Source organism: Chryseobacterium sp. WG14 (genome assembly GCF_024586945.1).
GTDB lineage: Bacteria > Bacteroidota > Bacteroidia > Flavobacteriales > Weeksellaceae > Chryseobacterium.
On the sequence record NZ_JALCZD010000010.1, the window covers coordinates 57672 to 115342 of the forward strand.

Genomic DNA, 57671 nt, shown 5'->3' on the forward strand with positions numbered 1-57671 from the left:
ATGAGCAAAATAAATAGAAAAGAACGAATCATAATACTTTTTAATTTTTCATGTATAAATTACAATTAAAAAGTGGTTTTCATATATTTTAACCTTATTATTACTCTTCTCATTTCACAATGAATAAAATTCTTTTTTAAAATTCATCTGACGGCATATAATTTTTTTACCCCAACTCATCAAAAAAATGATAGATATCTGTTTCTGTTGGGATATGGAGTCTTTTTCTGATTCTGTATTTTTTCTGCTGAACGGTCCGGTGTTGGATAAGCGTATAAGCAGCAATTTCTTTGGAGGTAAAATGCAACTTGATCATGGCACAGAATGTAAGCTCAGAAGTTTCAAGATTAGGATTGATACTTAAAAGCCTGTTGACAAATTTTGGATAAGTTTCTTTAAACCGGTTAAAAAATTCAGGATCATTTTTCCTTGCCAATTCTAGAATTTCGTCCTGTTTACTACCATCTACTCGGGCTTTTAATTTTTCAGTTTCCGTTGTAAGCGCTTCTTTTTTCTTTCGCAGTAAGTCTATAATTCTCCATGCATATATTCCCAGCACAGAAAAGCCTATAACCGATAAAAGGATTACCCATTGTATCCCTTTATCATGGCTTTCAGTATCTTTTTTTGTTTCGCTAATAAAAGACTCCATATCCTGATTAATTGTTTTCAATACTGCGGTATTGATTTTATTATTTGCATCAGCATAAGCTCTTAAATAAATATACGCTCTTTCTTTATCTCCTTTTTGCTCGTATACACGTCTAAGATCATTATAGATAAATCGGGTGTAATTAGCGTACACATTCCGTATTTTTTTATTAATTTTAAGGGCCTGCAGAAACATCTCCTCTGCTTTATCATACTGTTTGTCTGAAAGATAATATTCCCCAAAAACTGTAGTGACGTAAAGTGCTATAACATCCTTTCTCCCCCGTTTTTCAATAGCTGTATATGCTCTGAAAATATGAGTATAGGCAGAGTCTGAGTTTTTATACATATAAATATAATCACTTATCATAGCATCTGCGAAACCCGAAGCATCCAGTTTTTTAGCCTTCTGAAAATATTCTAATGCTTTTTCATACTTCTTTTTTTGAATGTAATACTCTCCCTGTCTAAAATAAATATTGAAAAGAATATCATTTTTTAACGCTGAGTTCTTACTTTTATATATGAATCCCATTGCTGCATTATTATATTCAAAAGCTTTATCAAGTTTTTTAAGCATCGAATTAAAACGGCTGTACACGTTATAAAATCTAGCTTTATGAATATAATCTTTTGAATCTTTTAAAATACCATCAGTATGATCAAAAAGGACCCGTGCTTTCTGATAATTCCCCAGTGTCATATTCAGCTCAGCCATATTGATATAGCATAGGCTTTTACCTTCTTCATAGCCCATCTTATTAGCTTTTCTGTAATATTCTGTATTAAGACTGACAAGCGAATCATAATCTCCAGATAGCCTGAACAACTCATTTTTTTCCCATAAAGAAATATCAAATTTTTTTTGATCCTGTTCTCGGGAATACTGATTGCACGAAAACAAAATAATTAATAAAACAAAAAGAAGAGAACGGATCATCATGTTTTCTAATATTTTCCAGTATAATTATGAGTAAAAAAATGTTTCATAGATACCCAATATTTACTCTTTACATTTTTATTTGTGTCACAATGGATAAAATTACTTTTTAAATTTATCCGACAATTTAATTATTATTCTTTTTACTATAATCCATCAAAAAAATCATAGATGTCTGTTTCAGCCGGAATATTCAGCCTTTTTCTAATCCGGTATTTTTTTTGCTGAACCGATCTATGCTGCACAAAAGTATAATCAGCAATCTCTTTGGATGAAAGACGGAGTTTCAGCATGGCGCAGAAAGTCAATTCGGAATTTTCAAGATCAGGATTAATCTTTAGAAGAATACTGACAAAATCCGGATATAGTTCTTTAAATTTTAACAGAAATGAAGAATCATTTTTTTTAGCCAGCTCAACAACTTCCTGAAACTGTTTGGTGTGCACATGGTTTTTCAATTCGTCCGCTTCTTTTTTCAAACTTCTCTTTTTCAGTCTCAGCCTGTTAATAATCTTCCGGACATAGACTCCAGAAATAGAGATCGCTGCAATAGATAAAGCAATAGCTAAAGGCAGCTTATTTCTGCTCCAGTCTGATTCATTTTTCGTTTCTGCTATAAAATCATCCACCGTTTTATTCATTGTAGCAAACTGAGCAGAATCAGTTTTCCCTTGTTCTTCCGTATATTTTTCCAGATAATAATATGCTTTGTCTTCGTCATCCATCTTTTTATACAGTTCCGCCAAAGATTGGTACACCTCTGCTACATATGAAAAATGAGTATGCTCTATTTTTATGACCTCCAAAGCTTTGTTTAGATTTCTTTCGGCCTCTTCATAATTATTAATTTCAATATAATAATAGCCCATCACATAATATACCCAAAGGGCTTCTGTGTTGCTAATTTTATGATTCTGTATTCTTTCTTTGGCGTTGGAAACATATATTCCCGCATTATCTAACTGATTAACAGATAGATAATATTCCGCAACCAAGCTGTTACTGAAAGCCGAATTTTCTAATGCATTACCTTTCAAATAACATTTCAAAGCAGCCCCAAGCCATCTTTTTCGTATTAGAAAAATTCCCTTCTTCAAAAAGAGCTTTGAAAAAAGCTTATCACTGAATTTAGATTTTTTTGCAGCCTTTACATAACGGAATGCCCTGTCATTGTATTCTAAAGCTTTATCATAAAGCTTTAGATGAAAGTAATATTTACTGTAGGTATCATAGAATAGCGCTTTATGATATCCATTTTTGGAATTAAGCAGAGCTTTTTCCGCTTTTTGGAAAAAAAACAGAGCCTTTACATAATTTCCTGCAGAAACATTCACCTTTGCTATATTCAGATAACAAAGCCCTTTACCTTCTGTATATTCCATATTTTCCGCTTTTTTCAAATATTCTATGTTCAGATGGACAACAGATTCATATACGCCGGATGACAATAAAGTATCATTTTTGGTCAGTAAAGCAGTATCAAAGGATTCTTTCTGTTCTTCACTCATATTCTGTCTGCATGAGAACAAGACAAGCAATAAACCTATACAAAGGGTATAGATTTTAATATTTTTCATGACTTTTGAATATATAATTTTACTTCTGATAATTTAACCTATTAGTATTAGTTGAAAGAATTTTTTTCATCCGTTAAGCATTTTATTCTTTCCAAAATAGTCTGTTAGATTTTTTTCAATTTTTACACTCATTTATCTGTAACGATATTATTTTTTTCTCTATACCTACCTACACATTATAAAAAATAAATCCGAAAACAGAAATCCAATTAACATAGTATCATATCTTTAGATTATTAATAATTCTCTTTCATAAATATACATAATTTATCGTACTAAGTTGAGATAAGATATTAATTTAACAAACAACATCATTTAAGATTAATTATTTTCCATTTTTCCTTCTGTTTAATTATAAAATAAACTAAAAACACATCTTTTAACTTGACGGAAAAGCAGGCTATAAACATTAATTTTTTACCAAAATCAAGCGTGAAAGCACAAACATTCTGAAAACTATTCTATTTTATTATTTGCAGCAGAGTATTTTATAATAGAATGCAACCTATTCAATATAGTTTTTTACTGTGAATTTAAATAACACCGAATGCAGACAATTCTCACACAACACATAAAGCATTACAATTCAATCAACTACAATTTATTATTTTTTAGAGATTTATGTAAAAGTCTGGTTAAACAATTAAAAATTTAGTCACAATGCTGAATGAAACGCGATAAACACTTTAGCTTATTTTAAGTTTAAACTGATTGGAAACAAAAAGAACACTTAAGCAAAAAATCTTTGATTTTTTAAAAACTTACGTGAGCTTTAGTGAACTTATTTTCACAGCTTCATTAAACTTAAGTGTTCAAGAAACTTTGTGACTTTTGATTACGTCGAAATAACATTCATCGACTGAAAGGAGATAATCTTCGATTTGTAGTTAAAGTAAAAAGTGTAAACAAGTTCTAAGAAAAAGTATATAACATTTGATTTTAATTGTATCCAAAACTATTTGCATCTTTGTTACTACAATTAAAAACTTATCTATGAATATTGAATATCGAAAACTTCTTTCCGGAGAGAGTACAATGTACAGGGCTATCAGATTGGAGAGCCTGGAAAGGTTTCCTGAATCATTCGGAGCGACCTATGAAGAGGCCAGAAATACGGAAAAACTAAGAATAGAATATGATATAGAAAATCAGACACCGGAAAGGTTTGTCTGGGGAGCATTTGCAGCGGGGGAGCTTATAGGAATCTGTGTTTTTGTGAAAGATGCCGGTTCTTCCGGAAATATCTACCAGATGTATGTAAAAGAAGGATTTCAGGGTAAAAATATAGGGTATGGATTGATTGACGCTGTGATTCGTGAGGCAAGAAAATTATTTCATACCATTGATATTTTCCTTGATGTGATCCCCACCAATGAAAGAGCTTATTATTTGTACAGAAAGATTGGCTTTAAAGAGGTAGAAAAAGAAACAGAAGACAGAAAAATTGATGCTAATATCGTTATGCAATATCAACATTAAAACCTTTAGTATGAAAAAACTACAATTTTTACTCTTTTTGTTTTGCTTTTCAGCTGTTTTGGCGCAAAAGCAATATAATATAGAACTGCTTTTCCTTACTGACAGCAATGAAGTAGCTCCTCATGTTGAAGTAACTTTTATAAAAGAAAACAAAACCGGCGCTGTAATGGTAAAAAAAGTAAAGGCCAATGATAAAGGTCTTTTAAAACTCAGTCTTTCTGATGCCTATTTTAGTAAAAAAGACTCATTAATTATTCAGAGTTATTATTATACTAAGGATGCCTATTACTTTGACTATCATGAAGAGTTGGCAAAAAACCAGTTTCCTTTTAAAAAGACTGTTATCCTTGAGCATATTGTTCCTCCTACACTTGAGGAAATTAACAGCTCCAATGTTCCACCTCCTCCTATGCTTCCCAAATCTTCAAAAAAAAGATCAAAAAAATAGCTTGTAGAATGGTTGAATTTTTTAGGTTAGGCCTAGATGAAAATCTAATATAACCCAGCCAGGTTCGCTTTCTCTGCTGAACGAAATGATCATTCGGATATTCTATTGTAAGAAAGTAAAGAAAGGCCACTTTGTCGCTGATAAGCGATATAAAAAAGTTAACTTCATCAAAATCGATTTCTAATCGATTCATTCTTGGCTCACTTACAATCAAGCATAATAAGAATAGAACTTTGCATCAACTTTTGCACAGATCCTATAACTGCCTGATCGTTTTATTTATTCGCAAAAAAATGCCATGCAGAAGTCTTTATTTCTACATGGCATTTTGGTGACCCGGCTGGTACAAAATTCGAACTCTTTGTTGGAGGACTTGAGGCGATTGAATCAGCTAAAAGACACTAGATACAGGCATAGAAAAAATGGCAGATCTACCTCTTGCCAACACCAACAAAATCCTAAAAGGAAGAAAACTAAAAAGATGAAGTTAAATGATCAATTATTAACCACTTTAATAAAATCACATGACCCTTCTATAATCCGTTAATTATTTTAGATGAGTTCAATTATTATCTTTTGCTTTACCAAAGGATAAATAATCCGTCAAAATCCCAATCACAGGAATAATAAATAGGCAATCCTAGAGTGTCGGAAAAATCCAGTTTATTTATATTCTTACCACCTGCGTACCATAATTCTATACTATTAACTCTGGTAAATTTATCTTTGTTTATTATAGTCCTATTGGAACTACTCTATAGATTGTTACATTTGTTTATAAACCCTATACATTACACACATGTCATTTATCAACGATTTAGGTAAGATTATTGTTTTTTTATTTTTACTGTTAAGTGTTTTTCTGATTACAGTAAAATCCAAAAGAAAATTACCAGATTATTTATTTGCTGCTTTTCTACTCGTATCGGTGATAGATTTTTCTGGTTTGTTTATATCACCACCTGATTCTAAAATAATTAAAGGAGGGAAATTGGCAAGTGTATTACTACAGATGCCGCTCTATTATTTATATGTAAACTCGGCTTGTTATTATAATTTTAAGCTTCATAAAAAGCATCTTTTACATACACTTCCTTTCTTATTCTTTTTTTGTCTATACAGTATCTCAGGAATTTCAAAACAAAACTACCGGGTATTTGATAGTATTTCTATCATTCAATATTACTTTTATATCATTGCTGTATTTCTGGCACTAAGATCCTTCAGAAGAATATATCAGGAAAATTATTCCAGTAATCATCACCTTACTTATAAATGGTTGATGCAAACCACTATTCTTTTTTTAATTGGAAATTTCTTTGTACTGATCAGGGGCTTTGTAGATGAAAGTAACCCGGTTCATACCTATTTATACATCTTTACATCCCTGTTTATATTATTTGTAATCAGCTGGTTTGTGCTGAACGCCTTATATCTGCCCAATTTGTTTGCAGGTATCAGTAAAGACCTGATTCCTGTAAAGCCGGCGAATGAATTGAAGAAAGAACCTGAACAATTGAAAAATTTGATGCAATTTATGGAAACTGAAAAGCCTTATTTAGATGATAAGTTAACATTGCAGAAATTAGCAGAACAAATTAATTTACCCGAAAAGCAGCTGTCATTATTGATCAATCAGCACACGGGTAAACATTTTTTCGACTTTATCAATGAGTTTAGAATTAATGATGCAAAAACTCTTCTAAAAGAGCAGTCTCAATTAACAGTACTGGAAGTATTGTACAAAGTGGGCTTCAATTCAAAATCTTCATTTTATACCGCATTTAAAAAAGCAACCAACTTAACACCTACAGACTACAGAAAATCAATCATTTAAACAGTGTCCGATTTAAAGTCGTACTGTTTTTATGATGCAAATCAGTTCGACTTTGGATACTCGGATGTGTATGTGGGTACAAAGTTCCAGATTTGCTTCATCATTAAAAAAATTAATAAAATGAAGCTAAAAATCAAATGGCCTTTGTTCCTTTTTTCTGTATTGAATTTCGGACTATGTTTCGGACAATCCAATCAAAAAGATCCAATCAGTCGGGCCGACTCTTTATGGAGTACTTATAAACAAGCAGAAACCCCGGGAATGGCTGTTGCCGTCATAAAAAATGGGAAAATAATCTATAAGAAAACCTATGGGCTGGCTAATCTCGAAAGTAAAACCCCAATAACAGATTCTACGGCTTTTAATATTGCATCGGTTTCTAAGCAGTTTACCGCATTTATTGCTCTTTTAGCAGAACAGGAAGGAAAGTTATCATTAGATGACGATATTAGAACTTACCTGCCGGAACTGAGTCATCTTCCCTATAAAATTACCATTCGGCAATTAGCCAATCATACCCACGGATTACCCAATTTTAGTGAAATCAAGAAATTGCAGGGGTTTGGTGATGAGTTTAAAGTAAACAATAACGAAGCAGTAAAGACTTTATTGGGAATCAAAAGTGTAAACTTTCTTCCGGGAGAGCAGTATCAATATAATAATACGGGTTTTACATTACTTGCTGAAATTCTTCGCATGGTTTATAAAAAAGATTTCAGCCAAATAGCAAAGGAATATGTTTTTAATCCTTTACACATGAAAAACACCCTGGCAATGGATGATCCGGATAAAATTATTCCAAATAAAGCAGAATCCTATCAGTCAAAAGGCAATACATTCGTAAAGCTCCCTATCGGACAGATGGTGAGTGGTTCATCCAATATTTATGCGACGCTGGATGATCTGTGCAAATGGGCAGCCAATTTTCAAAATCCAATACTGGGAAATCGTATGCTTTATAATACAATGCAAAAGAATACCGTGTTAAGTTCGAGTAAAAAGATAGAATATGGACTGGGCCTGCAAACTGAAAAATATAAAGGGTTGGATATTGTATTTCATGGTGGTGGCACTGTTGGCTATCGAACCTACATTCTTCACGTTCCTTCGCAACAATTTTCTGTTGTTATACTGGGAAATGGGCAGGGTTTTGACGGTTTGCTGATTACGTATCAGTTGGTTGATTTCTTTCTTAAAGATCAAGAAATAATTCCTGTTAAGCCTCAAAAAACAACTTATGCTCCATCAGAACTAATGCAATTTGAAGGAGTTTATGAGCTTAATCCCGGCAATTATCTTGAAATATCAACGGAAGGGAAAGATCTTTATCTCGGAACATATAACCATAAAGGTAAGGAACGCTTACAGGTAGCCGGTGACAATAAATTTAAAATTACTTCTATTCCTACCGCAAGCCTGACACTTTCTGACTATTCATTTAAATTTAGAATCGCTGATTTTACCTATACCGCAAAAAAAATCAATCTAAATCCTCCAAAAGCAGATGGAATGATTTTGAATAATTTGGTTGGGTTTTACAGAAATGAAGAATTCAATACAATTTATCAATTACTCATTAAAAACAACAAGCTGATAGCCAGGCATCCGTTAAACGGTGATATTGAATTGTTTCCATTAAAACCCGCAAGTTTTTATTCAACAACAGAATATTTTGGACAGCTTGATTTTAAATATAATAAAAATAAAGAGGTCACCGAGTTTATATTATCAGGAGCTAATCTTTTAAATATTAGATTTAAGAAAATTTTGAAATGAGAATGGAATGGAAAATAAAAAATTCTGAAAAACAACCGTTTATAAAAATAGGCCTCAACCTAAGTTGAGGCTTTAAAGTGACCCGGCTGGGATTCGAACCCAGGACCCATACATTAAAAGTGTATTGCTCTACCAGCTGAGCTACCGAGTCGGCCATCTACTTTTCTATGTTTCCATTTTAAGTAAACCCTTTGTTTAAGGGACTGCAAAGATAGAAAAATACTTTTTAACTCCAACTTTTTTATACATTTTTATTCAATAAATTTCACAGAACAGAAAACATTCGTTGGTTGATATCAATTCACTGACGAAGCTTGTATTTCTAAGTGATTATTTATTAGATTATTACTCACACAATACTATGTGAAAGTCAGTATATAATATTTAATCAATGGAAACCATTATTTTCTTTCAATCCTGAAAAATCACCCAAAATAAGGTGCTTTGTCTTCGGTTTTATTTTCCGTACCCTAATAAAGAAGAGCAATACTTGAGAAAGATAGGTAAGCTCGGTCTAGCAATCTTCCATCACCCAAATCCAAATATAACCATCGATGGAATCATCAGTATATCTAACGGTGTGCTGAGAAGCTGGGATATAATTTTGCTTTATGCAGCAGGTAACTAAACTTAAAAAGAAAAAAACTGAGATATTTCAGAATTGGGGATCAGGTTCTTGTAAACCCATCAATATAGGGTAATGAGAAGCAATTAAGCCAAATGTAGTATGTAAGTAGTACTAGCTAATCTTAAAATAAAGGCTGTACATATCTTTTTATTATATATTTGAAAGTCAACAATAATTCAATTAATGTACCGATATGATAAAGATTATCATAACAAAATGCATTTGCTTTTATAGTCTAAAAGACTAATTAACTTAAACACTTAAAATTATGGAATTACACAAGAAGATCTTGCTTGGATCATTTATCTCGATTGCGATGGTATCATGTAATACTACCAACGACAATGTGGAAGAAAATACCCCACAAACACAAACTTCGTTAAATGCAGATACGTCTACAAGTTTCAACACACGAATGTGTAAAGATGTTTATCTTCCTGGGGAGGGATATGTTCCCGGAACCGCCTCAAAGGGAGCTGTTGTTACCGATAAAAAATGGCCGAATGGCAGTATAATCACTGTAGCTTTCATAGGAGGTAGTACCACAGTTCGCAACAAAGTGATGCAATATGCTCAAGAATGGTCCCAATATGCCAACATTACCTTTAAATTTGTTACCAGTAAAAAAGCACAGATTCGTGTTTCCTTCAAATCCGGACCCACAGATGGATCTTATTCGTATATAGGAACACAAGCTCTTAAAATACCTGCTAATCAGGAAACAATGAACTTTGGTTGGTTTACTGATACAACATCGGACACAGAGTTCAGCAGAACAGCCATTCATGAATTTGGACATGCACTTGGTATGATCCACGAACACCAACACCCTTTAGCTGATATCCCTTGGGACAAACCAAAGGTGTATGCCTATTACGCAGCTGCTCCAAATTATTGGACCCAGGCTCAAGTAGACACTAACTTTTTTGCAAAATATTCAACTACACAAACGCAGTATAGTGCTTACGATAAATTGTCAATTATGCATTATAGTGTCGACCCAAATCTGACAACAAACGGATTCAGTGTTGGCAGTAATACTGTTCTATCTCCTACAGATAAGCAATTTATTGCAACAGTGTATCCAAAATAATAACTCAATCCATTGCAAAAAAGTCTACCTTGGCATATAAGGTAGACTTTTGTAATTGATACCATTAACTAGCTGATAAATAAATCTTTGTTACACTAATTAAATAAGGTGACTTTGTAGTTCATATAAGATTGCTCTAAAAAATCAATTATTTCCACCCTGTAACTGTCTGATCAGGTTGTGACTATTTCAGATCATCACAGGCTAAACAATTATTTTATAGTCTTACACTATCTTATTCTCAGTCTATAACTAAAATCTTAATTATAATTTTGCTTTAGCAGCTGTTGCTCCACCCCAAAGTGACCCTGGATTAACACGGTCTCCATGTAGCTCCATCATCCGGTCAAAGAGTTCGCGGGCCGTAGCTGTTTCTTTATTAAGACGCATAAAATCCTGGAAATAAACCTTGGTTTCCAGAATAATCTTTGGATGGTTTTCAAGTTCCGGACGCCCATGGCCGGCAACTACAGACTGGGGAGCCAGTGATTCGAGTTTGTCAAGTGCTGCAATCCATTGAAGCCAGGTTTCCGGGTTACCTTCTGCCATATAAGGGTGAACACCGTTATACGCTGCATCTCCTGCTACAATCAGACCAATGGACGGTACATGCAGACCTGTTGAAAGAGCTGTATCTGTATAGCCGGTGTCAATGAGAATCAATTTGTTACCTTCCAGTTCAATGAAATTTTCTTCAAGAGGCTCCGGGAGTGTAATTTGTTCAGGAAGTTGACCAGGAAAACGCGTAGTCCAGAAATTATTAAAGAAAGCAGGATTGAGCTCACCGCGCATATGCTCTATAATATCCGGCCTTGCAACGGCCTTTGCCTGAGGAAAATGCTGCCTGAGAAGCTCTATACCAAAAAAATGATCACCATGGCCGTGGGTGATGTAGATTGTAGTAAGGTTCTTACCACTGGATTTTACCCATTCTACTAAAGCTTGTGAAGCTTCAGCAGTAAGGAATGTGTCCACTAATACGGCATCCTTTTCTCCATAGATGAGAGTTGATGAATTGGGCACCCACGCCAGAGATTCATAGCCCGAAGGCAGCTCCCGATTGAGACCGGGACGTTTGGTAATAAATACGGAATACTGTAAAGTTCCGTATTCTGTAATGTTGAAGTTTTCTTTTTGATCTTTTTCCATATTCCTGATGTTTTTTACGATCACAATATAGTATAAATCGTCTGTAAAAAAATGAATAGCCAGGGATTAAATTTTATTTTAAAATATCAATATAACAATGAAATAAATTAACCTAATACACAGCCTTTTAGGATATAGAAAACTATTAAAGTAATTTCAGATAATGCATGCTGTAAAAAGCATTAAAGCGTATATCTGTCCGAATAAAATTTTTATATTAGGATCGAAAATAATTTAAAAAAACACCTTATGAAAAAAGCAAACATTGTATTTGTACACGGGCTTTGGGCAGATGGCTCATGCTGGAATGATGTAATCCCTAGTCTTCTTGCTGAAGGGCATGATGTAATTTCTGTTCAGAATCCTCTCTCAACTTTAGCGGATGATGTAGCTGCCACCAACAGGACACTGGACAAACTTGAAGGTCCCATTATTCTTATCGGACACTCCTGGGGCGGTGTTGTGATTACCGCAGCAGGGGTCCATCCAAAAGTACGGGCTTTGGTATATGTGGCTGCTATGGCCCCGGACAAAGATGAAACACTTGGCGGATTGACAGAGCATTATCCAACTGCAGCCTTACAGCATTTAGACATCGCTGACGGCTATATCCGGCTCACCAAAGAAGGCATTCAGAAATATTTTGCAAGTGATGTCCCAGAGAAACAAACAGCATTGATGTATACGACTCAAGGTCCTGCCAATGCAGCATTATTTGGTGAAAAAATGGGCACACCGGCCTGGAAAGAAAAGCCAAGCTGGTATATTGTTGCCAGCAAAGACGATGCTATCAGCCCAGAGCTTGAAAGAATCATGGCCAAAAGAATCAATGCAAAAATAACGGAACTGGACACAAGCCATGTCCCTATGATCTCAAAACCCGAGGAGGTACTGAAGGTCATTAGAGAAGCTATTGCATCTGTATAATGTGAAAAAATTCAAACATTTTAACATTACAATAAGCCAAAATAAATCATGATATAATCAACCTGAGCTTAACAGATAGGCAACTGCCCTTTGATGTTCTATTGTAAGAAAGCAAAGAAGCGACTATAAAAAGTTAGCTACATCAAAATCGAATTCTAATCAATTCATTCTTGGCTCACTTACAATCAGGCATAATAAAAATAGAACTTTGCCTCAACTTTTGCACAGATCCGAGAATTGCCTGATCATTTTATTTATTCACAAAAAAAGCCATGCAGAAGCCTTTATTTCTACATGGCATTTTGGTGACCCGGCTGGGATTCGAACCCAGGACCCATACATTAAAAGTGTATTGCTCTACCAGCTGAGCTACCGAGTCGGTCATCTACTTTTTATATTTCCATTTTCAAGTAAATCCCTTTATTTAAGGGACTGCAAAGATAAAAACTTTTTCTTTATCTCCGTTATTTTATTTAAAAAAAATCATTTTTTTCACCTGATTACAATGGATGCAAATAAGTCTTTCTTCCCTTACCTTTTGGAACAGATTCAAAATCAATATATTTAGAGTTTAAAAACGAAAAAACGTTTAATTGGAAAAATTAACAAAATGAGGAATATCTGTTGCAAAACTATTCATTGGCAAAAGATTATTCCGATTGCTGTTAAAGTCAAAAACCGAATTATTATCGAAAGGAACACGGGGATAATACATGAAAGAAATTTGAATTCTGTTGAAAACCAGAAACGGATTATTGATTAAAATACCAATTCCTATTTTCGTGTTTGCTTTTGTTTTCAGCAGTGTATCATCAGGCATACCCAGCCAGCCGACTGCCGCCGTTAGATAGGGACTGAAATGAAAATTCTTCCAGGTTTTATTGATAAACAGCTGAAGCTGATATCTTAAAACCAATTTTTTTGTTCCGATATAATCCGAATTGTAAACAGGAAATTCGTCTGCAGCAGAAAGGTTGATTCTGTCTTTATAAGAATAATTATGTTGTGGATTTCCCAAGGCTAAAGTGGGAGAAAAGAAATGTCTTGCTTTGGCAAATTTCCAATCCATAAGATTCGTAAAATAAGTTCCATCCAGCCGGAAAGATTCACGGTTAGGGTCATCCTCATTAAAAAATCTTCCAAACTGAGCTTTAAGATTGAAATATCCCAACTTTGTAAAGGTGCCGTATGACGCAGAAATGCCAAGATAAGGCTTCACATCACTATTTCTTGACAAAGCTCCTGCTGTGAGATTCAACGAGTTACCATATGCAATATCCTCCGGCAAATCATATTGAAAAATATTCTTCTGAACCGAGAAATTTCTGTGAATATATCCTACAGACATCAAAAAACTGTTATAAGAACTGAAATATTTATACTTGTCTATTCCCGGGCTGTCTTTATACTGATAATTCTGAAACCTCCCTATCACGACAATATTACCGGAAACCTTTTCTTTTGGATCCGCTGAAACAGGAATCTGATAACCACCCCATACATCCTGGCTGTAAACTTTGATTTGAACTTCCGGAAAAGTGGTATCAGTTTCTGTTGGAAGTAAAACATTTCGCATAAAATATTCGAAACTAATACCACCGGCCCATTTCGTTAAGGGGGAGAAAAAATCTCTTCTGACATTGAAATTGATTCTTTCATTTTTAAAAAAATCCCGTTCCCCAAGAACCTGAGCATTGATATAGGTACCAAAAAGATTATAGGCTGTATAGCTCCCGAAAAGATAATCCTGCTTTTCTTTGGAATCATTTCTATACAGGAAATTCAGTTCATGACCTAATCCAAGTACATTTTCTTCCGTCATTCCCAACCCAATTTTACTTCCTGAATAACTGACTCTGGGTTTCAGACTCCAGGAATCGAGAACTTTTACAATAACATCAATAGAATCTTTACTGGAAGTACTGTCGGAAACACTGATATTAACTCTGTTTATAAATGGCATTGTTCTCAGCAAACGCTCAGATTCATAGAGTTTCTGGGCATTATATTCTTCACCTTCCTGAAAAAGCAAATAATTATTAACCGTGGAAATTCTTGTATTAGAATGAAGGTGATTGGTGATCCAATCATACCATTTGGATTTTACTTTATCATCTTTAGAGCCATATCCAAAAGGGTCAATTGTTTCTATCCGGATATTTCTGATGTATTTTTTATTATAAGCTTCCTGCGACAGTTTTTCAGTCCTGCTTTTAACAGAAGTAGAATCTGCCTCTCTACGGAATATAAAACGATGAATAAATTTGGTAACTTTCCTTTGATCTGAAAATTCCTCTATCTTGTAATAGAGCGAATCTTTTTTCTCTTGAGCATTTAAAAAGAAAAAACCACCTAGAAAGAAAAATAAAATTACAATTGATTTAGTCATTAGTCATCAAAAATTCAAAGTTTACAATATCAATTTATAAGCCAATATAGGTTAAAAATACACTAATATCCAGAAAATATCCGTGTAAAAAATAATATGATTACTGCTGTTTTTACATGACTCATCTTCTTACTGAAATTCTCGGTACAACGAGGTATTTTTACTGTTATTTTCTCTGCTGTTTAAAATTTCAGAACTAAGTCCTGATCCGAACATATAGTACTAATTGGCCATGCTTTATAAAACAAAAAAACGGATAAAGCAGTTATAAAAACGCTTTATCCGTCCGAGTGACCCGGCTGGGATTCGAACCCAGGACCCATACATTAAAAGTGTATTGCTCTACCAGCTGAGCTACCGAGTCGGTCATCTGCTTTTTATGCTTCCATTTTTAAGCAAATCCCTTTGTTTAAGGGACTGCAAAGATAGAAAAATACTTTTTAACTCCAACTTTTCCCGAGGATTTTTAGCACATTTTTTCTTGTAGCATTCACAAATATCTGTCTATAAATAATTTACACTATTTATTATTTTTCATAAAAATAAAGAGTTCTGCTTTTTGGGGAACATAATAGTAAAAATGCTTTTGTAATCAACATCTGTGATGATTCTTATTATTCTATTATTGTCGTTTTTTAAGACTTCATCCATGATTTCTGAAAAAGAAGGATTAAAAAATCTATTTCTAATCCTTTCGCATTATATCAAAGGTAAGCAAGCCTAAAAAATCTATGGGATCTGTGGGATCTGCGAGAAAAAAATCCATTTCTAATTCTCTCGCTGATTATGCAGATGATTATGGTCAATAAATCTTCTTTACTGAATTCCAAGGAGCGGCAAATCTCTATCTAATGATCTTTATCAAGCAAAAAATAAAAGAGTTTTTTATCTTCTATTCAAAATAAGTTTATATCTTTGTCCTATAAAATTCAAAAGAAATGTTTTCCAAAACCTGCGAATATGCATTAAGAGCTTTAATCTATATTGCCCAGCAATCTAAAAACGGCGGCCGGGTTGGAATCAAAGATATTGCTAAAAGCATCAGTTCACCGGAACATTTTATAGCTAAGATTCTGCAGGATTTAAGCAGAAAAGGATTTGTTCAGTCGGCGAAAGGGCCAAACGGAGGTTTTTATATGGATCAGCAGAATTTGAATAATACCATTGCGGATATTGTGAGAGAAATTGATGGTGACAAGCTGTTTTCAGGCTGTGGATTAGGTCTTGAACAGTGTTCTGAAACACATCCCTGCCCTCTTCATGATCAGTTTAAGAGTATCAGAACCAATCTTCGTATCATGTTGGAGAGTTCTAAAATACAGGCATTTGTCGATAATTTAGATTTAAAACTGACCTATCTTAAGACCTAAAAAAAAATTTAATCAAATAAAAGATAAAAAGGTCTTAATATATTAAATAATAAAAAATGAAATTATATCTTAAAAATCCTGTTGTACTGATGCTGTTTTGCCTGATGGCCGGAATGTTTATGACGGTTAGTTTTTTAGAAACACCGACGAAATTTCAGGTAGAAGGAATAACGCTTTCAACAGCATTGGGATTGGGAAAACTGATGTTTGGAATATCAACAAAAATACAAGGTTTATTGCTTGCTTTGATTCTGATATTCATGTACATCAGCCGCAAAAGTTATACACAAACTGACTGTATTATGATCTCAGTTTTAGTATTCATACTCATTTTAGAACAGTTTTGGATGCTTCCTGTACTTGATGCGCGGGTGGATAGTATTTCTTCGGGACTATTATTACCGGATACTCCACTTCATGATTATTTCATCTATGCGGAAACTGCAAAAGCAGTGGCGTTAGTATTGGCTATTATTCTACAATTTAAAACTCATCCCAATGAATACTGAAAATATTGAAAAAATGTCCGGTCACTGGCTGCTAGCCAGAATTGGTAAAAAGGTTCTGCGTCCGGGAGGCCTCATGCTTACGGAAAAAATGCTGGCTATGCTACATGTTACTTCTGATGATGATGTAGTGGAATTGGCTCCGGGACTTGGTTATACGGCACGTCACACTTTAAAAAACAACCCTAAATCTTATACCGGAATTGATGCTGAACAGTGTGTAATACATGATTTGAATAAGAGATTTAAGCAAACTTCTGCAAGATTTAAATTGGGAAATGCAGCCCAAACTTCATTACCGGAGCAATCTGCTGACAAAGTCTATGGAGAAGCTTTACTGAGTATGCATGCTGACCATAAAAAATCTGAAATTATTAAAGAAGCGGCTAGAATTTTAAAGCCTAAAGGATATTATGCCATCCATGAACTCGCACTGACCCCGGATACTTTGGATGACAATATAAAACTGCACGTTCAGAAGAACCTGGCTTTGGCTATTAAAGTAAACGCCCGTCCGTTGACTGTTTCAGAATGGATTCTTCTTCTGGAAAAAGAGGGTTTTACTATTAAAAAAATAGAAACAGCTCCTATGCATCTTTTAGAGCTTAAAAGAATCATCCGTGATGAGGGTTTCTCCGGATTTCTGAAAATTGTCGGTAATCTCGTGACACAGCCTGATATACGATCCAGGGTAATACAAATGAGAAAAACATTTAAAAAATATGAAGACTGCCTTTGTGCTGTATCTATTCTTGCTCAGAAAATTTAAATCATCAACATTATGAAAATACAATTCTTACACACGGCCATTATATTCAGCTTATCAGTACTCTTTTTCTCTTGTTCCGGCAAGGATACCACTCCAATCCCACAACCGGAACCTTATACTGAACAGCCTTCACCACAACCGATTGAAGCTCCCGTTCCTCCTGTCTCAGACAATACCTCCAGCGATCCGGGTCTGAAACTGATAGAAGGAGCAGATTGTCTTGCCTGCCATAAAATAGATGCCAAATTAATCGGTCCTTCTTATCAGAATGTGGCGGCAAAGTACACCGAGGCAGATATTGATCAACTGGCACAAAAAATTATTGAGGGTGGAAAAGGAAATTGGGGTGATATCCCGATGACCCCTCATGACGGCCTCAATAAAGATAACGCTAAACAAATGGTGAAATATATTCTTTCTCTGAAAAAACAGTAAAAAAATTTAAAATAATAAAAGACAAAAAAGTATTATATTATGAATACAACAACAGACTTTATAGGAAACATCGTCGCTGAAGACTTCAGAACGGCTGCTATTTTTAAAAGACATGGAATAGATTTCTGCTGCAAAGGCGGAAGAACAATAGAAGAAGCCTGCACTTCCAAGAAACTTGATCCTGAAAAGGTTTATGCGGAACTGGAATCTTTACCTGCAAATGAAGGTAGTTCCATGGATTTTGGGAGCTGGCCTCTTGATCTTTTGACAGATTATATTGAGAAAAAACATCACCGTTATGTAGAGGAAAAAACAACAGTTTTACAGGCTTTCCTTGATAAATTATGCAAAGTACACGGAAATAGACATCCGGAATTATTTGAAATCAATACTTTATTCAACGAATCCGCGCATGATCTGGCAGCCCATATGAAAAAAGAGGAGCTTATCCTGTTTCCTTTTGTAAGAAATATGATAAAAGCCAAAATATCGGGAGAAGTTCTTCCGCATCCGGCTTTCGGAACGGTGGAAAACCCGGTCAGCATGATGCAGCATGAACACAGTGTAGAGGGAGACCGTTTCAGAAGAATTGCAGAGATAACCAATGAATATCTTCCTCCGGCGGATGCCTGCAATACTTACAAAGTAGCTTTTGCCATGCTTCAGGATTTTGAAAATGACTTGCATAAGCATATTCATCTTGAAAATAATATCCTCTTCCCGAAAGCGATCCAACTGGAAAAAGAATTTATTGAATCTTAAAAAAACACCGGATGACACCTAAAAAACTTTGGCAATGGCTTGCTGTAGTGATGATTGCTTCATTTGCCGTTCTTATATTTTATGGAACAGAAATTTACAGAAAGGTTCCACCGATTCCTGATAAAATCGTAAGTACAGACGGAACTGTGGTTGCCACCGCACAGGATATTAAAGACGGGCAGAATGTATGGCAGTCTATTGGCGGGCAAACAGTAGGAAGCATCTGGGGGCATGGTGCTTATATTGCTCCGGACTGGACTGCCGATTACCTTCACAGGGAATCTCTTCTGCTTCTGAATGAATTGGCAAAAAAAGACGGAAAATCTTATAAAGAACTTCCGGATGATGAGCAGGCTAAATATCAGGTACTGCTGAAAAAAGAACTTCGTACGAATACTTTCAATGAAAGCAAAAACGAAATTATTTTCTCTCCTGAAAGAGCCGGAGTTCAAAAACAACTTTCCCGGTATTATTCAAAACTGTTTATGAATGATCCTTCTATGGTCACATTACGCAGCCAGTATGCTATTCCGGAGAATACCGTCAAAGATACCGGAAGAATGGCCAAAATGAATGCATTCTTTGCCTGGACTACCTGGGTCTGTATCACGGAACGTCCGGGAGATGATGTCACCTATACCAATAACTGGCCTCATGATGAATCGGTAGGAAATGTTCCGCCTCCTTCACTGCATCTGTGGTCCGGATTCAGTATCCTGTTGTTATTGGCCTGTGTAGGGCTTCTGGTATTTTATCATGCCAGAAATAAGGAAGAAGAAATCAGTGAGGTGCTTCCTCTTGGGGATCCACTCCGTAATATGAAACCGACTCCTTCTATGAAAGCTACTTTAAAATACATCTGGGTAGTGGCTTTACTAATTCTGATTCAGATGCTTGCAGGGGTTATTACGGCTCATTACGGCGTGGAGGGAAGCGGCTTTTATGGTATCCCGCTGGACCAGTTTTTACCACAGTCGGTTTCCAGAAGCTGGCATGTACAGCTGGCCATATTCTGGATTGCCACTTCCTGGCTGGCAACGGGACTTTATATTGCTCCGGCTGTTTCCGGATATGAGCCCAAATACCAGAAATTGGGTGTTAATGTATTATTCGGAGCTTTACTGATTGTTGTACTGGGCTCTTTAACCGGGCAATGGCTTGGCGTGATGCAGAAACTGGGTCTGGTAGACAATTTTCTTTGGGGTCATCAGGGATATGAGTATGTAGAGCTTGGAAGGATCTGGCAGATATTACTGCTTATCGGGCTTATTCTTTGGCTGGTTTTAATGGTAAGAGCATTGCTTCCTGCTTTAAAAAGAAAAGACGGGGACCGGCATTTACTGACTTTATTCACGCTTTCATCCGTAGCTATTGCCCTGTTTTATGGAGCTGGTTTAATGTATGGAAGACAGACCCATCTTGCGATTGCAGAATATTGGAGATGGTGGGTAGTTCATCTTTGGGTAGAAGGTTTCTTTGAAGTTTTTGCAACGGTAGTAGCGGCATTTTTATTTACAAGATTAGGATTATTGAAGCTGAAATCAGCGACCCATGCCGTATTATTTTCAACGATTATATTCCTTGCGGGAGGGATTCTGGGAACATTCCACCATCTGTATTTCAGTGCTACCCCCACTGCTGTGCTGGCATTGGGAGCTACTTTCAGTGCACTGGAAATTGTTCCTCTTGTTTTGATCGGTTATGAAGCTTATCAAAATTATCAGCTCAGCAAATCAACTCCATGGATCCAGGCTTACAAATGGCCCATCTACTGTTTCATTGCCATGTGTTTCTGGAACTTTCTCGGGGCTGGCATTTTCGGATTTGCCATCAATCCACCGATAGCCCTGTATTATATCCAGGGACTGAATACAACTGCTGTTCATGGTCATGCTGCTCTGTTTGGGGTTTATGGAATTTTAGGAATCGGATTAATGCTGTTTGTATTAAGAGGTCTGTATCCTGACAGACAGTGGAATGACAAACTTATTGGCTGGGCATTTTGGCTGACCAATACAGGATTGCTGGTGATGGTCACCATCAGTCTTCTGCCTATAGGAATTATGCAGTCTGTAGCCTCTATTGAGGAAGGATACTGGTATGCCCGCTCTGCCGAATTCATGCAGACCGACATCATGCATTTTTTAAGATGGATGCGTGTTCCCGGAGATATTTTACTGGCAGCCGGAGAGTTGTTGCTGGTTATTTTTATCCTGGGACTGAAATTCGGATGGTCACTGAAAGAAAAACGGTAACCCATTTCTTTAAACCCCATAGGTTGCAAGATGAGGGGTTATTTATTATCCTAAAAAAGAATTATGAAACGTAATGAAAATATCGTCCTTTTATCCAGGGATCATCATTTCGGATTGCTTTGTAGCTGGAAAATAAGACAGGGAATAAAAAAAGAAACAGAAGGTTACAGAATCAGAAAATATATCCTCTATTTTTGGAAAAACCATCTGGAAGAACATTTTAAGGAAGAGGAACAAGTTCTGTTTCCCTATCTTAAGGATGAATATTCCTTCCGGACACAGTCTGAACATACCCAGATAAAAACGTTGATTCTTCAAATCGAAAATTCTGAGAATGCAGATTATTTTTCAAATTTTGCTGATCTTCTGGAACAGCATATCCGTTTTGAGGAACGCAGCTGGTTTCCCCATTTGGAAGAAAAACTGGATGCTGATATTTTAAATACAATCGGAAAGAAATTAAGTCATATTCATTCTGAAGAAAAGGATGATTATCCCGATGAATTCTGGAAATAAAAAAGTATGGCAAAAAAAGTCTCCGAAATACCTGTTTCGGAGACTTTTCTATTTTTGTAAGCAGCAGATTATTGGGTTGCTTTCATAATTGCTGTGGTAATCTGGTTTTCTTTCTTTTTGGCGTACGTAGAATCAAAAGGTTCCATAATATCGAATAAATACTGGTAAAAAGGGGTAATTCTTTGTACATTTTCAGATTCTTTCACCGCCTTTTCTTTACCCATCTTCTGAAGTCCGCTGGCAAAAGTACTGAACTTTTTATCGATCGGTTCAACAGATTGCAAGAGGTAAGCATAAGCTTTTTCTTTTTGACCCAGTGTTTTATAAGCCTCTGTAACAGCTGAAACCACAAGGGCATATTCCATAGGTTTTGTCCTCATCTGTTTTCGGGCAGCCCTCTGGAATGAGGGTGAAAGATTCAGGTAATAATCATATTCTTTGAAAATTTCATTCTTAAGATTTTCCGCAAGCTGTAATCCTTTCTGTTCCTGACCTGCAATAATATATCCTGATACAATTGAACTTAAGGAACGGGGATCATTATATTTTTCTGCAGGAATTTCTTTGGCTGCAAGTTCTAAAAGTTCAACGGCTTTAGCTTTCTGATTATTTAGTACCAATGCCGAAACCGCCCTGCTTACAGACATTCTGTAGCCGATGATATTGGATGTGGCTGTTTCGTCATAATAAATGCTCTGGTCTTTAAAGTTCCCCCACCTGAAGTTTTTCACTACATGATACAATGAATTGGCATCTACCCTTCCTTTATCTCCATCAGGACGCTGAGGGGTATGGATAGGTATTAATCTGTAACTGAATCCGTCAAACTGAAGATATTCATCAAGGTAGAAAATATTCTCGCTGTCATAGATTCCTCCTGAGGAGAAATTGATCGGACGTTTCCAGTCGAAATTTGCCAACAGGTCCATCATCATCAGGTTATTTTTATACAGTGTATTTCCTTTATAGGTAATCATAATCTGATTAACAGTATCAGGAAGATCTGCCTGGTTGATAATTCCTGCTTTCACAGCATTTTCTTTATTGACGGGAAGGATAAATTTGTTGACCGGAAGAATATTATATTTCTCATATTTATCTTCTCCGAAATACATTTTTAAAAGCTGGTCTTTTTCAGGAGACTTGAATTTAATGAAGTCAATAGCCTGCTTCAATGTTAAAGAATCCTGGGTAAGGTATTTTCTGAATGACTGGAACTCTGTTTCAGGAGCTCCCTGCTCTTTCAACATAGAGAAAACACCTTCCCAATCTTCTTTCTTCATCATATAGATTTGCTCATTAACACCGTCTCTGTAGTCATCATGTGTTAATTGGCTTGGAATTCCATTTGCATTGTAGGTTTTCCTCTTTACCTGATCTATACTCCAGGGAGTAGCCAGCAGTGTAAAGTTTACTGTTTTTACATCATCCCGGAACCTTTCTGTTTCCTGAATTGCCCAAACAGGAAAAGTATCGTTATCTCCATAAATAAAAATAATATCTTCTTTCGGTAATGATCTTAGGAATGAATAAGCGTAATCATGCGCCGCTGATTTCCGGCTTCGGTCATGCGATGAATAGTTCTGGAAACCCATCATAAAAGGTATTCCCAATAAAACGATTCCTAAAACAATATGGGCTCCGTTCGACTTTATTCTGGATTGTAAAAACCATAGGACAGCACCAGCTCCCAACCCTATCCATATGGCAAAAGCATAGAATGCTCCCACCATTGCATAATCTCTTTCTCTTACTTCAAAAGGTTTTACTCCTGTATAGAAAACAATTCCTACACTGGTTAAAATAAATAAAGATAATAAGGCATAAAACCTTCCAAAATCACGGTTCAGTTGGAAGAAGAACCCTATTAAACCTAAAATCAGGGGGAGGAAAAAGAATTTTACGGTACTCTCATTTTTGAATTGAGCTGGCATTGCGTCCTGGTTTCCAAGCAAAGCATTATCGATAAAAGTAAATCCTGAGATCCAGTTTCCATGAGTATTCTCCATATGCCCCTGAAGGTCGTTCTGCCTTCCTACGAAGTTCCACATCAGGTATCTTACAAAGTAATATCCGTTCTGAAAAGAAAAGAAGTAATCCATATTCTGGGCAAAAGAAGGTCTCTGAACCTTTATCAGATTGTATGGTTTTACTTTCAGATAATCTGCCGCCGTAATTGATTTGTCCTCATATTTAGCTCTTAGCTCATCGAAAATCTGTTTCGCCTGTGGGTTATCTGCAACATCCTCATTGTCATAGTTAAAGGTAAAGTCCGGAGCTCCATACATGGCAATATAGTTGGCCGCCACATCTTTATCTTCACTGAACATTCTGGGCATGAAACTTATATGGGATTTACTGAACACATAGTTGAATCTTTCCCCTGTTTTTCTATAGGTTCCGGACTTTTCATCTTTTTCGTATATATCTCCTGTTTTCTCCGTTTTATAACTTCCGTCTTCATTTTTTTCAATCCCTTTCGCATCAAGGAAAGCCGTATAATTTTGTCCGTAAGTCGTTGGCCAGTCACCATATTGTACTCTATTATAATAATCTCTCATTCCAATGGCTGTATCAGGATCATTAAGGTTCATGGGTGGATTGGCATTCGCCCTGATTGGGATTACCATCCAGCATGAAAATCCAATAATCATATATACCAGGGATAAAACGATGGTTTGATATATCTTTTTTTTAGTCTTCCCCGCATATTTTATCAGTATATACGAAATGGCTACCATGAGTATAAATGCGACAATAGTTCCAGAGTGAAAAGGTAGCCCCAGCCCGTTTACGAAGAAAATCTCCAGTCTTCCGAACATGGTCATAATCAAAGGGAAAATAATCTTAAATACCAATGCCAGAATCACCAGTGTTATAAAATTGGCCAGTATAAAACTTTTCCAGGTAAACGTATAATTTCTTGCATAATATATGAGGCATACGGCAGGAATAGCCAGCATACACATCATATGCACCCCAACAGAAAGTCCTAAAATAAAGAAGATAAGGATGATCCATCGCTCACTGTCTGCTGCTTGATATTCATTTTCCCATTTTGTGATCAGCCAAACCAAAAGCGCTATAAACAGCAAAGCCATCGAGTACACTTCTCCTTCTACTGCCGAAAACCAAAAGGTATCTGAGAAAGTAAAACATAAAGCACCAACCACTCCGGCAAACAGAATAGAAAATTCCTGTTTCCTGGTTATTTTTTCAACATCTTTATATAAAAGTCTCCTTAGAAAATGAGTGATTGTCCAGAATAAAAACAAAATGGTAAATGCACTGAACAAGGCAGACATGGCATTGATCACAATAGCATAGTTCTGCTCATTTCCCAAAGCAAAGATACTGGCTACCGCTCCCATAATCTGAAATAAAGCAGCTCCCGGGGCATGCGTTACTTCAAGTTTTACTGCTGAGGAAATATATTCTCCGCAGTCCCAGAAACTCAGGTAATGTTCTATCGTTGAGAGATAGGTAATTAAGGCAATACCGAAAAGGAACCAACCCAGAACGGTGTTCCATTTTTTAAAAGACCAGTTTTTCATATAATATTCTCCAATAAACAGTAAGACAACCGGGAAAAGAAAAGTATTACACAGCATTGTGAAAATATTGTATTTTCAAAATGACATTATGTAAAAAGCCTTCAGATCTCTGATCTGAAGGCTTATATTTTTATAAGAAAATTCTTTCTTTAATACGTATTATTCAATCCACCATCCAAAGGAATACTGGTTCCGGTAAGATAAGCTGAATATTCTGATGCCAGAAAAGCCACCAGGTGACCATATTCTTCCGGTTTTCCCAATCTTTTCATTGGGATCTTATTTTCTCTGGCTTTTTTTATCTCTTCAGTGGAAGCTCCGGTTTGCTGAGCTTCATGATTAATAAGGTTCTGGATTCTTTCTGTATCAAAATATCCGGTGAGAATATTGTTCACGGTAACATTATGCTGTGCGATTTCATTTGATAATGTTTTTGCCCAAGCGATTACTGCTGAACGGATGGAGTTGGAAAGGGTCAGATTATTAATGGGTTCTTTCACTGATAATGAAGAAACATTGATGATACGGCCGTTTTTCTGCTGAATCATATAAGATAAAGCCAGCAATGTGGTTTCACAGACTGTTTTAAAGAGCAGATCAAATGCTTTCTGATAATCTTCTGCATTTTTGTCCAGCGCTAACCCCGGTTCAGGACCATTGGTGTTGTTGACCAAAATATCGATGGTATGACTGCTGAAATAGCCTGTTATAATTTTCTTATAGCTCTCAAAGTCGGAAAAATCAACAACCAGGTACTCATGTTTCTGATCCGCATTTACCACCGGTAATGAAGAAACAAAATCTTTAAGTTTCTTCTCATTGCGGGCCATTACCGTGACATTGGCCCCACATTTTGCCAATTCTATGGCAATTCCGGCTCCTATTCCCTGGGTTGCTGCTCCTACCAGAGCATTTTTTGAAAAAAGTTGAATATTCATAAGCTCTTTGCTGAATTATATTGATTCTTATAAATGTAAGAAAAAACCTTCAAAGTCTGTTTGAAGGTTTCTTATTCTGCAGTCGATAATTATTTAACCACCGTGGCTTCCAGTTCTACTTTTAATGTTTCAAATAGCCCGTTTACTTCCAGCATAGTGACAGCCTGTTCGATCTGATGTTTTGCAATCCATTCCTGAAGGACCGGAAAATATGGCCAAAGCTCCTGTGTAGAAGTGGTATATATGTTTAGCCTGACAATTCCTTTATATTCATACCCTGCTGCGGTAATAACTTCTTCTAAGTTGGCAATAGCCTGTACCAGCTGGGATTTCATGTCTTTATCGCTTGAAGTTCCGTCAGGATCAATAGCCGCCTGTCCGGAGCAGTATAATGTACTTGTTGCATTCTTCACCTCAACGGCCTGGGAATAACTTCTTTCATCCTGCCATTTCCACGGGTTTACTGTTCTTTTTTCCATTGTTTCAATTTATTAAAGGTTACTTTGCAAAATTGAAGAATAGAGGCTTTACAATTCTGTGATCGCGATCACGATTATGAAGTGAGGGAAATCACAATTTTAGAGCGGTAACCTGCTTAGTGTTTCTCTGGAAACCCCTAAATAGGCTGCAAGAAGAGACTTTGGAACACGTTGGACGAGTATCGGGTATTTCTCAAGCAGTTGCTCATAGCGGTCTTTTATCTCAGTGGTCATCGTAGAAATAATCCGTTGTTGTGCCGCAATAAAACCCATATATGCTTTTTCCAGGAAAAAATGCTCCAGCTTTGGAAGCTCGGCACATAGTGTTCTGTAATCGGGCAAACTAAGACATAATACTTCAGTGGCTTCCACACACTGCAGGGACATGGTAGCCTTGGTTTGTTTATAATACGCCTGAAAATCTGTTTCCCACCAATCTTCCATGGCAAATCCTACAATATGCTCCTTTCCCGATTCATCGGTATACACCAGTTTCAGCAAGCCTTTTAATACAAAATAGTGATAGGCTACGGCTTCCCCTTCCTGCACTAAGAACTGATGCTTTTTATATTTTTTAAAAGAGAAGAAAGAGGAAACTATTCTGAACTCTTCGTCGGTAAGGAGTACTATTTTTTCAATATGGATTCTTAGCTGCTCTAGCATTTTGAATAATTAAACTTCTTATGTAAATGGTCAAAAGTAATCTCTCTGTTTACAATTTCTGCAACCTCGTCAAACGTAAGCAGTCCTTCTGCTTCAAATGAGTGGCCATTAGGAGTTTTATATGTATATTCAAAAATATCCCGCTGATAAATACTGTTTAGAATGGCTACCTGCGCCGGCTTTAAATACGGTTCATGGGTTTTCAGCTGATTGTATAAATTCTGTTTCAGCTCTTCCTCATCATCTTCATAAAACATAGAATCTTCATCTATTTCCGTTACCGCTTCCAGCAATTGACAAAAAATGAAATCCTGTAAATTTCCGGCCAACACTTCTGCCTCTTCGTCATCATGAGGAATAAATGTTATGGGAACTTCGCCATTATTCTGCAGATCAAACTGAAAAGCATATAAATCCCCTGCCCCATTTTTAGCAAACGGAACAAATTGATAATCAGGATGAACATTTCTGTAATCATCATCATCAGACATTTCTTCAATGGAAGCTGTGACAAAATGATGATCATTCCAGATCTCAATATCATATCCGAAGAGCAATAACGGAGGGTTCTTTTTTAGTTCAGGAAACACCGTGAGATACCAATCCGGTCCGGTTTCCCCCCAATCCAACATTTTGTTTTCAGCCAGCTGGTTATATATTTCAGGATATTGAAAATTATATTTCTGTTCTAGTTCTTCTCTATTCATTGTAGTTATGTATTACGTTCTATGCAAGTATATAGTAGTGATCTTAGTTTTACAATATGCTTTTTATTCAAAAATAAGCCTATTTACCGGGGTTTACAACCTTTAAAAGATTTATACTGAAAACAGATAATGCTCTCCCAGTTTGGGATGAATGGTATTCAAGGCTTGATAAAATCCCAGCTTAACAGATTTCGGGATATGTTCATGTTCCTCAAAATACATATCCAATTGCTGAATGATGAATGCCATCTGCAGCCACTGTTGAAAACTGATATACATGGGCTCTATCTTCTCATCATAATCGTGGTCATAGAAGAAAACCTCATCCTGTGTATCCAGAAACCACCGGTCACCCTGCCCGTTTCCGGCAAAACACCAATAATCATTTAGTTCAAATTCTTTATTTTCATTGACTGCTTCTACAGCATTATATAAAATTGTTTCCGAAGAAACCTCTGTTGTTTTAATGGAAGTCACCAGATTTTGGTAATATTCAGGAAAAGAAAACGCCACAGCCTTCGGAAAGTTTTGCAGGTCATTTTCCCATTTCAACATCTCAGCTTCTATTTCTTCAATCGTCAGTATTTTAAACTTCATCATAGCCCCTTAATTCTTAACTCTTAACTCTTAACTCTTGGCTCTTGGCTCTTGATTCCTGGCTCTTTACTCTTGTCTCTATAAAGCTCTCTCACCATCACAGCTTTCCGTTTACCAGTTCATCAACTTGAGTATAAAAAGAATCTTTACTGTAATCTGCCAGTCCCTGATGATGAAGACGGATTCTCCCTTTTTTATCCAGTACAACTGTAGTCGGTAACGAACCGCTATATAACTCCTTTGGAATAGCGCCGGCAGGGATTATAAAAGGAACCGTAAAATTCTTCTGTTTTAAGTAGGCTTTACCAAGCCCAGGATTGTCATCCAGATTTACAGTAAGAAATACTATATCCTGATGATTCCTATACTTTTCATAGAATTCCTGAATAGAAGGAAATTCTGCCCTGCAGGGAGGACACCATGAGGCCCAAAAGTTAATAAAGACTACTTTTCCTTTCAGATCAGAAGTATTGATTGTAGTTCCATCTTCATTCTTAACCATAAAATCTATGGAAGGTATCTGTGAAGTGGTAGATTCCGATATGTTAGAATTAAGAATTCCAGTAGAAGCCATTTGTCTCATCAGCCAGGCCTTTGCATCCGGGTTCACCAATAAAACAACCAACAGAACTGCAAAAATTACAGTAAACCAATTATTTTTCATCCATTTTTTCAGATCTTCCATATTTCTTATTTTTCAGATAAAAATCCTTTGAAAAGCATTTCTATATTATAATGTTTTTAAAGCCTTAGCAGCATTTTCATTTTTAGGATTTATTTCCAACAGTTTCTGATACGTCTGCTTTGCCTTATCTTTTTGACCAGCTTTCACATAGGCTTCTCCTAAACTGTCATATACATTTTGACTGTTAGGATACAATATGGAATTTACGCGAAAAAAATCAATTGCTTTTGTGAAATCTTTTTTACCAAGCAATGCATAACCGGTATTATTCAAATAGTCTTCGGAAAGAAAATAATGATCCATATCTTTGACCTTGCCATTTTTATAGGCTTCTAATCCTTTATCAAAACTCCCTTCCATAATCAATTCTAGCGGTGTCTTTTCATCACTGCTCATTTGTGGGCTTTTTGAGCGTATCGTTTTATCCTGTAACACCTGTACAAGTTCGAGTTTCCCTGTTGAAGCATTTTTTACAAATTCTGATGTGAAATCCCAATTCTGTGTTACATATGTATTCTCTCCACTTTAATGAGTTCCATTGGGGTTTCCAAATCATTAATATTCAGTAGTAACTTTCCGTTTTCACGATAAATCCTGTAAAGTCCGTACTGGTCAAATTTGTAACGCCCGATACTTTCATTAAAGTCCTGCTCGGTTAGGGATAAAGCTTTATAAACAGGGGGAAGATAATTGGGCCATTGATATACAGATGCCACTGCACGAACCAGCTCTTCTATAAAGTCGGGTTTATTGGTATTGGTTAAAATGACAACTCCGTCACCACTGGTTTTACTTCCTATAAATCTGCTGGAAAATCCTTCATTCCAGCCCCCGTGATTGAAATAAACCTGCCCGCTTTTATTCTCAAGAAAAACTCCTAATCCTTCAAATTTATCGATGAAAGGACTTGTAAATTCCTCTGCGGTTTTCTGAGAAATAACGATGTGGCTTTTATTATGCAATGTATTTTGAATATCAATTACAAATTTGGCCAGATCTTCAGCGGTAGTCCACAGCCCTGCAGCCGCCATTTCAGGATAAGTATGATACTTTCCCTTCACTCTTTGCCCATCCATCGTATAGGCTGTAGCTGCCCACTGAGCCTGACTTTCAGGTAGTGGCTGACTGAATGTACTGTTTTTCATACCCAAAGGCAAAAGCACATTTTCCTTTATAATGGTTGGAAAGTCTTTCCCTTTAGTATCTATGAGCATTTGCTGCATCACACAATATCCACCACCAGCATAGCGGAAGGGAGTTCCGGGAAGCTTATCCACTATAATAGCAGAAGTATTAGACGGGCTTTCTCCCTTTAAAACCTGGAGTAGCGTTGGTATAGGTACGCCGGCTTCATATCCGGGAAATCCACTCACGGTAAAGCCTGCGGTATGACTTACAATATTTTTGAGACTGACTTTTTTTTCTTTCGTAAATTTATTTTCAGGAATTTTCCAGGAAGTCAGATAGGAATTTACATCAGCATCCGGGTTTATTTTTCCTGCTTCCACTTCCTTTAGTGCAGCATAAACACTTACGGGTTTACTCATAGAGGCTGCCTGAAACAAAGTTCCGGAATTCACAGGAGTTTTGGATGCTACATCTGCCAGGCCGTATGTTTTGCTCCAGATCACTTTGGAGTTTTTGATCACTGCAATGCTTACTCCCGGAACATTATAATGTTTCATCCGGGATTCCAGCGTCCAGAGTGGCTTACCCTCAAAACGAATGACAGGCATTAATCCTGATTCTACACTGGAAATCTCTTTGCCTAATTTGGTTTGAGACTGTGCCAATACGGGATTCCCTATTATTCCGAAGGCAAATGCAATATAAAAGGACGTTTTAACGTTCATGGTACTGAAGTTTGGTTCCTCAAAAGTATAACTTTACTGTTATTAAATAGAATGTATTTTGTAGTTTCCTGCTTAATTACCTGAAAATTAAAAATAATAAATCTAACACAATACTATGTTTCACATAAGTTCTATTATCTTTGCCAGCGGAGTTTCCGAGTATTTTTTAGAATAAAAGGGTTGGTTAAAGAATTAATTTATTCAATAACAAGTTTTTGTGTAACTAATCCTCGGTCTCTTCAACTAATCTTACATCAATAAACTATTTTAATATAGAAAAGATCTACTTCTTTTTAAACAAAACTAATGCAAACATCCTTTTTAAAGATTACCGCAGCCACCGCTGCGCTCTGTTTCAGCACCTTTGTAATAGCTCAACAAACCTATTCTGTAAGCGGAACGGTTAAAGATAAAAAAAATGGCGAGCTACTAATCGGAGTCACGGTAAAAGTAAGTGAAGATCCTTCTATTAACGTTGTTGCCAATGAATATGGTTTCTATTCTCTATCTTTACCGGAAGGCAACTATACAATCATTATTTCCAATTCAGGATACAAAGATTTTGAACAGCAGATAAAAGTTGATCAGAATATAAAGCTTGACCTTCCTCTTATCCAGCAGGAAGCCATCTCCAAATCGATTGATGAAGTAGTGATAACGGGTATAAAAAAAGACAAGAATCTTTCCAGTGCTCAAATGGGAACTGAAACACTAAGCATTAAAAATATTGAAAAACTCCCGGTTTTATTCGGTGAAAAAGACGTCATGAAAACTATACAGCTTTTACCGGGTATCAAAAGTAACGGTGAGGGAAGCAGTGGATTCAGTGTAAGAGGTGGGGCTACCGACCAGAACCTGATCTTACTGGATGAAGCGCCGGTTTATAATGCGTCTCACTTACTGGGCTTTTTCAGCACCTTTAACAGTGATGCTCTGAAAGATGCCAGTATTATCAAAGGAAACAGCCCTGCCCAATATGGAGGACGTCTTTCTTCCGTATTGGATGTAAAGATGAAGGACGGAAATAACCAGGATTATAATGTCAACGGAGGAATCGGGCTGATCAGCAGCAGGCTGAGTGTAGAAGGCCCTATCCAGAAAGAGAAATCATCATTCATTGTTTCCGGAAGAAGAACCTATGCTGACTTATTCCTTAAGACCAATAAAGACTACAAAGACAATAAGTTATATTTTTATGACCTTAACTTAAAGGCCAATTATCAGCTTAATGAAAATAACCGCCTCTATCTATCTGCCTATTTTGGAAGAGATGTCCTTGGATTAGGAAATACATTCTCAACAGATTGGGGAAATACTACAGCCACACTGCGTTGGAACAGCATCATCAACAGTAAATTATTTTCCAATACATCCTTCATCTACAGCAATTATGATTATAAAATCAGCCTGAAGAGCAACGATAATGTATTTGATTTAAATTCTAAAATACAGGACTGGAATCTTAAGCAGGACTTCACCTGGTTTGCAGGAAATAAGCATTCTATACGTTTTGGCCTTCAGTCTATTTATCATACCCTTACCCCAAGCAGTGCCTCAGGGACCAGTGTGAGCAGCTTTCCAAGAAATCCAAGATATTCATGGGAGAATGCCCTGTACATCAATGATGATTATAAGGCTACAGAGAAACTTACCATTAATTATGGGGTAAGACTTTCCCTATTCAGTGTATTGGGAGGTGATACTTTCAACACGTATGAGAATGGAAATCTTACAGAAAGCAGGTTTTTAGAAAAAGGAAAACTCGGGAAAACCTATGTAAATCCTGAACCTCGTATTACCGCCAATTACCGTATCAACGAAGTCAGCAGTGTGAAAGGAGGATATTCCCGTAATACTCAAAATCTACACCTTTTAAGCAACTCTAACAGCGGAAATCCTACAGACCAATGGATTGGAAGCAGCTATACGGTAAAACCGGAAATTGCAGACCAGATCAGTGCTGGCTACAGCAGGAACTTCAAAAACAATAATTATGAAATCAATGCTGAAGTCTATTACAAATCCATGCAGAATCAGATCGATTTCAAAAACGGAGCTCAGATTGGATTTGATACAGGATCAGATGTAGAAAATGAATTGCTGTTCGGAAAAGGCAGAGCCTACGGTCTTGAGCTTATTGCCAAAAAGAAAAGCGGCAAGCTTACCGGATGGATTTCTTACACGTTATCCAAAACTGAAAGAAAGATAAACGGGATCAATAATAATGAATGGTATAATGCCAGAATGGATAAAACGCATGATCTATCCGTAGTAGCTACTTATCAGTTTAATGAAAAGTGGTCCATGTCCGGACTTTTCCTGTACAGTACCGGAAATGCAGTGACCTTCCCTACCGGAAAGTATGAACTGAATGGGCAAACGATCTTCCAGTACAGCAACAGAAATGCAGACAGAATGCCTGCTTATCACAGAATGGACCTGAGTGCGACCTATGAGCCAATCTCTAATAAACGCTTCAAGGGTTCATGGACTTTTGGTATTTATAATCTGTATGGTCGTGAAAATGCCTATACGATTACTTTTGAAGACAACCCAAATAATCCGGGAGCAACACGTGCTATGCAGACTTCTCTATTCCGTTGGGTACCTAACATCACTTACAATTTCAAATTTTAAATCATGAAAAATACATTTTTTATCATATTATCCCTGTTTGCTTTAACATCTTGCGAGAAAGAGATCGATCTGGATCTTGCCGACCAAAGTGGAAATATTGTCATTGAAGGGAATGTTACCGATCAGGCCGGGCCTTATATCGTGAAAATAACAAAATCTGTAGGAGTTTCACAGCCTAATCAATATCCTGCTGTAACGGGTGCACAGGTTACTTTAAGCGATAATGCCGGTCAAACGGAAGTTTTACAGTACATAGGCCAGGGAAAATACCAGACTACCAATTTTGTGGGAGTATCCGGCAGAATCTATACCCTGAATGTACAGGCAGAAGGAAAGCAATATACCGCTCAAAGCACAATGCCTGAAGTAGTGGATTTTGAAGGTCTGTCACAGGATTCATTTTCTTTCGGGGACGAAAAAAGCTATACCCTTTTACCCATTTTTACAGATCCTGTTGCATTAGGCAACCGTTATCTTTTCAGCTTTACCATCAATAATTTAACAAAAAAATACATGGATGTCTTTTCAGACAATGTAAATAACGGCCTTGCCAATCAGCGTCCGATCATCCTTCCGAATGATGATAATGACGGCAGAGATCATAAAGTAGTTGTGGGAGATACCATTCACGTTGAAATGCAAAGCATTGACACCAATGTATTCACCTATTACAGTGCTCTTCTTCAGATTTCCAATGGTAATGGCGGCAGTGTGACGCCAGCTAACCCTCCAAGTAATATCAGCAATGGAGCTTTAGGCTACTTTTCAGCCCATACACAGAGTGAGCAGAGTTTTGTGATCCAGGAAGTAACCACTCCATAATTTAAGAAAAAAATTACCCGGCAAATATCTTCTTCATATGTATTAAACAGAAGGGTATATTCTGAGGATCTATTCAAAATAAAAGCAGCCTTCATCATTTTGAAGACTGCTTTTTGAAAATGTACGAATATTCTGAATTTAATAACCTGATTCCAGCACCTTTAGCAGTTCTGTCTGCTGGATCACATCATTTTTGCTGCTGATAAGATTATAATTAGCCTGAAGCCATCCGTTGCGGACAACAAAAAAAGTATAGGCATCCATTAATCCTTCTTTATATTTTTCTTCAGATTTCTGAAAAGACAGTTTTTGATTTTCAAAATTGGTGTCCAGCAGATTGTATTTCTCCTGGGCGTTTAAAAACTGTGCTTTAATTGAATTAATATTTTGGGTCAGGTCGTTGATGATTAGCTCCTTATCATACTTGGAATTGATGACATTCAGCTTTGCTGTTTCCACGTTCGTTTTTACCTGTAGCTTATTAAAAATAGGAATATTGAGTCCCAAGATTACAGACTGGTTTTTGTTTTGAGAAAACTGATCGGAGAAACGAATACCGGAACCGTCATCCTTTCCCAGCACTTTATTATAAAAAGTAGACCAGCTGTAACTTGCATTTAAAGTTGGCAAATACCCGGCTTTTGCTATATCTTCTTTCTTCTCCTCTGCTTTAATCTCTGCTATCACAGATTGGTAAGCAGGATTTTTCTCCAATAATTTTTTTGTAAAATCCGGATCTCGAAACGCTGCTTCCGAAGAGAGATTTTCATCAGTCATCACGAACTCCAAAGAATCCTGAGTAAAAGCCAATGCATTCAGCAGGTTAATTTTTGACTGATCCCGTTGATTTTTAGCGGACACCCACTGTTCCTGTAAAGTTCCCAGATTCGCTTTGATATCGTATACATCACTTTTGGGTCTGTTTCCAATTTCTACTTCTTTTTCAGTACGCTTAATCTGATCCTGCATTCCGGATATCTGGGTTTCCAGGACTTCCAGCCAGCTTTTCGCATTCTGGTAGGCAAAAAACATTTGAATAACATTCAGTTTTACCTTATTCTGTGCGAGCTTAAGCCTGTACGTACTGGTTTGTTTATTCAATGTAGACAAAGATATATCCAGCATATTTTTCCAGTTGAAAAGACTCCAGTCTGCCTGAGCCGTAAACTGATCATATTGTGTATTGAGAGCTTCCCGCTGATTACTCGACTGGTTAATGGAAGATCCAAAACTATAAGTATGCCTCACCCCTGCTTCTACAGAAGGCAGCAGCATCCCTTTTGATCCTGTAATCAGCTTATCATTTTTGGCAACATTCACGGTGGCTTGTTTAACCAGCGGATGATGAGCTGCAGCATAATCGAGACATTGTTGCAGGTTCCATGTTTGCTGAGCCGGATAAAGGCCAACAAAAAACAGGAAAATCATATTTTTCATGAGGACGTTCTGATTTAAATAATTAAGAAAATAAGATGATCGATGGACTCAGTTACTCATACTTCAGGTATTTGATGAGATCTACTTTTGTGGCTTTATAAGCTTTGATACTTACGACAGCAAATGTTAACCCCAATAAAACCAGGAAACTGACGACAAACGGCCACACCGGCATCTCTATTCTGTAGGCAAAATCTTTCAGCCATTCGTTCATCAGAAAATAACAGATCGGTATGCTTATCAAAACAGCAATGACAGCAATCCAAAGGAACTGACGGGTGAGTCCGAAAACCAGAGCACGATCTGAGGCTCCCAAGGTCTTTCTAATAGCTACATCTTTCAACTTCTGCTCTATCATCAAAGAGGAAAGCGCAAAGAGCCCCAGTAAAGCCACCATTAATACCATAGCATTCAGAATGGTAAATAAGGTTTGCTGCTTTTGATAGACTTCAAAAGTTTTTGCAAATCTCTGATTGATAAAATAATAATCAAAAGGATAGCCCGGCTCTGCTGAAGTCTGCCAGAATTTTTTAATCCTCTCAACCGTTCCCTCAATGTCATCCGGTTTTATTTTCACCTGAACATTGTATACATTAAGCCTCTTCGAGGTAGATTGTTTATAATGAAAAAACATAATAGGTTCTATCTTATATTGAAGGCTTCGAAGGTTAAAATCCTTAACAATTCCTACGACCTTATATTTCTTTCCTTCATCAAACCCCGGACGCAATTCACGTTGAAAAACCTGCTCATCTGTCCAGCCAAATTTTTTAACAAATGCTTCATTAACAATAATAGTATTGATTGTATCTGAAGCCAAATTCGGATCCAGCCAACGTCCTTTTAATAACTTAACATCCAGAAACTGAAGATAATTATAATCCATTGCACCGGTTTCGGCATCAATACTCTGGTGCTCATAATCGATATTTGAACTGCTTCTCCGTCCGCTCCCAACCACTGCTTCTCCATAAGAAACCTCCTCTACCCCGTTAATTTTAGTGAGTTCATTTCTAAGACGTTCATATTTTAACCATGACTTAGGAGTAAGTTCATTGCAGTAAATCATCATGATCTGTTTTCCGTTAAACCCAAGGTCTTTATTCATCATATGCTTTACCTGGCTATGTACAATCAGACCTCCAATGATAAAAAATGAAGAAATAACGAGCTGTAGCGTAAGAATTCCGTTTCTAAGCCAGACTCCGTGTTTGCTTCGGGAGAAATTACCCTTGAGCGTCTCAATTGCTTTAAAATTCGAAAGATAAAAAGCAGGAACCAGCCCAGATAATAAAGTGACTGCCATGACCATTGCTAAGGAATACACATAAACATGCCAATCGTTCAGCGCTATTTCCTTGTTAAAAAATTTATTAAAAGAAGGAAGCAAAAGCTCTGTAAGGGCCAAAGACAGGAAATAAGACAGCAGGCATATAATAAATGTCTCTAAAAAGAACTGAAGCATTAAAGAAAGCTTTGTTCCTCCAATCGCTTTTCTTACTCCCACTTCTTTTCCTCTTTGTGATGCTTCTGCCGTTTTCAGATTGATAAAATTGATCGCTGATAAAATAACAATCAGGACAGAAAGGGAAAACAAAATCATAATGGTCCTGAAATCTCCATTTCCAAACCATGAAGCTTTTGCATGAAGTTTAAGCTGATCCAATTGAACGAGAAATACTCTGTTAGGCCCATACATCTCAAAAAACTGTTGGGCGCTCATCCCTGCATTTTTCGCAGAACGAGCCGCTCTATGTTCCAGAATTTCTTTAAACTTATTTTCAAAAACCGAAGGATCACCTCCTTTTTTAAGCATAAAAAAGCATCCGTAGTTGAAACTATTCCATTGTTCTTTATCATTTTTAAACTGCTCTACAGGCTTGAAAATAAATTCCGGTTTGATCTGACTATTCCCTTCAGGGAGCTCATATACAGCGGTAACCATATAATCTTTATCATCAAATTTTATGGATTCACCGGCAGCATTAGCTGTTCCAAATAATTTTATAGCCACCTGCTTGGAAATGGCAATGGAAGCATCTGATTTTAAGGCATCTTTCGCCCGGCCTGAAATAATTTTAAAAGGAAAAAAATTAAAGAAACTTTCCGATGAGGTAAAACCGCCCTGCTGAAAAGCAGTGGTATATTTGGTTATCATTTTTACTCCTATATCAGAACCGTTGAAAATAACATAGTCTTCCGTTTCCGAAATCTTTTTAAATGCCTCATAAGCCAAAGGGTAAGAAATATTATTTCCGTAGAAATTATCTTTTTTGTACAGGCTTTGAAAAGCAAAGATCTGGTCTTTCTTTGGATTCCATTTTTCATAGGATTCCTCATCATTCCAATGCATCAGGATCAGCATAAATCCGGTGAGTCCTATGGTAAGTCCAAACAGATTGATAAAAGTAGACAGTCTGTTCTTTTTATAATTAATCAAGGCAATTTTGAGCCAGTTGGTAAGCATAATAATTGGATTACAGTTAATAATATTTGACAAAAGACTTCTGGTTTATTCAAATGCACCTGCATCTGCTTTTTCAAAAACATCTTTTCTTTGGGAAGCATGTTCCTCATTGAAGATTTCACCGTCCTTCATATTGATAATCCGTGAAGCAAAACCGGCATCATATGAAGAATGGGTGACCATAACAATGGTAGATCCTTCTCTGTGAAGCTCTGCCAGAAGATTCATCACCTCATTTCCGTTGGAGCTGTCCAGATTTCCTGTGGGCTCATCAGCGAGGATCAGTTTAGGTTTTGTAACCAGTGCTCTTGCTACGGCTGCCCTTTGCTGCTGTCCTCCGGAAAGTTGCTGTGGGTAATGTTTTGAGCGGTGAGCAATATTGATTTTCTCCATAATTTCTTCTACTTTTCTTTTTCTTTCCGCAGAAGAAACTCCGTTGTAAATTAAAGGCAGCTCAATATTTTCATAGACAGTCAGCTCATCAATCAGGTTAAAATTCTGAAAAATAAAACCTATATTTTTTTTACGGACATCCGATTTCTTTCTTTCATTAAGCCCTATCATTTCTCTTTCTTCAAATTGATATGAGCCTGCCGAGGCACTGTCTAAAAGACCGAGAATATTTAAAAAAGTAGATTTCCCACAGCCGGAAGGTCCCATAATGGCCAGGAATTCACCTTCTTTGATGCTCAGGCTTACCTCGTTTAAGGCATGCGTCTGTACATCTTCAGCTCTGTATATTTTTGAAAGATTATGTATATTGATCATGATAATTATGTTTGCTGTTATTGTTGATTAGATTTTTTTATAAGCGGTGATAACGGGAGGTTAAAAATATTCATCTTTTTACTTTTTAATATCAAGGATTTCATATTTTTTCAAATCTGAATAATCTGATGTAATAACGGTTTCTCCGGGCTTCAACCCTGATACTACCTCATAATACAGCGGATTCTCTCTTCCAAGACTGATAGTCCTTTTTTCAGCTTTATTTCCTTTCACTACAAAGATCCACTTTCCATTCGTTTCTTTGAAAAAGCTTCCCTTAGAGATCATTGTACTCTGTGTATCGGCTGAAAGCTTTAGTTTCAATCCAAAGGTCATCCCTATTTTCAGATTATCCGGTTTTTTATCGGTAAAATTCAGTTCCACGAGAAACTGACCGTCTTTTACTTCCGGCAGTATTTTAGTGATCACCACTTCATAGGGTTGATCATTATTATCCAGCATTCCTTTAATGCCATTCTGCAGTTTATTGATGTAATATTCATCTACTTTAGCCACCAGCTTATACCCGTCCATCAAATCGACCTTCCCGATACTTCGTCCACTGATAAGGTTTTCACCCAATGAAATAGCAAATGATGAAAGTCTTCCGGAAGCAGGGGCCATGATGAGAAAATTATTTTTATTGGAACGTAAAACCTGAAGACTTTTCTCCATCTGTCCTATTGATGTATTGATCGCAGAAATTTGAGCATTCCTTGAACTCTTTTCTGTAGAAAATCCCTTTTCAATAATTGATTTTCTCTGTTTCTGGTAGGTCAGATTCTGTATACTGATGTCGTAATCTGTTTTTTTTCCGATGTCCGCGTCATAGAGTCTCTTTTGCAGATTAAAGCTCTGAAGTGCCGTATTATAATCATTCTGGGCTTGTAAAAGCTCTTTATCCTGGGCGAGCTCCTGGTTTTTCAGTTCAAGAAGCGTACTTCTCATCTGGCTGACCTGTTGCATGATTCCCGTTTTCTGATTCATATAACTGAATTCCGTATTGGGATTGTACACTCTCGCAATAGGTTGGCCTTTGGTGGCAATCTGCCCATCTTCAGCAAAAATTTCTTTTACCACTCCGCCTTCCAAAACATTGACTAATGAAGAATTGAGTGACTGGGTTTGGGCCGTTACCATCAGCATATCTTCAAATTTCCCCTGGGTAACTGCATCAGTCTGAATATCTTCAGCGGAAACATTGTATGTTTTTTTCTGCCTGATAAAATACAGACTGCAGACTCCTATCATCCCCAATATGACCAGTCCGCCAAAAACAAATTTTAATTTCGATTTCTTTTTTACTATTTTCGTATCCATATTAAAGATAACTCATTTTATTACAATAGATTACACAAGGCAGATGCCAGAAAAATATAAGTCTGTAAGTCCTTGAAAATCTGCAATAGAGTTTGTAATAAGAGACAAATTACTGTTCATTATCGAACACTTTCTGTACGAAAATGAACATTTTTTAATCATAAAGAATCCGTTTTTAATAAATTACACTATCATGCGTAAAAAAGAAGCTCATATTCTGATCGTGGATGACGATGAAGATATCCTGTTCTCCGCAAGAGTCTGGCTGAAAAAGTTTTTTTCAGAAGTAAGCTGTCTAAGCAAGCCGGCAGAAATTTTAAAATTTATGACTGAAAATCAGGTTGATTCCGTGGTATTGGATATGAATTTCAGAAAAGGTTTTGAAAACGGACAGGACGGCCTTTACTGGATGAAGGAAATTAAAACACTGGAACCTCAGCTTCCAATTATTCTGATGACTGCTTATGGTGAAGTGGAGCTCGCTGTAGAGGCTCTGAAAAATGGAGCATCAGATTTTATCCTGAAACCCTGGAACAACGAAAAGCTCTATGCCTCGGTGAATCTGGCGGTAGACATCTCAAGGAAAAACAGAAAACTCAGCCAATGGGAAAATGTACATCAGAAAAATAACCAATATCAACTGCAAAGCCACTCCCCGAAAATGCAGGAAGTTCTTGAGCAGATCAGAAAAGTAGCTCCCACCGATGCCAATGTATTGTTATTAGGGGAAAACGGAACAGGAAAATATGTACTTGCAGAATCCATCCATGAACAGTCGGAAAGGAAAAACCAGCCGTTTGTACATATTGATCTGGGAAGCATTTCGGAAAGCCTTTTTGAATCTGAACTGTTTGGGTATAAAAAAGGAGCCTTTACCGATGCCCATCAGGATTATGCAGGAAAAATTGAAAATGCCCAGAATGGCACTGTTTTTCTGGATGAAATCGGAAACCTGCCACTCCATCTTCAGACCAAGTTGTTAAGTCTGATTCAAAACAGGAAACTATCCCGGTTAGGGGAATCCAAAGAGCGTGTATTGGATGTGCGCTTCATTTTTGCGACCAATGAAAACCTGAAAAAAGCCGTTGCAGAAAATCGTTTCAGACAGGATTTATATTACAGAATCAATACTGTTGAAATTCAGATTCCGGCTTTGCGGGACAGACAGGAGGATATTGGATTACTGGGCCTCTACTTTCTTGATCGTTATAAACAAAAGTATCACAAGCCTAATCTTGAACTTACAGATGATTTACTGATGGGGCTTACTCATTTTCCATGGCCGGGAAATATCCGGGAACTGGATCATTGCTTGGAAAGAAGTGTTATTTTATCCAATGACAGCAAGCTCCAGTTACTGATGCCTCAACTGGAAGAGTATGACAGTACCATCACCAATCTCAATATTGAAGAAATGGAGGAAGTCCTCATCAGAAAGGCACTGAAAAAACATACCGGAAATATTTCTTTAGCTGCAGCAGACCTTGGCCTCTCACGGGCGGCTCTCTACAGGAGAATGGAGAAATTTGGATTATGAGTTAAATAATAGATAATAGACACCAGACTTCAGATATCAGACATTAGAGTTTCGGTATATTAGGTTTAAAAAGTATCATTAAGTTTATGATCAATAAAATATAGGAAAAACTCATGAGTAAAAATAATATCCTGTGGTTGCTGTACAATCTGCTTGCCATAACAAGTGGAATTACCGCTTATCATTTCTTTTTGGAAGAAAAATGGTTCAATATGATGCTTTTCATACTGCTCATGATTGTTTTTGTGGCTTTGATGTATTTTTCATTAGCTGCTCAGGACTCAAAAGTAGAAAAGGTCATCTCCTCCATCAGGAATAAAGACTTTTCTTTATTTCCTCAGGAAGAAGGAAGTCCACTTCTCGACAGCAGTATCCGTCTGTATTACCAAAGTAAAGAGGAACAATTGTCTTTATCCTCTTATAAATTGCTGTATGAAAGTATCCTGGACCAAATGGAAACAGGGCTGATCATCCTATCCGAAAATAAAACCCGGGAAGTATTTTATGTGAACAATGCCTTTCTCAGTATTTTACAGGTTCCCAGATACAACCGTTGGGACCTGTATGCATCAAAGGTCCCGGAATTCTATAAAATTATTGAAGACACTAATTATCAAAGTTCACAGGAGTTTTTCGATATTTCTATCCATAGCAATTCCAGGCAGTCTTTTTCACTCAGAACCCAACAGGTAAAAAACACGCAGCACAACTTTTATATTATTACTCTCGAATCTGTTCAGAAAATTATTGAACAAAAAGAGAAACTGGCATGGAATAACCTGATGAAAGTGATTTCCCATGAACTGCTCAATACCCTGACTCCCGTGAACAGCCTGATCCAGAACCTGGAATACATCAGCAACCAGGAGACCATCGATCATGAAGATCAACAGGATATGAAAGAAAGTCTGATGGTTATCAATTCCAAATCCAAACAGCTTTTGAGTTTTGTAGACCATTACCGTCAGGTTGCAGAATTACCCAAACCTGTTCTTGCCCCTGTTTCCCTGAAAAAAGTTATTGAATCCGCAGCCTGCTTTTTGAAATCCGAATTTGAAAAACATCATATCCAAATAATTGCGGATATTGAAGATTATAGGGTATCAGCTGATGAAAAAATGATTGAGCGAAGTCTGATCAACCTTTATCTCAACGCTATTCATGCTGTTTCTGAAAAGGAATACAAACTCATTACAACTACTGTAAAATCCCAAAACAACCGCATTATCGTAAGTATTACCGATAACGGTTCCGGGATTACTCCTGAGATCAAAGACAAAATTTTCCTGCCCTTTTTCACCACCAGGGCCAACGGTTCGGGAATTGGGCTCACCCTGGCAAAAAGTATTATGGAAGCCCATGGTGGTTATCTTAATTATAAAACATTGGAGGAAGGAAGCAGTTTTGAATTGTGGTTTTTAGAATAAACAGTCTGTTTGTAATGGTAAAATGATGTAGAACAGAGACTATTAAAAAGCACAAACAATAATTTTCAGGCTTAATCTAAGGCGCAAAAAAATGAAAACCTTCCTGACACCCTGTTGTCATTAGTCTGGTCTACCTTTGCAACAATACAATTTTAAACACTATGCAATTCACTTCATTAAGAATGATTACAAAAGACATTCAACAAACCGTAGCATTTTACGAAAAAACCATTGGATTAACGGCTCAATGGTATACTGAAGATTTCGCAGAGCTATCTGGTGATTCTATTACTATAGCCATTGGAAGCACGCGAACCATGAAGCTATTTGGTGAAAATTCCATCGAACCAGCGGGTGGCAAAAACACGATCATAGAATTCATGGTAGATAATGTAGATGAAGAATATGAAAGGGTTAAAAGTATAACCCGCGATATCATACAGGAACCTACCACCATGCCGTGGGGTAACCGATCGCTTTTGTTTTCTGATCCGGATGGAAATCTGATTAATTTCTTTACTCCGGTAAGTGCAGAAGCAATTAAAAAATTTAGCTAAAGCTTTCACTCAAAAAAAGTCTGTGTCACAACTCGTGAAAACGGACTTTTTTTTGATTTCTCTCGGCCTCCTGTCAGAGAATGGTTGTCAAATAGTGGATTCTCAACCCACATTATTTAGTTGTGAGATAAATTCTTTATATGTTTTCCTTTTTTAATTTCTGCCTGAGCTTATGATCTCTGTGGATTTAATTCAAATTCTATTTCATCATCAAGCTCTCCCATTTTCTTAAAGTCTAACCTCTCAAGGAGCTGTATGGCTTTAGTATTTTGTTTACTTGTGGCTGCCCAAATGCGTTTGAGCCCAATGGTATTCATTCCAAAGTCAATCGCTAATGTCATGGCTTCCGTCATATATCCTTTTCCTTTATAGTGGGATAATAATACACAACCCAGCTCGCCTTCTCCCTGTTTAAACCCTCTGTAATACCCACACGTTCCCACAATTTTATGGGTAGCATTATCCACGATAGCCCAATGAATGGAGTTCCCGCTGGTATAGTCACTATTGATTTTGGCCTGCATTTCTGCTGCCTGCTCAATACTTTCTGCCTGAATGGCATCATAGAACGAAATTTCAATAAGCTCAGGGAGATCTGTATCCAAAACCTGCCGCAGTGATACCCTATCACCGGTTATGTTTGGAAAATTATCGTATTGGGGAAGTGTCATGGTATTTATAGTTTGAGTTTAAAGGTACAAATAAACTCTACTGTTCCAAGGTCAATGATTACAGTAATTAACACAATTTTAACTTCCATTATGGATTTTGCTGTCGTTAATATCGATGGAGAAAGCCGTACTTTGCAGTCTAATAAAATAAGGAAAAGATGGGGTTATTTGATATGTTTACGCAGGAGATCGCAATAGATCTGGGGACCGCTAATACGCTGATCATACATAATAACAAGATCGTCATCGACCAGCCTTCCATTGTTGCTATTGACCGTATAACCGGAAAGCCAATTGCAGTGGGAGAACAAGCCAAACTTATGCAGGGTAAAACCCACGAAAATATTAAAACAGTACGTCCTTTAAAGGATGGAGTCATTGCAGATTTTCATGCTTCCGAGCATATGATTAAAGAATTTATCAAGCAGATTCCGGGGATCAGAGGGAGATTTATACAGCCTGCTCTGAGAATTGTAATATGTATTCCTTCGGGGATTACTGAGGTTGAAAAAAGAGCTGTTAAGGATTCTGCCCAAAAGGTCAATGCCAAGGAAGTAAAACTGATCTATGAGCCCATGGCAGCCGCCATTGGAGCAGGAATTGATGTTCAAAGTCCTGAAGGAAATATGATTATTGATATAGGGGGCGGAACTACCGAAATAGCGGTGGTGGCACTTGGAGGAATTGTATGTGACAAATCCTTAAAAATTGCCGGCGATGTATTTACAAATGATATTGCTTATTTTCTAAGGTCGCAGTACAATTTATATATTGGGGAAAGAACTGCTGAAAGAATAAAAATTGAGATAGGTTCGGCACTGGAGGAACTGGACTACCCGCTGGAAGATATTCCTGTACAGGGAAGAGATCTGATTACAGGTAAGCCGAAAGAAATCATGGTCAACTATAAAGAAGTGTTCAAAGCACTGGATAAATCACTGATGAGAATTGAGGATGCCGTTTTGGAAACGCTTTCTCTTACACCACCTGAGCTTGCAGCAGATATCTACAAAACAGGTATTTATCTTGCCGGAGGCGGTGCTCTTCTGAATGGACTGGCCGATAGAATACACAGAAAAACAGGACTCCCTGTATGTGTTGCCGAAGATCCTCTAAGAGCTGTTGTCCGTGGAACCGGCATTGCCCTTAAAAATATAAATAAGTTCAGATTCCTGATGAACAGCTAATCTCTGTATTTTCTTATGACAAAACCGTTCAGTTCGTAATGAAACTCCATGAAAAGAAATTCAATGAAATTCTTGAACTGCTAAAATCTAAATTAGCTTCAAAAATCAGTGTTTCAGAGGAGCATGGAACAACATTTCTTTCTATAGAAAATTCAAATTACTGGCTATCTGTGGATGCGAATGAATTGACGGTTGGATTTTCATTGGATCACCAACATTTCAGTGAAGAATATGGAGATTTAAAAAAGGGAATTGAACAGGCTTTTAAGCTATTAACCTGTGAAATACGGATAACAGAATACAAAAAAGGAGAAACGGCCTTTAAAGTAATAACGGATGTCAAAAATTCTGATTCCTCTATAGAAAATGTAGGGGTTACCGGTGTTTTAGTTTATTCTTTCTGGAAGAAAACCAAGATTGAAATTACTTATTTTGAAAGAATACTCAATCCTGAAGAAATAGCTTCTGAAATGAATCAGATTCTCAATTTCAATGAATAAGGTTCGGATACTTTTTCCATAAAAATAACAAACAGCTTACCTTGCATAAGCTGTTTGTTGATTATTTGCATTGTCATTTGATTACAAAACATCTAAAAAACATCTTTGCTCACTCAAAATATAACCGCCTTATACCTTAAAGACTTTGAGTCAAAAAAATATGATCTACAGTGAAACTTAATTACCTTTTTTATCACTTTAAAAACTTAGGAACTTAAATATTACACTTCACTTAAATTGTATAATGCTTCCATAGCTTTTTGTGCATCTTGTTTTGCCACAAAAATGTGATCATGAAAATAAGCAGCCACTACATTACAACTGATGTTTTCCTGTTTCAGAGCATTGGCAAAAGCTGCAGTAAGCCCTACCGCTTCCAGTGAAGAGTGAATATTCAGGGTAATCCAGGAAGAAATATATGTATAATCCAGGTTCCATTCATCTGCTGTTGTTTTTTCTAAAACTATGGTAACAGCTTCAGCTTCGCGAAAGAAAAACAGAACCTTATCAAGATCAGCAATCTTTTTAAAATTTTCAACTCTACAGAAAGCATAGTCTCCTGAGTTCAATACAGGCTCCATATTTTTAAGCAGAACCTTTAATTTTTTTTCCCCTGACATTTTTTGTTTACAAAATTAGGGGACTGTATTGATTTATCATTTATCATTTGATAAAAAATAAGATAAGGAATCGCTGGCTGTTGAAGAAGTGATAGTTTTTTTAGGATCATGTTATAAACTTGTGGACTAAGCAAATTGGATTAAATCTAAAACCTCTCGTTTGGACATTCAGAAATCTATGCTGCATTAAATAAAATATGTAATTTTTATTTGACCTTTTATTTAACGCAAAAGAATAATAATTTGGATGTTCTATTGTAAGAAAGCAAAGAAAGGCGACTTTGTCGCTGAATAAAGTTAGCTTCATCAAAATCGATTTCTAATCGATTCATTCTTGGTTCACTTAAAATCAAACGTAATAAAAATAGCACTTTGCGTCAAAGAGAAGGTCTATTGATGTAAGTTTATATTATCCCAACTTTTGCACCTGATCCGTTTTTTACTATCTTATAATTTTTTGTATACTCCCTTTCCAGCCTGATCTTTAGAATTTACTATTGACGTAAACAAAAAAAAGGAGATCCCCATCTCCTTTTTGTATTAAATAACCTAACAAGACCTATTTAACTTCTTTATATGTGTTTGTGTTTTTTTGGAATGCTTTCAAGAAGCAGGTTTGAGGATATTCATACGCTTATTTAATTTCATCACTTGGGTTTTTATATAACTATAGTTTATTATTGGTATAGTTATATTTTTTTCTCATTTGTGTAAAAATTCAAAGTTTAAAAGATTTTACTTTTTCATTCCCTGAATTCTATACTGCAAAGTAACAACATTAATGAATAAACTTCCTCACATTTCCCATCGATACACGTCTAAAGAAGCATCGATATTTATCGATAAATATACTGGCAGGAATAGTTTTTTATAGGTTCTATAATTTGTGATGCGTTTTGATAAGATCAATCAGCTCAACAATATTTTCAATTTTTAATTTCTCAAATATATTTTTCTTAATGGTACTCACTGTATTCTGCCTGATATCCAACTGGTTTGAAATTTCCAGATTTCCCAGCCCTTCCGCATACATTTCGGCAATCTGCAATTCTCTCTTCGTTAACCGGGCAAGAGGATTGAGCAAATCCGGATTAGAAACAAGCTGTACCAAAAGGTTACGGGAAATAGCAGAAAAGTATTCGCCTTTCTGTATGAAGTGTAAGATAGCTTCACTTACTTCGTCCTCTTCGCTTAGCTTACTGAGGTATCCATTGGCGCCGGCTTTAATAAACTTAAGTGCATGCAGGTCTTCTTCAAGACCGGAAAAGATCAGGATTTTAAGATCAGGATTCGCCGTTTTCATTTCAGACAAAATGTGCAGACTGTTTCCGTCGGGAAAATGTGCATCCATAATTGCTATTTCTATTTCCTCTGATTTGACAAGTTCCATAACTTTCTGTAATGAGGAAGCATGATAAATTTTAGCATCCGGAATCATATCACTGATGATAATTTCTATTCCCTGCCTTACAATACTGTGGTCATCAGCCAAAAGGAAGGTCGTTTCTTTATTTTCAATTGGTAACTCCATTATTATTAATGTTTAAATTGATCCTGAATGTTATTTTTGTTCCTTTATGTAATTTGCTTGTGGCAGATATTTCACCATCAAAAAGTTCCACAATTTCTTTACATAAACTTAATCCCAGCCCTGCCCCAAGATTGTCAATTTCATCAGAAATAATCCCTTGGTAGTAAGGTTCAAAAATTTTCTTTACATCTGATTCTGAGATTCCAACTCCCGTATCTGCTACTATTGTAATCAGGGATATTGTATTTTTATCTATAGGTTCAGTAATTATACTGAGATCAATCTGTCCGTTTTCTGTGAATTTATTGGCATTCCCCAGAATATTCATAAATACCTGGTTAATTTTTATATTATCAGCATATACTATTATATCTTCAGGAATCCTGTCTGTGACTACAAACTTATTGTTCCTGGTTTCTATATACGGAGTAATCACTTTTGCAATAGAATTGAGCTCATTTTTGAGATTAAAGACCGTATTGACCATTTTTTTCTCAGCATCCTGATTTTTTGTGTATTCCAGAATCTGGTTAGATTGCAGGAGCAGTGTGCTGTTAGTAAACTTGATAGACTGAAGGTAGTCTTTTATGGTGTCATCTTTCGTCGTTCTGTGAATCTTATCGATAAAAATATTGATAATTTTCAACGGGGACCTCAGGTCATGGCTCAACATTCCTAATATCCTGTTTTTAAAATTAAGGTTATTCTTAATTTCCTCATTCGCTGCATTAAGCTTTCTTTCATAGATAAATGCAACCCTTGTAAAATACATGATCAGAATAGATACAATGAACATTAAGATCATTAATCCAAGCACCAGATAAGTTCTGATTTTATTGTTATTTGAGCTTTGTTCGTTATACTCTCTTTCTAATTCAGACTTAAAATCTTTAATAGCATTCTCATACACTTCTATCAATCCATTACTGTATACCAATAATTTACTGAAATTGCCATAAAACTGCAGATTATCTCTTTGGGTTTTAGCTGCTTTTAACTGTACTTTTTTTATTTCATCAGAGTAATGCTTGTCCATAGACTTCATCGCATTATTCATTTTAGATTTTACCTGAGAAATATCTATCGTTTTATTATTGGTTAGGGTAACCACCGTACTTTCTTTCTGAACATTCACCTTACCTGTTATGGCATCTTTCAAACGGCCCATGAATCCCTTCTTTTTAACGGTATCGGCATACGTTCGGGTCTGTATATTGAAATCTTCAAAATCATTCTTATACTTTTCCGGTTCATATTCTTTATCCTGGGTTTTCGCAGGTGAGTTCAGAGAAGACTGATATGCAGAATCAATCAGTGTTTTCAGCTTGTTAACTTTAAGAGTATCTTTTTTACGCAGTTCAATATTGTTTTTCAGCCTCGGGCTTGTTTTTTCATATTCCCCTATTTTATCAAAATTCCCTTTAAGCTTTCGAAGAGACTGAAAATAAAGCTGCAGGTCTTTATCATCCTGGCTGACCATATATTTCTGAAGGTGATCCTGTGCATCCATGAAATCTTTCCTTGAATTATCCGTTAATCCTCCCAATGCCCTGCTTTCTTCAAGCTGACTTTTAATGAAATTCAATTTCTTTTCATTGACAAATTCATTATAAAAAAATATAGCTATAATCACCTGTATCAACAAGATACAAAGGATTAATGAGTAATGAACAATTTTCCTCAACTTAAAATTTAAGAATTTATATTTCATATGTGTTTATCCGCTAAATTAATTTTCGCCATTATCTTAAGTTTATAGTTTTATTTTCACGTAGTAAATCTGTGTTAAAAAACCTAGTAATCGCTGTATATCATTCAATTGACAAAGGTAAAGTAATTTTTGGCTTATCATAATATTAATACCAGATAAAACATTAGGAATTTAATTTTTGGTGTACATATTTCTTGTAAAAGATACCAGAAATCAGATAGAAGACGCCATGCATAGATGAAGTTGAGAGATTGGAGACTAAAGACAACATACAGAGACCACCAAAATACCGTGTGGTGATAACTTTTTATTTTTATTCAACACATAACATATTATTTATCATTATTTTATATTGGTATCAAATATTTTTTTTAAGAATAAGCCTTAGTTTTAGAATAATATACTACATTTGCATAACCAGTTATATAATCAATTATATTATGAATTTATTTAAAAAGACCGGAAAAATCGCTTTGGGCAGCCGGCTGCGGTTTATGGCATCAAACATGACAGAGGAGGCTGCAAAAATCTATGAATTGTATGACGTTGATTTCTCCCCCAAATGGTTCCCTGTGTTTTTTGTTTTATCAGAGGACGGTTCCAGAACCATTACTGAGATTGCAGGGGAAATAGGACATTCACAGCCTTCCGTCACAAAAATAATAAAGGAAATGGCTGCAGCAGGATTGGTACAGGATAATCTTACCTCTCAGGACAAACGGAGAAATGTAGTGGGACTTACAGAAAAAGGGATCGAACTTTCATCAAAGATAAAAATTCAGTGTGCTGATATTGACGAGGCTATTGACGGAATAATCAGTGAGGCAACCCACAATCTATGGGAAGCACTTGCTGAATGGGAATTTCTGCTAGCCCAAAAGTCGTTATTAAAAAGAGTACAGGAACAAAAGAAAATCCGCGAAAGTAAAGAGGTGCAGATTGTAGAGTATGAACCCAAGTATCAGACGGTTTTTAAAGCGCTCAATGAAGAATGGATTTCCAGCTACTTCAACATGGAAGAAGCCGATTATAGAGCATTAGACAATCCGGAGGAATATATTTTACATAAAGGCGGAAAAATAATGGTAGCCTTATACCATAATGAACCGCTGGGCGTATGTGCTCTCATAAAAATGGATGATCCTGATTATGATTTCGAACTGGCAAAAATGGCCGTTTCACCAAAAGCACAAGGGAAAAATATGGGTTGGTTACTAGGGTGTGCAATGATCAATGCTGCCAGAGAATCCGGGGCTTCAAAACTCTACCTTGAAAGCAACACGCTATTGAAACCTGCCATCAGCCTCTACTATAAATTGGGATTCCAGAAAATAACAGGACGCTCTACTCCCTACCAACGATGCAATATTCAAATGGAATTAAATTTAAAAGATCAATAATGTACGATAAAAAAGTAGCCATCGTCATTAAGGACGATTTATTAGCCTGGCAAAAACTTAACGTTGTTTCTTTTCTGGCAGGAAGTATTGCTATTGAATTTCCGGAGACCCATGGTCAGGAGTTCATCACTGCAGACAATGAAAAATTTCTGCCATTCATCAAGCATCCCACTCTCATTTATAAAGCAGACACTGATGAAAAACTGCATAGAGCTTTCCGCCGTTCCAGAGACCGTGAATTAGCGATCGGAATTTATACCCGTCAGCTTTTTGATACCCGCTCAGGCGAAGAAAATGTTGCAGAAATTGCAAAACATCCCGCAGAAACCCTGGATTTAGTAGGTATTATTGTGTATGGTGATCGTAGAAAGGTAGATAAAGCTCTTGACGGTCTAAAGTTTCACGAATAAATAAAAATAGTTTTTATTGAATGTCATAAGTCCACCTACTTTAACCCTATTATATTCTGTTTTCATATCGTTATCATTAGTATTTTCTATCTTTCATCAGGAATCTTGATATGATAATTTCCTAACTTGTAACGTTTAAGAAAATAAAATTACAGAATATCCGGGGATCATTTCGAATGAAGTAAAACGTTACTCAGCTGTGTAACGATTCTGCATTTCAATTGCTATCTCAGATATTCGCAATCCAATACAGCTTCATCATTTATGACAAATAAAGATTTTAATTCTCAGAGAGGTTTTACGTTCAGTAAACATGTTCCGGAAGAATTATCACATTTTGACCGGGTCTTTGATGTTTTCAAAGATTTACTTACCCACACTTCCGGCGATATTGAGGAAGCCTTTGAATGGCTCGACATGCTTGATAAAGAATATGATATTTTTAGTGATGAATATTCTCTTCAAGATTTTGAAGAAGACTTAAAAAAGCGAGGATACATCAAAGAAGAAGATCCTGAAGAGGGTAATTCAGGACAAGGCAAAGGAAAAAATATACTGACTCCGAAATTGGAATCGGCATTGCGTGAATATGCCCTGGACCAAATCTTTGGGAAACTGAAAAAAAAAGGAACCGGAAATCACCGTACCACCAAAGCAGGAACCGGAGATGAACGCGAGGGTGAAAACCGGTCTTTTCAATACGGAGATGACCTTGCTACATTGAATTTAACGGAAAGTCTGAAAAATGCCCAGATCAATAATGGAATTTCAGACCTCCGCTTAACGGAAGATGACCTCATCGTAGAGGAAACCAAACATAAAGCACAAATGAGTACCGTACTGATGATCGATATCAGCCACTCCATGGTTTTATATGGTGAAGACCGCATTACGCCAGCCAAAAAAGTAGCCATGGCATTGGTAGAATTAATAAAGCGCAAATATCCTAAAGACTCTATAGATATTATTGTTTTTGGAAATGAAGCCTGGCCGATAAAGATCAAAGACCTTCCCTATCTAAAGGTCGGTCCTTATCATACCAATACGGTTGCCGGACTGGAACTGGCCATGGATATTCTTAGGAGAAAAAGAAATACCAATAAACAGATTTTTATGATCACTGACGGGAAACCAAGCTGCATTCAGCTACCCAGCGGCGAATTTTATATGAACAGCTATGGCCTGGATGAAAAGATTGTTTCCCAATGTCTCAATAAAGCGGCACAAGCCCGAAAACTGAAAATTCCTATTACCACCTTTATGATTGCCCAGGATCCATATCTCCGTCAATTTGTAGAAGCATTTACAGCCCAAAACAAGGGAAAAGCGTTTCTTACAGGCCTTTCAGGTTTAGGACAAATGATTTTTGAAGATTACGAAAAAAACAGAATAAAGAGAATATAATCAGACGGCATAGGCTAATACCAACTATCAAAACCAACTGATAAAAGCGTTCCATTCTCATCCGATAAATAGTATTACTAAAAAAATGAAAAACGATATCACATTTAAAGAATTAAAAAAATCAGGATATACTGATAAAACGATTAATGAAGAAATTCAGGCTAACCTGATTGCAAAAATTAAAGCTAAAGAACCTGTATTTGAAGGTCTTTGGGGCTATGAAGACACTGTGATTCCCCAGCTGAAAAAAGCTATTCTTGCCGGTCATCATATTAATCTGTTGGGGCTCCGCGGACAGGCAAAAACAAGAATTGCAAGAAGCATGGTGAGCCTTCTTGACGAATATATGCCGATTGTAAAAGGATCTGAGATCAATGACAGCCCCTACCATCCTATCTCAAAATTCGCCAGGGACCTTATTGCAGAATTAGGTGATGAAACTCCTATTTCGTGGGTACACCGCTCTAACCGTTTTTTCGAAAAACTGGCGACTCCCGATGTGAATGTTGCCGATTTAATCGGTGATATAGATCCCATTAAAGCAGCTACTTTAAAACTACCCTATTCTGATGAAAGAGTGCTGCATTACGGAATGATTCCCCGTGCAAACCGTTCCATATTTGTCCTTAATGAGCTTCCTGATTTACAGGCAAGAATTCAGGTTTCCTTATTTAATATTTTACAGGAAGGAGATGTTCAGATCCGTGGATTTCAATTGAGAATGCCACTGGATATTCAATTTGTCTTTACGGCGAATCCGGAGGATTATACGAACCGTGGCAGCATTGTTACGCCGCTTAAAGACAGAATAGGGTCACAAATTTTCACCCACTATCCTAAAACCATTGCACTGGCCAGACAGATCACAGAGCAGGAAGCCATGATTTCTCCTGAGGATCAGTCGCAGATACAAATCAGCAGTTTGGCAAAAGATCTTTTGGAGGAAGTTGCTTTTGCAGCCCGTGACAGTGAATATGTGGATGCCAAAAGCGGAGTAAGCGCCCGTCTGACCATCAGTGCTATGGAGAATCTGGTGGCCGCAGCAAAATTACGCCTGATTGAATCAGATGCTGAGAAAACTACAGTACGTTTGCTCGATTTTATGTCTATTATTCCATCCATCACTGGGAAAATTGAGCTGGTGTATGAAGGTGAGCAGGAAGGAGCAGATTATGTAGCAAAAATATTAATTGACAAAGCGGTGATGAGACAGTTTGAAAGTATATTCCCACGGATCCCTAAACTGGAAAAAGAAGATATAAAAACACCATACACAGATCTTATCAGATGGTTCAATAAAAATCATCTTGAGCTCAACTACAATGATACGGATGAAGAATTCTATGCTAAACTAAACAGTATAAAGCCATTAGTAACCCTTATTGAAGAAAATGCTTCAGAACTAAACATAGAAGATCAAAATTTCTGTAAAGAATTAGTTTTATGGGCATTAACCATCAGCAGTAAAATAGATAAGTCTGAAAACAAGTCTGTTTTTACTTTCGATTCTGTGGGAATAGGACAATTTTTGCGTAATTAAAGAAAATTAAGATAAATACTAAAAAAGCAAAACCTTCAGAATTAATCTGAAGGTTTTGCTCTTATCTACCTGGAAAACCGAGTGTTATTTTGAAACAGGAATACCTGTTAACCGGCAGCCGGATCAACAAGTTCTGTGGTAAGACCTATAAATTTCAGAAGATTCTTATCGTCAAAAAACAATGTTGTATAGTATTTCCCTTTTTTGAAAATCAGTTTTGAGCCGCCCGAAAATGAGCTGTCTTCTCCAAGCTTTTGAACCTTAGCATCATATTTACTGAATTTGATTTTGCTTTCCTGTAATGTCGTTTTGTTCATAGCAAGACCAAAAGGCAGGCCTTCTACAATGATCACTTTATCATCCGGAATATCAAAAAACATTTCGTTGATTACATCATTTTGTCCGAGGCTGCAATATAGTTCCAACCCTGACTTAGTAAGCCACTTGGCATATTTTTCATCATTGGCATCTCCATAGAAAACCGTTTCTGCGTGAAGTGCTTTAGAAACTTTGTCGGTGGTTTGCGGGAAAATAAATTCAGAATTTTTATCCAATAAAGAATGTAAGCCTTCAGCTTTCTGTGAAAATGCAGTTAAGCTCATGAATTGAAAAAGTAGAGTTAAAATGAGGGTGAATGGTTTTATATGCATAGGATTATTTTTTAATGGTAATGTTTGGATATTAAAAGATATTAAAATTATTATTTGGTCAGATTTCTTGATTTAAATTCTTCTTCTAATGCTTTTTTATCTTTCCCCCATTTGTTGGCTGCAAAAACAACAAAAAGTAAAGGAAGAAAAGTAAAAAGTCCCAACCCATGCTTTACAGTGCTATAGGCGGCAATACCAATCAGAAATCCCAGGATGACCGCATTAATGATATCGTTAGACTTTTTCTTTTTTATTTTTTCTAATAGTTCCTGATCGGTTAACTCTGATATTTCTTTTTCCATGGTTTGATACAATCTTTGGGTTATTTTTTAGTTTTTTTTATCCTGAAAAACATCTTATACTCATTCATTGATCAGTGAAAATCATCCGTTTCCCGGGCGTCTGCTAAAATACAAAAAAGTACAAATAAACCACTTACTCTATCAAAAATCAGATCATCTTATTCTTGAGTTCTTTATACTTGGAGCGGCCTACAGACAATACTTCGCCCGTTTTTAAGCAGTACACTGTAACGGGTACCTATATTGACAAGTACCTTATCCACCTGCAGGAAATTAACTAAATAGGATTTATGGATTCGTTCAAACTGATCCGACAGAAGCTGGTGCAATAGCTCAAGGGATTTGTCGTAGTTATTATCTTTTGTCATCACTACAACACTATTCCCGTCTTTAAGGCTTCTCTCATAATAGCACACAAAAACCTTTCAAACTCTTTTTTCAATTAGAAATATGATGTCACCTTCTATTATAAAATATTCCCGGAAGCAATTAAAAAAGATAATGATATATAATAATGTACCAAAATAATTAAACCAGATCTTCATGAAAAAAACCATTTGAATTAATAAAAATAAACTTTAATTTTATAATAAGTCTATTATTTAAAAATCAAATGGAAAAAGAAACTCACATATATCAGCATTACATTCCTGAATGTTATTTAAAGAACTTTATATTCGATGATAAAAGTCTTTTTGTTTATAGAAAAGGTAATAATGGTAAAGTTTTTCCTCAGTCAATATCAAATATAGCAGGCAAGAAACGATTCTATGATGTAGATGATAAATTTTTACTTGAAGAATTTAAAGGTAAAAATAAATTTATCGAAACAGAAGTATTTGCAAATAGCTTCGAGCCAATTTTAAATGATGTAATTCAAAAAATAATCAAATTATGTGAAAATTGGGACAAGAAAAATATTCACAATAATGTTTTAAATGAAGTTGATAAGGATTATTTCGCAGAATTAATTGCTATGCAACATATTAGGCATCCGAATTTTATTGAAAATCATTGGAATCTACATAAAGATATGTATTCAAAAAGAATTGATATAATATCATCTTTTCTTTCAATGGCTAATCCTCAATTCAAAAATGCTAATAAACCAAATTTAGAATTTGATGAAAAGTATTCATCTGCATTGCATTCAAATTTTATTTTAGATGATAAATGGAGATATGATATTCAAGAGCAATTAGCAAAGAAAATCTGGATATTTTATTATACGTCAGATAATGTTTTAACATCAGACAACCCAATACTTTTAAAACCTCACCTTAAACAAAAATTATCTTTGTATTCGGGTTTTTGGGCAGAAGGCATTGAGATAATATTTCCAATTAGTAAAAATCTAATTCTAACTATTTTGGATGAAGAATATTTTTCAGAGAAGAAAGATTTACATAATACAATCCAATTTTTAAATGATAAGGAATTGAGAGAATACAATTTGTACCAATATTGCTTTTCGAATTTTGAAATTTATTCAGCAATTAATGATTTTGAGATTATTAAGAAATTTGTAGAATTAAATAATGGTATTGATTATTTTCCAAAAAGACCTAGAACTAATGTTTATTAAGATAAATATACAATATGAAATAAAACAGTATCAAGATGATGCTGTTTTATTTTGTAGCATTTAAAGTACAAACTGCGTTTGTTATAAGTTACCAAACCTCGATGTAGTATATATATTCTAAATTCAAATATTATGAAATCATTAAAAGAATTTATCACTGAAAACTTAGAGGGATCTACTATTGCAATCGTCCAAGAAATTACTG

51 protein-coding genes and 3 tRNA genes (2 of these 54 cut by a window edge) are annotated in these 57671 nt (G+C 36.3%); 26 read left to right on the forward strand and 28 right to left on the reverse strand.

Going from position 1 to position 57671, the window contains the following annotated elements; genetic code table 11:
* From MP478_RS16230 to MP478_RS16240, 3 genes are all read right to left on the reverse strand, one after another.
* Positions 1-32, reverse strand: partial view of a tetratricopeptide repeat protein gene (locus MP478_RS16230; RefSeq protein ID WP_257201005.1) — the start only. 1393 nt of this gene lie to the left of the window's left edge; the window shows 32 of its 1425 coding nt (coding positions 1-32); the start codon lies at positions 30-32; its stop codon lies beyond the left edge, outside the window.
* A gap of 134 nt (positions 33-166) precedes the next feature.
* Positions 167-1594 (reverse strand): tetratricopeptide repeat protein, encoded by a 1428-nt coding sequence (locus MP478_RS16235; RefSeq protein ID WP_257191357.1) that lies wholly within the window; start codon positions 1592-1594, stop codon positions 167-169.
* 143 nt (positions 1595-1737) lie between these two features.
* Positions 1738-3168, reverse strand: a complete 1431-nt coding sequence (locus MP478_RS16240; RefSeq protein ID WP_257201006.1) for a tetratricopeptide repeat protein — start codon at positions 3166-3168, stop codon at positions 1738-1740.
* A gap of 993 nt (positions 3169-4161) precedes the next feature.
* Here MP478_RS16240 and MP478_RS16245 point away from each other — a divergent pair.
* The 4 genes from MP478_RS16245 to MP478_RS16260 all read left to right on the forward strand — a co-directional run bounded on the left by MP478_RS16245 (position 4162) and on the right by MP478_RS16260 (position 8708).
* Positions 4162-4647, forward strand: a complete 486-nt coding sequence (locus tag MP478_RS16245; protein ID WP_257201007.1) for a GNAT family N-acetyltransferase — start codon at positions 4162-4164, stop codon at positions 4645-4647.
* 10 nt (positions 4648-4657) lie between these two features.
* Complete coding sequence (locus tag MP478_RS16250; protein ID WP_257201008.1) at positions 4658-5095, forward strand: hypothetical protein; 438 nt, start codon at positions 4658-4660, stop codon at positions 5093-5095.
* Between the two features lie 799 nt (positions 5096-5894).
* Positions 5895-6932: an AraC family transcriptional regulator gene (locus MP478_RS16255; RefSeq protein ID WP_257201009.1), complete on the forward strand. Its 1038-nt coding sequence runs from the start codon at positions 5895-5897 to the stop codon at positions 6930-6932.
* A gap of 120 nt (positions 6933-7052) precedes the next feature.
* Positions 7053-8708 (forward strand): serine hydrolase, encoded by a 1656-nt coding sequence (locus tag MP478_RS16260; RefSeq protein ID WP_257201010.1) that lies wholly within the window; start codon positions 7053-7055, stop codon positions 8706-8708.
* 78 nt (positions 8709-8786) lie between these two features.
* On the opposite strand, the gene MP478_RS16265 is transcribed toward MP478_RS16260, so the two are convergent.
* Positions 8787-8859 (reverse strand) — tRNA-Lys (locus tag MP478_RS16265).
* Positions 8860-9604: 745 nt separating this feature from the next.
* On the opposite strand from MP478_RS16265, the gene MP478_RS16270 reads away from it, so the two are divergent.
* Positions 9605-10429 carry a matrixin family metalloprotease gene (locus tag MP478_RS16270; protein WP_257201012.1) on the forward strand — a complete coding sequence of 275 codons (825 nt, stop codon included), beginning with the start codon at positions 9605-9607 and terminating at the stop codon, positions 10427-10429.
* A gap of 264 nt (positions 10430-10693) precedes the next feature.
* Here MP478_RS16270 and MP478_RS16275 read toward each other — a convergent pair whose 3' ends face one another.
* Positions 10694-11578 (reverse strand): MBL fold metallo-hydrolase, encoded by an 885-nt coding sequence (locus MP478_RS16275; protein WP_257201013.1) that lies wholly within the window; start codon positions 11576-11578, stop codon positions 10694-10696.
* Positions 11579-11827: 249 nt separating this feature from the next.
* On the opposite strand from MP478_RS16275, the gene MP478_RS16280 reads away from it, so the two are divergent.
* The gene (locus MP478_RS16280; protein ID WP_257201014.1) at positions 11828-12505 is read left to right on the forward strand and encodes an alpha/beta fold hydrolase; all 678 of its coding nucleotides are present in this window, start codon (positions 11828-11830) and stop codon (positions 12503-12505) included.
* A gap of 303 nt (positions 12506-12808) precedes the next feature.
* Here MP478_RS16280 and MP478_RS16285 read toward each other — a convergent pair.
* The 3 genes from MP478_RS16285 to MP478_RS16295 form a co-directional block, all read right to left on the reverse strand.
* Positions 12809-12884, reverse strand: a tRNA-Lys gene (locus MP478_RS16285).
* 210 nt (positions 12885-13094) lie between these two features.
* A complete protein-coding gene (locus MP478_RS16290; RefSeq protein WP_257201015.1) occupies positions 13095-14894 on the reverse strand; it encodes a hypothetical protein in 1800 nt (599 codons plus the stop codon).
* Between the two features lie 291 nt (positions 14895-15185).
* Positions 15186-15258: transfer RNA gene (locus MP478_RS16295), tRNA-Lys, on the reverse strand.
* Between the two features lie 574 nt (positions 15259-15832).
* Between MP478_RS16295 and MP478_RS16300 the strand changes: the two genes are divergently transcribed.
* From MP478_RS16300 to MP478_RS16330, 7 genes are all read left to right on the forward strand, one after another.
* Positions 15833-16264: an Rrf2 family transcriptional regulator gene (locus MP478_RS16300; protein WP_257191345.1), complete on the forward strand. Its 432-nt coding sequence runs from the start codon at positions 15833-15835 to the stop codon at positions 16262-16264.
* Positions 16265-16320: 56 nt separating this feature from the next.
* Positions 16321-16773, forward strand: coding sequence for a hypothetical protein (locus tag MP478_RS16305; RefSeq protein ID WP_257201016.1), 453 nt, complete (start codon positions 16321-16323; stop codon positions 16771-16773).
* Positions 16763-17539, forward strand: a complete 777-nt coding sequence (locus MP478_RS16310; protein WP_257201017.1) for a class I SAM-dependent methyltransferase — start codon at positions 16763-16765, stop codon at positions 17537-17539. The genes MP478_RS16305 and MP478_RS16310 overlap by 11 nt, the downstream gene beginning before the upstream one ends.
* Positions 17540-17551: 12 nt before the next feature.
* On the forward strand, positions 17552-17974 hold the full coding sequence (locus MP478_RS16315) for a c-type cytochrome (RefSeq protein WP_257201018.1): 423 nt from the start codon (positions 17552-17554) through the stop codon (positions 17972-17974).
* Between the two features lie 39 nt (positions 17975-18013).
* Positions 18014-18736 carry an iron-sulfur cluster repair di-iron protein gene (ric, locus tag MP478_RS16320; protein ID WP_257201019.1) on the forward strand — a complete coding sequence of 241 codons (723 nt, stop codon included), beginning with the start codon at positions 18014-18016 and terminating at the stop codon, positions 18734-18736.
* 11 nt (positions 18737-18747) lie between these two features.
* A complete protein-coding gene (locus tag MP478_RS16325; protein ID WP_257201021.1) occupies positions 18748-20991 on the forward strand; it encodes a nitric-oxide reductase large subunit in 2244 nt (747 codons plus the stop codon).
* Between the two features lie 63 nt (positions 20992-21054).
* A complete protein-coding gene (locus MP478_RS16330) occupies positions 21055-21507 on the forward strand; it encodes a hemerythrin domain-containing protein (protein ID WP_257201022.1) in 453 nt (150 codons plus the stop codon).
* A gap of 68 nt (positions 21508-21575) precedes the next feature.
* On the opposite strand, the gene MP478_RS16335 is transcribed toward MP478_RS16330, so the two are convergent.
* The 9 genes from MP478_RS16335 to MP478_RS16375 form a co-directional block, all read right to left on the reverse strand.
* Positions 21576-25061 carry a DUF2723 domain-containing protein gene (locus MP478_RS16335; RefSeq protein ID WP_257201096.1) on the reverse strand — a complete coding sequence of 1162 codons (3486 nt, stop codon included), beginning with the start codon at positions 25059-25061 and terminating at the stop codon, positions 21576-21578.
* Positions 25062-25210: 149 nt separating this feature from the next.
* A complete protein-coding gene (locus MP478_RS16340) occupies positions 25211-25999 on the reverse strand; it encodes an SDR family oxidoreductase (protein ID WP_257201023.1) in 789 nt (262 codons plus the stop codon).
* A gap of 89 nt (positions 26000-26088) precedes the next feature.
* Entirely contained in the window at positions 26089-26478 is a 390-nt protein-coding gene (locus tag MP478_RS16345; RefSeq protein WP_257191336.1) for a RidA family protein, read from the reverse strand.
* Positions 26479-26577: 99 nt separating this feature from the next.
* Positions 26578-27141 carry a Crp/Fnr family transcriptional regulator gene (locus tag MP478_RS16350; RefSeq protein ID WP_257191335.1) on the reverse strand — a complete coding sequence of 188 codons (564 nt, stop codon included), beginning with the start codon at positions 27139-27141 and terminating at the stop codon, positions 26578-26580.
* Positions 27135-27848: an SMI1/KNR4 family protein gene (locus tag MP478_RS16355; RefSeq protein WP_257201024.1), complete on the reverse strand. Its 714-nt coding sequence runs from the start codon at positions 27846-27848 to the stop codon at positions 27135-27137. Before MP478_RS16355 ends, MP478_RS16350 begins: the two co-directional genes overlap by 7 nt.
* Before the next feature lie 111 nt (positions 27849-27959).
* Positions 27960-28448: an SMI1/KNR4 family protein gene (locus tag MP478_RS16360; RefSeq protein ID WP_257201026.1), complete on the reverse strand. Its 489-nt coding sequence runs from the start codon at positions 28446-28448 to the stop codon at positions 27960-27962.
* Positions 28449-28542: 94 nt separating this feature from the next.
* Positions 28543-29130: a TlpA disulfide reductase family protein gene (locus MP478_RS16365; RefSeq protein WP_257191332.1), complete on the reverse strand. Its 588-nt coding sequence runs from the start codon at positions 29128-29130 to the stop codon at positions 28543-28545.
* A 45-nt stretch (positions 29131-29175) separates the two neighbouring features.
* Complete coding sequence (locus MP478_RS16370) at positions 29176-29526, reverse strand: M48 family metallopeptidase (RefSeq protein ID WP_257201027.1); 351 nt, start codon at positions 29524-29526, stop codon at positions 29176-29178.
* A gap of 107 nt (positions 29527-29633) precedes the next feature.
* Complete coding sequence (locus MP478_RS16375) at positions 29634-30983, reverse strand: serine hydrolase (protein ID WP_257201028.1); 1350 nt, start codon at positions 30981-30983, stop codon at positions 29634-29636.
* A 306-nt stretch (positions 30984-31289) separates the two neighbouring features.
* Here MP478_RS16375 and MP478_RS16380 point away from each other — a divergent pair, with 306 nt between their 5' ends.
* Both MP478_RS16380 and MP478_RS16385 read left to right on the forward strand, forming a co-directional pair.
* On the forward strand, positions 31290-33620 hold the full coding sequence (locus MP478_RS16380; protein WP_257201029.1) for a TonB-dependent receptor: 2331 nt from the start codon (positions 31290-31292) through the stop codon (positions 33618-33620).
* Between the two features lie 3 nt (positions 33621-33623).
* The gene (locus MP478_RS16385) at positions 33624-34442 is read left to right on the forward strand and encodes a DUF4249 domain-containing protein (RefSeq protein ID WP_257191329.1); all 819 of its coding nucleotides are present in this window, start codon (positions 33624-33626) and stop codon (positions 34440-34442) included.
* A 138-nt stretch (positions 34443-34580) separates the two neighbouring features.
* Here the strand turns inward: MP478_RS16385 and MP478_RS16390 are convergent, their stop codons facing one another.
* From MP478_RS16390 to MP478_RS16405, 4 genes are all read right to left on the reverse strand, one after another.
* Positions 34581-35879: a TolC family protein gene (locus MP478_RS16390; protein ID WP_257201030.1), complete on the reverse strand. Its 1299-nt coding sequence runs from the start codon at positions 35877-35879 to the stop codon at positions 34581-34583.
* A 52-nt stretch (positions 35880-35931) separates the two neighbouring features.
* Positions 35932-38379 (reverse strand): ABC transporter permease, encoded by a 2448-nt coding sequence (locus MP478_RS16395; RefSeq protein ID WP_257201031.1) that lies wholly within the window; start codon positions 38377-38379, stop codon positions 35932-35934.
* 12 nt (positions 38380-38391) lie between these two features.
* Positions 38392-39114 (reverse strand): ABC transporter ATP-binding protein, encoded by a 723-nt coding sequence (locus tag MP478_RS16400; protein ID WP_257201032.1) that lies wholly within the window; start codon positions 39112-39114, stop codon positions 38392-38394.
* 78 nt (positions 39115-39192) lie between these two features.
* On the reverse strand, positions 39193-40434 hold the full coding sequence (locus MP478_RS16405; protein ID WP_257201033.1) for an efflux RND transporter periplasmic adaptor subunit: 1242 nt from the start codon (positions 40432-40434) through the stop codon (positions 39193-39195).
* Positions 40435-40627: 193 nt separating this feature from the next.
* On the opposite strand from MP478_RS16405, the gene MP478_RS16410 reads away from it, so the two are divergent.
* The 3 genes from MP478_RS16410 (at position 40628) to MP478_RS16420 (ending at position 43955) form a co-directional block, all read left to right on the forward strand.
* The gene (locus MP478_RS16410) at positions 40628-41971 is read left to right on the forward strand and encodes a sigma-54 dependent transcriptional regulator (protein WP_257201034.1); all 1344 of its coding nucleotides are present in this window, start codon (positions 40628-40630) and stop codon (positions 41969-41971) included.
* 113 nt (positions 41972-42084) lie between these two features.
* Positions 42085-43398 (forward strand): PAS domain-containing sensor histidine kinase, encoded by a 1314-nt coding sequence (locus MP478_RS16415; protein ID WP_257201035.1) that lies wholly within the window; start codon positions 42085-42087, stop codon positions 43396-43398.
* A 161-nt stretch (positions 43399-43559) separates the two neighbouring features.
* The gene (locus MP478_RS16420) at positions 43560-43955 is read left to right on the forward strand and encodes a VOC family protein (protein WP_257201036.1); all 396 of its coding nucleotides are present in this window, start codon (positions 43560-43562) and stop codon (positions 43953-43955) included.
* 170 nt (positions 43956-44125) lie between these two features.
* Here the strand turns inward: MP478_RS16420 and MP478_RS16425 are convergent, their stop codons facing one another.
* Positions 44126-44626, reverse strand: a complete 501-nt coding sequence (locus tag MP478_RS16425) for a GNAT family N-acetyltransferase (RefSeq protein ID WP_257201037.1) — start codon at positions 44624-44626, stop codon at positions 44126-44128.
* A gap of 158 nt (positions 44627-44784) precedes the next feature.
* Here MP478_RS16425 and MP478_RS16430 point away from each other — a divergent pair, with 158 nt between their 5' ends.
* Positions 44785-45813: a rod shape-determining protein gene (locus tag MP478_RS16430; protein WP_230038394.1), complete on the forward strand. Its 1029-nt coding sequence runs from the start codon at positions 44785-44787 to the stop codon at positions 45811-45813.
* 38 nt (positions 45814-45851) lie between these two features.
* Positions 45852-46313: a hypothetical protein gene (locus tag MP478_RS16435; RefSeq protein WP_257201038.1), complete on the forward strand. Its 462-nt coding sequence runs from the start codon at positions 45852-45854 to the stop codon at positions 46311-46313.
* Positions 46314-46534: 221 nt separating this feature from the next.
* On the opposite strand, the gene MP478_RS16440 is transcribed toward MP478_RS16435, so the two are convergent.
* The 3 genes from MP478_RS16440 to MP478_RS16450 form a co-directional block, all read right to left on the reverse strand.
* Positions 46535-46933, reverse strand: coding sequence for an ACT domain-containing protein (locus MP478_RS16440; protein WP_257201039.1), 399 nt, complete (start codon positions 46931-46933; stop codon positions 46535-46537).
* A gap of 877 nt (positions 46934-47810) precedes the next feature.
* Positions 47811-48464, reverse strand: a complete 654-nt coding sequence (locus MP478_RS16445) for a response regulator transcription factor (protein WP_230038388.1) — start codon at positions 48462-48464, stop codon at positions 47811-47813.
* On the reverse strand, positions 48448-50049 hold the full coding sequence (locus MP478_RS16450) for a HAMP domain-containing sensor histidine kinase (protein ID WP_257191319.1): 1602 nt from the start codon (positions 50047-50049) through the stop codon (positions 48448-48450). The genes MP478_RS16445 and MP478_RS16450 overlap by 17 nt, the downstream gene beginning before the upstream one ends.
* A 566-nt stretch (positions 50050-50615) precedes the next feature.
* On the opposite strand from MP478_RS16450, the gene MP478_RS16455 reads away from it, so the two are divergent.
* The 4 genes from MP478_RS16455 (at position 50616) to MP478_RS16470 (ending at position 54929) form a co-directional block, all read left to right on the forward strand.
* Positions 50616-51575, forward strand: a complete 960-nt coding sequence (locus MP478_RS16455) for a helix-turn-helix domain-containing GNAT family N-acetyltransferase (RefSeq protein ID WP_257201040.1) — start codon at positions 50616-50618, stop codon at positions 51573-51575.
* Positions 51575-51985: a DUF2000 domain-containing protein gene (locus tag MP478_RS16460; RefSeq protein WP_230038383.1), complete on the forward strand. Its 411-nt coding sequence runs from the start codon at positions 51575-51577 to the stop codon at positions 51983-51985. The genes MP478_RS16455 and MP478_RS16460 overlap by 1 nt, the downstream gene beginning before the upstream one ends.
* Positions 51986-52249: 264 nt before the next feature.
* Positions 52250-53389, forward strand: coding sequence for a VWA domain-containing protein (locus MP478_RS16465; RefSeq protein ID WP_257201041.1), 1140 nt, complete (start codon positions 52250-52252; stop codon positions 53387-53389).
* Between the two features lie 85 nt (positions 53390-53474).
* Complete coding sequence (locus tag MP478_RS16470) at positions 53475-54929, forward strand: sigma 54-interacting transcriptional regulator (RefSeq protein ID WP_257201042.1); 1455 nt, start codon at positions 53475-53477, stop codon at positions 54927-54929.
* Positions 54930-55036: 107 nt separating this feature from the next.
* Here MP478_RS16470 and MP478_RS16475 read toward each other — a convergent pair whose 3' ends face one another.
* The 3 genes from MP478_RS16475 to MP478_RS22615 all read right to left on the reverse strand — a co-directional run bounded on the left by MP478_RS16475 (position 55037) and on the right by MP478_RS22615 (position 56249).
* The gene (locus MP478_RS16475) at positions 55037-55531 is read right to left on the reverse strand and encodes a hypothetical protein (RefSeq protein WP_257201043.1); all 495 of its coding nucleotides are present in this window, start codon (positions 55529-55531) and stop codon (positions 55037-55039) included.
* Positions 55532-55629: 98 nt separating this feature from the next.
* On the reverse strand, positions 55630-55881 hold the full coding sequence (locus MP478_RS16480; protein ID WP_257201044.1) for an FUSC family protein: 252 nt from the start codon (positions 55879-55881) through the stop codon (positions 55630-55632).
* 173 nt (positions 55882-56054) lie between these two features.
* Complete coding sequence (locus tag MP478_RS22615; RefSeq protein WP_373691722.1) at positions 56055-56249, reverse strand: LytTR family DNA-binding domain-containing protein; 195 nt, start codon at positions 56247-56249, stop codon at positions 56055-56057.
* A 245-nt stretch (positions 56250-56494) separates the two neighbouring features.
* Here MP478_RS22615 and MP478_RS16485 point away from each other — a divergent pair, with 245 nt between their 5' ends.
* A complete protein-coding gene (locus MP478_RS16485) occupies positions 56495-57466 on the forward strand; it encodes a DUF4238 domain-containing protein (protein WP_257201046.1) in 972 nt (323 codons plus the stop codon).
* A 132-nt stretch (positions 57467-57598) separates the two neighbouring features.
* Positions 57599-57671: the 5' portion of a hypothetical protein gene (locus MP478_RS16490; RefSeq protein WP_257201047.1), read on the forward strand. It continues 83 nt past the right edge of the window; only the first 73 of its 156 coding nucleotides appear in the window; the start codon lies at positions 57599-57601; its stop codon lies beyond the right edge, outside the window.

Excerpts from the sequence above, each read along its gene's own strand:
- MP478_RS16235 (WP_257191357.1), bottom strand. The coding sequence starts at position 1,594 with ATGATGATCCGTTCTCTTCTTTTTGTTTTATTAATTATTTTGTTTTCG.
- MP478_RS16240 (WP_257201006.1), bottom strand. The coding sequence starts at position 3,168 with ATGAAAAATATTAAAATCTATACCCTTTGTATAGGTTTATTGCTTGTC.
- MP478_RS16245 (WP_257201007.1), top strand. The coding sequence starts at position 4,162 with ATGAATATTGAATATCGAAAACTTCTTTCCGGAGAGAGTACAATGTAC.
- MP478_RS16250 (WP_257201008.1), top strand. The coding sequence starts at position 4,658 with ATGAAAAAACTACAATTTTTACTCTTTTTGTTTTGCTTTTCAGCTGTT.
- MP478_RS16255 (WP_257201009.1), top strand. The coding sequence starts at position 5,895 with ATGTCATTTATCAACGATTTAGGTAAGATTATTGTTTTTTTATTTTTA.
- MP478_RS16260 (WP_257201010.1), top strand. The coding sequence starts at position 7,053 with ATGAAGCTAAAAATCAAATGGCCTTTGTTCCTTTTTTCTGTATTGAAT.
- MP478_RS16270 (WP_257201012.1), top strand. The coding sequence starts at position 9,605 with ATGGAATTACACAAGAAGATCTTGCTTGGATCATTTATCTCGATTGCG.
- MP478_RS16275 (WP_257201013.1), bottom strand. The coding sequence starts at position 11,578 with ATGGAAAAAGATCAAAAAGAAAACTTCAACATTACAGAATACGGAACT.
- MP478_RS16280 (WP_257201014.1), top strand. The coding sequence starts at position 11,828 with ATGAAAAAAGCAAACATTGTATTTGTACACGGGCTTTGGGCAGATGGC.
- MP478_RS16290 (WP_257201015.1), bottom strand. The coding sequence starts at position 14,894 with ATGACTAAATCAATTGTAATTTTATTTTTCTTTCTAGGTGGTTTTTTC.
- MP478_RS16300 (WP_257191345.1), top strand. The coding sequence starts at position 15,833 with ATGTTTTCCAAAACCTGCGAATATGCATTAAGAGCTTTAATCTATATT.
- MP478_RS16305 (WP_257201016.1), top strand. The coding sequence starts at position 16,321 with ATGAAATTATATCTTAAAAATCCTGTTGTACTGATGCTGTTTTGCCTG.
- MP478_RS16310 (WP_257201017.1), top strand. The coding sequence starts at position 16,763 with ATGAATACTGAAAATATTGAAAAAATGTCCGGTCACTGGCTGCTAGCC.
- MP478_RS16315 (WP_257201018.1), top strand. The coding sequence starts at position 17,552 with ATGAAAATACAATTCTTACACACGGCCATTATATTCAGCTTATCAGTA.
- ric (WP_257201019.1), top strand. The coding sequence starts at position 18,014 with ATGAATACAACAACAGACTTTATAGGAAACATCGTCGCTGAAGACTTC.
- MP478_RS16325 (WP_257201021.1), top strand. The coding sequence starts at position 18,748 with ATGACACCTAAAAAACTTTGGCAATGGCTTGCTGTAGTGATGATTGCT.
- MP478_RS16330 (WP_257201022.1), top strand. The coding sequence starts at position 21,055 with ATGAAACGTAATGAAAATATCGTCCTTTTATCCAGGGATCATCATTTC.
- MP478_RS16335 (WP_257201096.1), bottom strand. The coding sequence starts at position 25,061 with ATGAAAAACTGGTCTTTTAAAAAATGGAACACCGTTCTGGGTTGGTTC.
- MP478_RS16340 (WP_257201023.1), bottom strand. The coding sequence starts at position 25,999 with ATGAATATTCAACTTTTTTCAAAAAATGCTCTGGTAGGAGCAGCAACC.
- MP478_RS16345 (WP_257191336.1), bottom strand. The coding sequence starts at position 26,478 with ATGGAAAAAAGAACAGTAAACCCGTGGAAATGGCAGGATGAAAGAAGT.
- MP478_RS16350 (WP_257191335.1), bottom strand. The coding sequence starts at position 27,141 with ATGCTAGAGCAGCTAAGAATCCATATTGAAAAAATAGTACTCCTTACC.
- MP478_RS16355 (WP_257201024.1), bottom strand. The coding sequence starts at position 27,848 with ATGAATAGAGAAGAACTAGAACAGAAATATAATTTTCAATATCCTGAA.
- MP478_RS16360 (WP_257201026.1), bottom strand. The coding sequence starts at position 28,448 with ATGATGAAGTTTAAAATACTGACGATTGAAGAAATAGAAGCTGAGATG.
- MP478_RS16365 (WP_257191332.1), bottom strand. The coding sequence starts at position 29,130 with ATGGAAGATCTGAAAAAATGGATGAAAAATAATTGGTTTACTGTAATT.
- MP478_RS16370 (WP_257201027.1), bottom strand. The coding sequence starts at position 29,526 with ATGAGCAGTGATGAAAAGACACCGCTAGAATTGATTATGGAAGGGAGT.
- MP478_RS16375 (WP_257201028.1), bottom strand. The coding sequence starts at position 30,983 with ATGAACGTTAAAACGTCCTTTTATATTGCATTTGCCTTCGGAATAATA.
- MP478_RS16380 (WP_257201029.1), top strand. The coding sequence starts at position 31,290 with ATGCAAACATCCTTTTTAAAGATTACCGCAGCCACCGCTGCGCTCTGT.
- MP478_RS16385 (WP_257191329.1), top strand. The coding sequence starts at position 33,624 with ATGAAAAATACATTTTTTATCATATTATCCCTGTTTGCTTTAACATCT.
- MP478_RS16390 (WP_257201030.1), bottom strand. The coding sequence starts at position 35,879 with ATGAAAAATATGATTTTCCTGTTTTTTGTTGGCCTTTATCCGGCTCAG.
- MP478_RS16400 (WP_257201032.1), bottom strand. The coding sequence starts at position 39,114 with ATGATCAATATACATAATCTTTCAAAAATATACAGAGCTGAAGATGTA.
- MP478_RS16405 (WP_257201033.1), bottom strand. The coding sequence starts at position 40,434 with ATGGATACGAAAATAGTAAAAAAGAAATCGAAATTAAAATTTGTTTTT.
- MP478_RS16410 (WP_257201034.1), top strand. The coding sequence starts at position 40,628 with ATGCGTAAAAAAGAAGCTCATATTCTGATCGTGGATGACGATGAAGAT.
- MP478_RS16415 (WP_257201035.1), top strand. The coding sequence starts at position 42,085 with ATGAGTAAAAATAATATCCTGTGGTTGCTGTACAATCTGCTTGCCATA.
- MP478_RS16420 (WP_257201036.1), top strand. The coding sequence starts at position 43,560 with ATGCAATTCACTTCATTAAGAATGATTACAAAAGACATTCAACAAACC.
- MP478_RS16425 (WP_257201037.1), bottom strand. The coding sequence starts at position 44,626 with ATGACACTTCCCCAATACGATAATTTTCCAAACATAACCGGTGATAGG.
- MP478_RS16430 (WP_230038394.1), top strand. The coding sequence starts at position 44,785 with ATGGGGTTATTTGATATGTTTACGCAGGAGATCGCAATAGATCTGGGG.
- MP478_RS16435 (WP_257201038.1), top strand. The coding sequence starts at position 45,852 with ATGAAACTCCATGAAAAGAAATTCAATGAAATTCTTGAACTGCTAAAA.
- MP478_RS16440 (WP_257201039.1), bottom strand. The coding sequence starts at position 46,933 with ATGTCAGGGGAAAAAAAATTAAAGGTTCTGCTTAAAAATATGGAGCCT.
- MP478_RS16445 (WP_230038388.1), bottom strand. The coding sequence starts at position 48,464 with ATGGAGTTACCAATTGAAAATAAAGAAACGACCTTCCTTTTGGCTGAT.
- MP478_RS16455 (WP_257201040.1), top strand. The coding sequence starts at position 50,616 with ATGAATTTATTTAAAAAGACCGGAAAAATCGCTTTGGGCAGCCGGCTG.
- MP478_RS16460 (WP_230038383.1), top strand. The coding sequence starts at position 51,575 with ATGTACGATAAAAAAGTAGCCATCGTCATTAAGGACGATTTATTAGCC.
- MP478_RS16465 (WP_257201041.1), top strand. The coding sequence starts at position 52,250 with ATGACAAATAAAGATTTTAATTCTCAGAGAGGTTTTACGTTCAGTAAA.
- MP478_RS16470 (WP_257201042.1), top strand. The coding sequence starts at position 53,475 with ATGAAAAACGATATCACATTTAAAGAATTAAAAAAATCAGGATATACT.
- MP478_RS16475 (WP_257201043.1), bottom strand. The coding sequence starts at position 55,531 with ATGAGCTTAACTGCATTTTCACAGAAAGCTGAAGGCTTACATTCTTTA.
- MP478_RS16480 (WP_257201044.1), bottom strand. The coding sequence starts at position 55,881 with ATGGAAAAAGAAATATCAGAGTTAACCGATCAGGAACTATTAGAAAAA.
- MP478_RS22615 (WP_373691722.1), bottom strand. The coding sequence starts at position 56,249 with ATGACAAAAGATAATAACTACGACAAATCCCTTGAGCTATTGCACCAG.
- MP478_RS16485 (WP_257201046.1), top strand. The coding sequence starts at position 56,495 with ATGGAAAAAGAAACTCACATATATCAGCATTACATTCCTGAATGTTAT.